Annotated in this window: 50 protein-coding genes and 5 tRNA genes (1 of these 55 running past the window's edge); 42 read left to right on the top strand and 13 right to left on the bottom strand. The window is 73.7% G+C overall.

Annotated features, from left to right (window positions below):
- From J1M38_RS08585 to J1M38_RS08535, 11 genes are all read left to right on the top strand, one after another.
- Window positions 1-609, top strand: partial view of an MraY family glycosyltransferase gene (locus J1M38_RS08585; RefSeq protein WP_203552478.1) — the 3' portion only. It extends 531 nt beyond the left edge of the window; the window shows 609 of its 1,140 coding nt (coding positions 532-1,140); its start codon lies off the left edge, out of view; it ends in the stop codon at window positions 607-609.
- A complete protein-coding gene (locus tag J1M38_RS08580) occupies window positions 606-1,040 on the top strand; it encodes a hypothetical protein (RefSeq protein ID WP_036341344.1) in 435 nt (144 codons plus the stop codon). Before J1M38_RS08585 ends, J1M38_RS08580 begins: the two co-directional genes overlap by 4 nt.
- Window positions 1,041-1,271: 231 nt before the next feature.
- Window positions 1,272-2,072 carry a F0F1 ATP synthase subunit A gene (gene atpB, locus J1M38_RS08575; protein WP_036382182.1) on the top strand — a complete coding sequence of 267 codons (801 nt, stop codon included), beginning with the start codon at window positions 1,272-1,274 and terminating at the stop codon, window positions 2,070-2,072.
- 150 nt (window positions 2,073-2,222) lie between these two features.
- On the top strand, window positions 2,223-2,438 hold the full coding sequence (locus J1M38_RS08570) for an ATP synthase subunit C (RefSeq protein WP_002857264.1): 216 nt from the start codon (window positions 2,223-2,225) through the stop codon (window positions 2,436-2,438).
- Between the two features lie 84 nt (window positions 2,439-2,522).
- Window positions 2,523-3,077 carry a F0F1 ATP synthase subunit B gene (locus J1M38_RS08565; protein WP_044659204.1) on the top strand — a complete coding sequence of 185 codons (555 nt, stop codon included), beginning with the start codon at window positions 2,523-2,525 and terminating at the stop codon, window positions 3,075-3,077.
- Window positions 3,074-3,889, top strand: a complete 816-nt coding sequence (locus J1M38_RS08560) for a F0F1 ATP synthase subunit delta (RefSeq protein WP_052833434.1) — start codon at window positions 3,074-3,076, stop codon at window positions 3,887-3,889. Before J1M38_RS08565 ends, J1M38_RS08560 begins: the two co-directional genes overlap by 4 nt.
- Window positions 3,890-3,979: 90 nt before the next feature.
- Window positions 3,980-5,614 (top strand): F0F1 ATP synthase subunit alpha, encoded by a 1,635-nt coding sequence (atpA, locus tag J1M38_RS08555; RefSeq protein ID WP_036334989.1) that lies wholly within the window; start codon window positions 3,980-3,982, stop codon window positions 5,612-5,614.
- A gap of 83 nt (window positions 5,615-5,697) precedes the next feature.
- A complete protein-coding gene (locus J1M38_RS08550) occupies window positions 5,698-6,591 on the top strand; it encodes a F0F1 ATP synthase subunit gamma (RefSeq protein WP_044659203.1) in 894 nt (297 codons plus the stop codon).
- 53 nt (window positions 6,592-6,644) lie between these two features.
- The gene (gene atpD / locus J1M38_RS08545) at window positions 6,645-8,102 is read left to right on the top strand and encodes a F0F1 ATP synthase subunit beta (RefSeq protein WP_044659202.1); all 1,458 of its coding nucleotides are present in this window, start codon (window positions 6,645-6,647) and stop codon (window positions 8,100-8,102) included.
- 6 nt (window positions 8,103-8,108) lie between these two features.
- A complete protein-coding gene (locus tag J1M38_RS08540) occupies window positions 8,109-8,384 on the top strand; it encodes a F0F1 ATP synthase subunit epsilon (RefSeq protein WP_036313044.1) in 276 nt (91 codons plus the stop codon).
- 34 nt (window positions 8,385-8,418) lie between these two features.
- On the top strand, window positions 8,419-8,808 hold the full coding sequence (locus tag J1M38_RS08535; protein WP_230259842.1) for a DUF2550 family protein: 390 nt from the start codon (window positions 8,419-8,421) through the stop codon (window positions 8,806-8,808).
- A gap of 14 nt (window positions 8,809-8,822) precedes the next feature.
- Here the strand turns inward: J1M38_RS08535 and nucS are convergent, their stop codons facing one another.
- Window positions 8,823-9,518 (bottom strand): endonuclease NucS, encoded by a 696-nt coding sequence (nucS, locus tag J1M38_RS08530; protein WP_002857250.1) that lies wholly within the window; start codon window positions 9,516-9,518, stop codon window positions 8,823-8,825.
- Between the two features lie 52 nt (window positions 9,519-9,570).
- On the opposite strand from nucS, the gene J1M38_RS08525 reads away from it, so the two are divergent.
- On the top strand, window positions 9,571-9,930 hold the full coding sequence (locus J1M38_RS08525; protein ID WP_036382177.1) for a hypothetical protein: 360 nt from the start codon (window positions 9,571-9,573) through the stop codon (window positions 9,928-9,930).
- A gap of 34 nt (window positions 9,931-9,964) precedes the next feature.
- Here the strand turns inward: J1M38_RS08525 and J1M38_RS08520 are convergent, their stop codons facing one another.
- On the bottom strand, window positions 9,965-11,287 hold the full coding sequence (locus tag J1M38_RS08520; RefSeq protein WP_036382174.1) for an AI-2E family transporter: 1,323 nt from the start codon (window positions 11,285-11,287) through the stop codon (window positions 9,965-9,967).
- Window positions 11,288-11,412: 125 nt separating this feature from the next.
- On the opposite strand from J1M38_RS08520, the gene J1M38_RS08515 reads away from it, so the two are divergent.
- The 7 genes from J1M38_RS08515 (at window position 11,413) to J1M38_RS08485 (ending at window position 20,087) form a co-directional block, all read left to right on the top strand.
- Complete coding sequence (locus J1M38_RS08515) at window positions 11,413-12,369, top strand: co-chaperone YbbN (RefSeq protein WP_225348405.1); 957 nt, start codon at window positions 11,413-11,415, stop codon at window positions 12,367-12,369.
- 64 nt (window positions 12,370-12,433) lie between these two features.
- On the top strand, window positions 12,434-13,258 hold the full coding sequence (locus J1M38_RS08510; protein ID WP_041103221.1) for an ABC transporter ATP-binding protein: 825 nt from the start codon (window positions 12,434-12,436) through the stop codon (window positions 13,256-13,258).
- The gene (locus J1M38_RS08505) at window positions 13,249-14,850 is read left to right on the top strand and encodes a Tat (twin-arginine translocation) pathway signal sequence (protein WP_041103219.1); all 1,602 of its coding nucleotides are present in this window, start codon (window positions 13,249-13,251) and stop codon (window positions 14,848-14,850) included. The genes J1M38_RS08510 and J1M38_RS08505 overlap by 10 nt, the downstream gene beginning before the upstream one ends.
- A gap of 23 nt (window positions 14,851-14,873) precedes the next feature.
- Entirely contained in the window at window positions 14,874-15,212 is a 339-nt protein-coding gene (locus tag J1M38_RS08500; protein ID WP_041103218.1) for a DUF3039 domain-containing protein, read from the top strand.
- A complete protein-coding gene (locus tag J1M38_RS08495) occupies window positions 15,205-17,025 on the top strand; it encodes a DEAD/DEAH box helicase (protein WP_206481346.1) in 1,821 nt (606 codons plus the stop codon). Before J1M38_RS08500 ends, J1M38_RS08495 begins: the two co-directional genes overlap by 8 nt.
- Before the next feature lie 543 nt (window positions 17,026-17,568).
- Window positions 17,569-18,009 (top strand): hypothetical protein, encoded by a 441-nt coding sequence (locus tag J1M38_RS08490; protein ID WP_134416597.1) that lies wholly within the window; start codon window positions 17,569-17,571, stop codon window positions 18,007-18,009.
- 134 nt (window positions 18,010-18,143) lie between these two features.
- On the top strand, window positions 18,144-20,087 hold the full coding sequence (locus J1M38_RS08485; RefSeq protein WP_206481344.1) for a heavy metal translocating P-type ATPase: 1,944 nt from the start codon (window positions 18,144-18,146) through the stop codon (window positions 20,085-20,087).
- A gap of 9 nt (window positions 20,088-20,096) precedes the next feature.
- Here J1M38_RS08485 and J1M38_RS08480 read toward each other — a convergent pair whose 3' ends face one another.
- From J1M38_RS08480 to J1M38_RS08470, 3 genes are all read right to left on the bottom strand, one after another.
- Window positions 20,097-20,558 (bottom strand): GNAT family N-acetyltransferase, encoded by a 462-nt coding sequence (locus J1M38_RS08480; RefSeq protein ID WP_098093141.1) that lies wholly within the window; start codon window positions 20,556-20,558, stop codon window positions 20,097-20,099.
- A 149-nt stretch (window positions 20,559-20,707) separates the two neighbouring features.
- Window positions 20,708-21,391, bottom strand: coding sequence for an isochorismatase family protein (locus J1M38_RS08475; protein ID WP_036382159.1), 684 nt, complete (start codon window positions 21,389-21,391; stop codon window positions 20,708-20,710).
- Between the two features lie 3 nt (window positions 21,392-21,394).
- Window positions 21,395-22,747, bottom strand: coding sequence for a nicotinate phosphoribosyltransferase (locus J1M38_RS08470; protein WP_036313014.1), 1,353 nt, complete (start codon window positions 22,745-22,747; stop codon window positions 21,395-21,397).
- 64 nt (window positions 22,748-22,811) lie between these two features.
- Between J1M38_RS08470 and clpS the strand changes: the two genes are divergently transcribed.
- The 7 genes from clpS (at window position 22,812) to J1M38_RS08435 (ending at window position 28,334) form a co-directional block, all read left to right on the top strand.
- The gene (clpS, locus tag J1M38_RS08465; protein WP_002857236.1) at window positions 22,812-23,174 is read left to right on the top strand and encodes an ATP-dependent Clp protease adapter ClpS; all 363 of its coding nucleotides are present in this window, start codon (window positions 22,812-22,814) and stop codon (window positions 23,172-23,174) included.
- Window positions 23,175-23,182: 8 nt separating this feature from the next.
- The gene (locus J1M38_RS08460; protein ID WP_069941945.1) at window positions 23,183-23,950 is read left to right on the top strand and encodes a DUF2017 family protein; all 768 of its coding nucleotides are present in this window, start codon (window positions 23,183-23,185) and stop codon (window positions 23,948-23,950) included.
- Window positions 23,947-24,879 (top strand): glutamate racemase, encoded by a 933-nt coding sequence (murI, locus tag J1M38_RS08455; protein ID WP_049145229.1) that lies wholly within the window; start codon window positions 23,947-23,949, stop codon window positions 24,877-24,879. The genes J1M38_RS08460 and murI overlap by 4 nt, the downstream gene beginning before the upstream one ends.
- Window positions 24,876-25,691: an MBL fold metallo-hydrolase gene (locus J1M38_RS08450; protein WP_113913898.1), complete on the top strand. Its 816-nt coding sequence runs from the start codon at window positions 24,876-24,878 to the stop codon at window positions 25,689-25,691. The genes murI and J1M38_RS08450 overlap by 4 nt, the downstream gene beginning before the upstream one ends.
- Window positions 25,692-25,795: 104 nt before the next feature.
- Window positions 25,796-26,506 carry a ribonuclease PH gene (gene rph / locus J1M38_RS08445; RefSeq protein WP_159228244.1) on the top strand — a complete coding sequence of 237 codons (711 nt, stop codon included), beginning with the start codon at window positions 25,796-25,798 and terminating at the stop codon, window positions 26,504-26,506.
- Window positions 26,503-27,192 carry a non-canonical purine NTP pyrophosphatase gene (locus J1M38_RS08440; protein WP_044659188.1) on the top strand — a complete coding sequence of 230 codons (690 nt, stop codon included), beginning with the start codon at window positions 26,503-26,505 and terminating at the stop codon, window positions 27,190-27,192. The genes rph and J1M38_RS08440 overlap by 4 nt, the downstream gene beginning before the upstream one ends.
- Entirely contained in the window at window positions 27,189-28,334 is a 1,146-nt protein-coding gene (locus tag J1M38_RS08435; RefSeq protein WP_069941943.1) for an exonuclease domain-containing protein, read from the top strand. The genes J1M38_RS08440 and J1M38_RS08435 overlap by 4 nt, the downstream gene beginning before the upstream one ends.
- Before the next feature lie 5 nt (window positions 28,335-28,339).
- Here J1M38_RS08435 and J1M38_RS08430 read toward each other — a convergent pair whose 3' ends face one another.
- Window positions 28,340-29,494 carry an ADP-ribosylglycohydrolase family protein gene (locus J1M38_RS08430; RefSeq protein ID WP_206481335.1) on the bottom strand — a complete coding sequence of 385 codons (1,155 nt, stop codon included), beginning with the start codon at window positions 29,492-29,494 and terminating at the stop codon, window positions 28,340-28,342.
- A gap of 66 nt (window positions 29,495-29,560) precedes the next feature.
- Between J1M38_RS08430 and J1M38_RS08425 the strand changes: the two genes are divergently transcribed.
- Together J1M38_RS08425 and J1M38_RS08420 are read left to right on the top strand one after the other, a co-directional pair.
- Window positions 29,561-30,784: an exonuclease SbcCD subunit D gene (locus J1M38_RS08425; RefSeq protein WP_069941941.1), complete on the top strand. Its 1,224-nt coding sequence runs from the start codon at window positions 29,561-29,563 to the stop codon at window positions 30,782-30,784.
- 11 nt (window positions 30,785-30,795) lie between these two features.
- A complete protein-coding gene (locus J1M38_RS08420; protein WP_166437382.1) occupies window positions 30,796-33,825 on the top strand; it encodes an AAA family ATPase in 3,030 nt (1,009 codons plus the stop codon).
- A gap of 46 nt (window positions 33,826-33,871) precedes the next feature.
- On the opposite strand, the gene J1M38_RS08415 is transcribed toward J1M38_RS08420, so the two are convergent.
- From J1M38_RS08415 to J1M38_RS08385, 7 genes are all read right to left on the bottom strand, one after another.
- Entirely contained in the window at window positions 33,872-37,123 is a 3,252-nt protein-coding gene (locus J1M38_RS08415) for an efflux RND transporter permease subunit (RefSeq protein ID WP_206481333.1), read from the bottom strand.
- 7 nt (window positions 37,124-37,130) lie between these two features.
- A complete protein-coding gene (locus J1M38_RS08410) occupies window positions 37,131-38,621 on the bottom strand; it encodes a malate:quinone oxidoreductase (RefSeq protein ID WP_225941337.1) in 1,491 nt (496 codons plus the stop codon).
- Window positions 38,622-38,720: 99 nt separating this feature from the next.
- A complete protein-coding gene (locus J1M38_RS08405) occupies window positions 38,721-40,385 on the bottom strand; it encodes an ABC transporter substrate-binding protein (RefSeq protein WP_206481332.1) in 1,665 nt (554 codons plus the stop codon).
- A gap of 48 nt (window positions 40,386-40,433) precedes the next feature.
- Window positions 40,434-40,514, bottom strand: a tRNA-Leu gene (locus J1M38_RS08400).
- A gap of 65 nt (window positions 40,515-40,579) precedes the next feature.
- Window positions 40,580-41,068, bottom strand: a complete 489-nt coding sequence (gene bcp, locus J1M38_RS08395; protein WP_010078986.1) for a thioredoxin-dependent thiol peroxidase — start codon at window positions 41,066-41,068, stop codon at window positions 40,580-40,582.
- A gap of 83 nt (window positions 41,069-41,151) precedes the next feature.
- A tRNA-Lys gene (locus J1M38_RS08390) sits at window positions 41,152-41,227 on the bottom strand.
- 67 nt (window positions 41,228-41,294) lie between these two features.
- The gene (locus J1M38_RS08385) at window positions 41,295-41,843 is read right to left on the bottom strand and encodes a hypothetical protein (protein WP_206481331.1); all 549 of its coding nucleotides are present in this window, start codon (window positions 41,841-41,843) and stop codon (window positions 41,295-41,297) included.
- 104 nt (window positions 41,844-41,947) lie between these two features.
- Here J1M38_RS08385 and ilvD point away from each other — a divergent pair, with 104 nt between their 5' ends.
- From ilvD to J1M38_RS08315, 14 genes are all read left to right on the top strand, one after another.
- The gene (gene ilvD, locus J1M38_RS08380; RefSeq protein WP_206481330.1) at window positions 41,948-43,675 is read left to right on the top strand and encodes a dihydroxy-acid dehydratase; all 1,728 of its coding nucleotides are present in this window, start codon (window positions 41,948-41,950) and stop codon (window positions 43,673-43,675) included.
- A 103-nt stretch (window positions 43,676-43,778) separates the two neighbouring features.
- Window positions 43,779-44,564, top strand: a complete 786-nt coding sequence (gene nagB / locus J1M38_RS08375; RefSeq protein WP_063190340.1) for a glucosamine-6-phosphate deaminase — start codon at window positions 43,779-43,781, stop codon at window positions 44,562-44,564.
- A 43-nt stretch (window positions 44,565-44,607) separates the two neighbouring features.
- On the top strand, window positions 44,608-45,828 hold the full coding sequence (locus J1M38_RS08370; protein ID WP_206481329.1) for an amidohydrolase family protein: 1,221 nt from the start codon (window positions 44,608-44,610) through the stop codon (window positions 45,826-45,828).
- Between the two features lie 291 nt (window positions 45,829-46,119).
- Window positions 46,120-48,021: an acetolactate synthase large subunit gene (locus tag J1M38_RS08365; protein WP_206481328.1), complete on the top strand. Its 1,902-nt coding sequence runs from the start codon at window positions 46,120-46,122 to the stop codon at window positions 48,019-48,021.
- Window positions 48,022-48,033: 12 nt separating this feature from the next.
- Complete coding sequence (gene ilvN, locus J1M38_RS08360) at window positions 48,034-48,543, top strand: acetolactate synthase small subunit (RefSeq protein ID WP_002854209.1); 510 nt, start codon at window positions 48,034-48,036, stop codon at window positions 48,541-48,543.
- Window positions 48,544-48,578: 35 nt separating this feature from the next.
- Complete coding sequence (gene ilvC, locus J1M38_RS08355; RefSeq protein WP_065573668.1) at window positions 48,579-49,610, top strand: ketol-acid reductoisomerase; 1,032 nt, start codon at window positions 48,579-48,581, stop codon at window positions 49,608-49,610.
- A 149-nt stretch (window positions 49,611-49,759) separates the two neighbouring features.
- Window positions 49,760-51,355, top strand: a complete 1,596-nt coding sequence (gene serA / locus J1M38_RS08350) for a phosphoglycerate dehydrogenase (protein ID WP_002854199.1) — start codon at window positions 49,760-49,762, stop codon at window positions 51,353-51,355.
- Between the two features lie 102 nt (window positions 51,356-51,457).
- Complete coding sequence (gene gltX, locus J1M38_RS08345) at window positions 51,458-52,972, top strand: glutamate--tRNA ligase (protein ID WP_206501223.1); 1,515 nt, start codon at window positions 51,458-51,460, stop codon at window positions 52,970-52,972.
- Window positions 52,969-53,766 (top strand): HAD family hydrolase, encoded by a 798-nt coding sequence (locus J1M38_RS08340; protein ID WP_122054204.1) that lies wholly within the window; start codon window positions 52,969-52,971, stop codon window positions 53,764-53,766. Before gltX ends, J1M38_RS08340 begins: the two co-directional genes overlap by 4 nt.
- 119 nt (window positions 53,767-53,885) lie before the next feature.
- Window positions 53,886-53,957, top strand: a tRNA-Gln gene (locus tag J1M38_RS08335).
- Between the two features lie 55 nt (window positions 53,958-54,012).
- A tRNA-Glu gene (locus J1M38_RS08330) sits at window positions 54,013-54,085 on the top strand.
- Window positions 54,086-54,214: 129 nt separating this feature from the next.
- A tRNA-Glu gene (locus J1M38_RS08325) sits at window positions 54,215-54,287 on the top strand.
- Between the two features lie 106 nt (window positions 54,288-54,393).
- On the top strand, window positions 54,394-56,202 hold the full coding sequence (locus J1M38_RS08320) for a dynamin family protein (protein ID WP_122054206.1): 1,809 nt from the start codon (window positions 54,394-54,396) through the stop codon (window positions 56,200-56,202).
- A partial coding sequence (locus J1M38_RS08315) for a GTPase (RefSeq protein WP_206501222.1) occupies window positions 56,199-57,671 on the top strand: 1,473 nt, incomplete at its 3' end. The genes J1M38_RS08320 and J1M38_RS08315, both read left to right, overlap by 4 nt.

Below are 57,671 nucleotides of genomic sequence, written 5' to 3'. Positions count from 1 at the left end.
TTCGTCTACTCATATCTGCTGACGCGGACCATCAACCAGTTCGACTACGCCAACCTCGCCACCCTGCTCATGGCCCTGCTCGTCGGCGCGTGCGTGGGCTTCCTGCCGTGGAACCTTGCCCCGGCCCGCATCTTCATGGGCGAGGTGGGGGCCATGCTCATCGGCCTGCTGATGGCCGCGGCCGCGGTCGCCGTGACCGCCGACGTGAACGCCCTGGACGGGATGCGCTTCCGCAACGTCCCCGCCTACATGCCGATCCTGCTGCCCGTCGCCGTCCTCGCCCTGCCGCTCGCGGACCTCGCCCTGGCCGTGCTGCGACGGACGGCCAAGGGCACCAGCCCCTTCTCGGCGGACCGCGGGCACCTGCACCACAAGCTCGTGGACGGCGGCTACACCCAGGCGCAGGCCGTCGCGCTGCTCTGGCTCTGGGCGTTCCTCGTGGCATGGGGCGCTGTGTCCCTGAACTTCGTGGACCACATGATCGTCCTGCCCGTGCTCGCCGTGGCCCTGGCCGGAGCCGGCTACCTCACCCTGCATCCGATCGTGGAGCGCCGTCGCGCGGTCCGGAACGACGCCGCGGCCCACCCGGACGAGCGGGGGGACGCGTGACCGGGGCGGGCGGCCGCCGACGCCGGCGCCGCTGGGAGAACCGCCGTGGCTGGTGGGGGATCCTCGGGTGGTCCCTGGCCGCGGCGGGGGCTGCCCTGGCGATCACGTGCGCCGCGTGGCTGCTCTCCGCCGGCGGGGAGGCGGCCGGGAGCGCCCTGCTGGGCGGCGGCGCGGTGCTTGCGCTCTCGGCGCTCACCGGGGCGACGACGGCACTCGTCTGGGACCGGGCGCGCGAGGCGGCGCTGCCGGTCAGCGTGGGGCTGTTCGTGCTCAAGATCGCGGTGTTCGCGGTGCTGCTGGGGGTCCTGCCCCGCCCCGGCTGGGTCCGGGCGGACGCGGCGGCGATCGCCGCCCTCGTGACGATCCTCGTCTGGCAGGCCGCGGAGGTCCTCGTGTTCGCCCGGACCCGCCGCGGGATCTACGCCGACTGACCCGCCCGAGGGGCGAAGACACCGAGCCGGGGGCCATGCCGTGGGTCCCTTCTGCGGTACGGAGCACGGGTCACCGTTTGGTATCGTTGGCGGCGAACACTTCGACGGCGCCCATCTGCCGCCATCCGTGTCTCGCATCGCACCGGTACCCCCGCAATGTCGCGGCGCCCGCCTGTGGTCCGGGGACGAGGCTGCGGTCCCGTCGACTGCATCACTTCGGAGAGGAACCGCGTGCTGACCCTCGTGCTGGCCAACGCATCATTCGTGCCCCCCACCATCTCTGATGGTCACCTCCCGGAGATCTTCCCCTGGGGTGCGGAGTACGGCACCGGCTTCGGCAAGCAGATGCTGCTCGTCCTGCTCTCCGTGGTGCTCATCACCGCCTTCTTCGCGTGGGCCATGCGCCGTCCCCGGCTCGTGCCCGGCAAGGCCCAGTGGCTCGCCGAGTCCGGCTACTCCTTCGTCCGGAACGACATCGCGAAGGACATCCTGGGCGAGAAGAACTTCAAGCAGTGGGTCCCGCTGCTCTTCTCCATCTTCTTCTTCGTGCTGCTGAACAACCTGTTCGGCGCCATCCCGGTGCTGCAGCTGCCGACCTTCTCCCACGCGGGCGCCGCCTACGGCCTGGCCCTCATCGTCTACGCGATCTGGATCGGCGTCGGCATCAAGCGCCACGGCGTGCGCTACCTGAAGCTGGCCGTCGTGCCCTCCGGTGTGCCCGGCTGGATCCTGCCGCTGCTCGTGCCGCTGGAGATCATCTCCAACTTCATCGTGCGCCCGCTGACCCACTCCCTGCGTCTGATGGCCACCATGCTCTCCGGCCACATGATCGTGATGCTGGCCGGCGCCGGCGCCGCCTACCTGATCACGCAGACCGGCAGCCTGGCCCTGCAGGGGACCGGCATCCTGGTCATCCTCGGCTCGGTGGCCCTGTACTTCCTCGAGCTGCTGATCATGTACCTGCAGGCCTTCGTCTTCACGCTGCTGACCGCGATCTACATCCAGGGCGCGATCGACGCGAACGACCACTGATCTTCCGGGGCCGCCTCGGGCACGACCCAGGCGGCCGCGGTACGGCGGGAGAGCCCGCCACCAGTCTTCCCGGCCCTCCGCAGGAGGACCACCCGGGAGGCCGACCCTCCACAACCCGGCCGGACACCTCGGCCTCGTGAAAGGAACACCATGGAACTGCACGGTTCGCTCAACATGATCGGCTACGGCCTCGCCGCCATCGGCTCCGCCATCGGCGTGGGCCTGATCTTCGCCGCCTACATCAACGGCGTCGCCCGTCAGCCGGAGGCCCAGCGCATCCTGCAGCCGATCGCCCTCCTGGGCTTCGCGCTCGCCGAGGCCCTCGCCATCCTGGGCCTCGTCTTCGCCTTCGTCATCGGCGCCTGACGCGCCGCGTCCACGGAGCGCCCGCACGGTGTGACCGTCGGTGCTCCCTCTCCACAGGACTCTTGACCGAAGGATGGTTGAAACATGATCAGCAACGGACTGATCCTCGCGGCGGCTGAGGGGGCCAACCCCCTGATCCCCAACCCGTGGGAGATCCTCGTCGTCGTGGTGGGCTTCGCCCTGCTCATGTTCATCGTCATCAAGTTCATCGTCCCGACCCTCGAGAAGTCCTACCAGGACCGTGTCGAGGCGATCGAGGGCGGTCTGGCCAAGGCTGAGAAGGCCCAGGCCGAGGCGAACGCGATGATGGCGGACTACGAGTCGCAGCTGGCGGACGCCCGCACCGAGGCGAATCGCATCCGCGAGGATGCCCGCACCGAGGCCGCCGAGATCGTGGCCGAGGCGCGCGAGCGCGCGACCGCCGAGGCGACGCGCATCTCCGAGCAGGCGCAGGCGCAGATCGCCGCCGAGCGTCAGCAGGCCGCCGCGCAGCTCAAGGCCGAGGTCGGCTCGCTGGCCACGACCCTGGCCGGCAAGATCGTGGGCGAGTCCCTCGAGGACGACGCCCGCTCGCAGCGCGTGGTCGACCGCTTCCTGGCTGACCTGGACCGTCACCAGAGCGCAGGTGTCGCCGAATGATGACGGGCGCATCGAGGGACTCCCTGGCCGCCTCCCTGGAGGCTGTCGGTCCGGTGCTGGACGAGGGCGGCGTGGCCCTGGCACGCGAGCTGTTCGGCGCGCTGGACGTGGTGGACGAGCACGGCGCCCTGCGCCGCGCCCTGACCGACCCCGCCTGGACCACCGAGCGCCGTCACGGCCTCGTCGACTCGCTGTTCGGCGCCCGGGTGACCCCCGGTGCACTGCAGGTCCTCAAGGACCTGGCCGGCCGCCGCTGGTCGGCGGAGCGCGATCTCGGGGACGCCCTCGAGACGGTGGCCGCGCACGCGGCCGCCGCGGAGGCCGCACGCGGCGGACACGCGGGCCTGGCTGCCCTCTCGGGCGAGCTGCTGGCCTTCAACCGCACGGTCGAGGACTCGCACGAGGTGCAGCGGGCGCTCACCGATCAGCACGCACCCCTCGAGGCACGGGCCGCTCTGGCCGGTCGTCTCCTGGGTGAGTCGGCCAGCCCGGCCGGCCGACTGCTGGTCGAACGCGCCGTCTCGGCCCCGCGCGGCCTGAAGCCGTCCGCCGCCGTCCGCAAGGCCGCGGACGTCGTCGCCGAGCGGCAGCGCCAGTGGATCGCCGAGGTGACCGTGGCCCGGCCGCTCGAGGCCGAGCAGCAGGAGCGGCTGGCCCTGGGCCTGCGCCGCGCCTTCGGCCGCGATCTCGTCATGGACGTGACGGTGGACCCCCACGTGGTGGGCGGCATCCGCGTCCAGGTCGGCGACGACGTCGTCGACGGGTCCATGGCCTCGCGTCTCCACGACCTCCAGCGGCGGATGGCCGGCTGACGCCGGCTCCCGCCCGTATCCGGAACACCCACGAACGTAAGCATCATCGTCACGTCGATGATCACCAAGCACAGAGAGCAGGGACTGCAGATGGCCGAATTGACCATCAACGCTGACGATGTCCGCAATGCCTTGAACGATTTCGCGGCATCGTACGAACCGTCGGGCACCGATCGCACCGAGGTCGGCCGTGTCATCTCCGCGGCGGACGGCATCGCTCGTGTGGAGGGTCTGCCCTCCGTCATGGCGAACGAGCTGCTGCGCTTCGAGAACGGCATCCAGGGCCTGGCCCAGAACCTCGACACCCGCGAGATCGGTGTCGTCGTCCTCGGCGAGTTCCAGGAGATCCGCGAGGGCATGGAGGTGCAGCGCACCGGCGAGATCCTCTCCGTCCCGGTGGGCGACGCCTTCCTGGGCCGCGTGGTGGACCCGCTGGGCCAGCCCATCGACGACCTGGGCCCGATCGAGGCCGAGGGCCGCCGTGCCCTCGAGCTGCAGGCGCCGACCGTGACCGAGCGCAAGTCGGTCCACGAACCGCTGCAGACCGGCATGAAGGCCATCGACGCCATGATCCCGATCGGCCGTGGCCAGCGTCAGCTGATCATCGGTGACCGCCAGACCGGCAAGACCGCGATCGCCGTCGACACGATCCTCAACCAGAAGGCCAACTGGGAGTCGGGCGACGTCGAGAAGCAGGTCCGCTGCGTCTACGTGGCCGTGGGCCAGAAGGCCTCCACCATCGCCGGCGTCCGCGCGACGCTGGAGGAGCACGGCGCCCTGGAGTACACCACCATCGTGGCCTCCCCGGCGTCCGACCCGGCCGGCTTCAAGTACCTCGCCCCCTACGCCGGCTCGGCCATCGGCCAGCACTGGATGTACGGCGGCAAGCACGTGCTGATCATCTTCGACGACCTGTCGAAGCAGGCCGAGGCCTACCGCGCCGTCTCCCTGCTGCTGCGCCGCCCGCCGGGCCGCGAGGCCTACCCGGGCGACGTCTTCTACCTGCACTCCCGGCTCCTCGAGCGCTGCGCCAAGCTCTCGGACGAGATGGGCGCGGGCTCGATGACCGGCCTGCCGATCATCGAGACCAAGGCGAACGACGTCTCGGCCTACATCCCGACCAACGTCATCTCCATCACCGACGGCCAGATCTTCCTGCAGTCGGACCTGTTCAACGCCAACCAGCGTCCCGCCGTGGACGTGGGCATCTCGGTGTCCCGCGTGGGCGGCGCCGCCCAGGTCAAGGCCATGAAGAAGGTCTCCGGCACGCTGAAGCTGGACCTGGCGCAGTACCGCGACCAGCAGGCGTTCTCCATGTTCGCCTCGGACCTGGACCCGGCCACCCGCCGCCAGCTCGCCCGCGGTGAGCGCCTCATGGAGCTGCTCAAGCAGCCGCAGTACTCGCCCTACCCGGTCGAGGAGCAGGTCGTGTCCATCTGGGCCGGCTCCAAGGGCCACCTCGACGAGGTGCCGGTGCAGGACGTGCTGCGCTTCGAGCGCGAGTTCATCGACCACCTGCGTCGCCACACCTCCGTCCTGACCGACATCGCCTCCACCGGCAAGCTCGAGGACGGCACCGTGTCCGCGCTCGAGTCTGCCGTCGCCGAGTTCTCCAAGGGCTTCCAGTCCTCCGAGGACGGCGGCGTGCAGGCCGGCCACGAGGAGCACCGCGCGATCGAGCAGGACCAGGTCGCGCAGGAGCAGATCACCAAGCAGAAGCGCTGACCGCCGGTCGGTGAGGGAGCGGTCCGGCGTCGGACCCCACGGGGACGACGCCGGACCGCCCTCCCGCCAGGGAAAGGACCACCATGGGAGCCCAGATCCGGGTCTACCGTCAGAAGATCGCGTCGACGTCGTCGATGAAGAAGATCTTCAAGGCGATGGAGCTGATCGCCACGTCTCGCATCACCAAGGCACGTGAGCGCGTCAGCGCGTCGCTGCCCTACGCGAACGCGATCACCCGCGCCGTCTCGGCCGTGTCGAGCCAGCACGATATCGATCATGTCCTCACCACGGAGCCCGAGAACCCGACCCGGGCGGCCGTGCTCATCATGTCCTCGGACCGCGGCCTCGCCGGCGCGTACTCCGCGAACGTGCTGCGCAAGGCCGAGCAGCTCCTCTCCCGCCTCGGCGAGGAGGGCAAGGACGTGGACGTGTACGTCGTCGGCCGCAAGGCGCAGACGTACTTCGACTTCCGCGGCCGCGGCTACAAGAAGCTGTGGACCGGTCAGACGGACGCCCCCGTCGCCGAGCGCGCCGCCGAGATCGGCGAGGTGCTCGTGGACGCGTTCCTCACGGACACGGCGGACGGCGGCGTGGACGAGATCCACGTCGTGTTCACCGAGTTCGTCTCGCTCGTGAAGCAGAACCCCCACGTGGTGCGCCTGCTGCCCCTCGAGGTCGTCGAGGAGGAGGCCGCCACCGCCGAGGACGTGCTGCCGCTCTACGAGTACGAGCCGGACGCGGAGGAGGTCCTCGACGCACTGCTGCCCAAGTACATCGAGTCGCGCATCTTCAACGCGATGCTGCAGTCGGCGGCCTCGGAGCTCGCCAACCGTCAGCGCGCCATGAAGTCGGCGGGCGACAACGCCACGAGCCTCATCAAGGACTACACGCTCCTGATGAACAACGCCCGTCAGGCCGAGATCACCCAGGAGCTCACCGAGCTCATCGCGGGCGCGGACGCGCTCAACAACTCCTGAGCCCGTTCGGGACTCACCAGACTCGCCATCCACACACGATAGAAGTGAGAGAGATGACTGCCACCATCACTGACCAGGGCACCGGGACCCCCACCGGCGGTGCCACCGGACGCGTGTCCCGCGTCATCGGCCCCGTGATCGACGCCGAGTTCCCGGCCAACGCGATGCCGGAGATCTACAACGCGCTGACCACCGAGATCGACCTCAACGGCCAGCGCCGCACGGTCACCTTCGAGGTCGCCCAGCACCTCGGCGACAACATGGTCCGCGCCATCTCCCTGCAGTCCACCGACGGCCTGGTGCGCGGCACCGACGTCGTGGACACCGGCGCCCCCATCTCGGTGCCGGTCGGCGACGCCGTGAAGGGCCACATCTTCAACGTGCTCGGCGAGACCCTGGACATGCCCGCCTCGCAGCTGCAGGCCGAGGACCGCTGGCCGATCCACCGCCCGGCCCCGAACTTCGCGTCCCTCGAGGGCTCCACCGAGATGCTGGAGACCGGCATCAAGGTCATCGACCTGCTGACCCCCTACATCAAGGGCGGCAAGATCGGCCTGTTCGGCGGCGCCGGCGTGGGCAAGACCGTGCTCATCCAGGAGATGATCACCCGTGTGGCCCGCAACTTCGGCGGCACCTCCGTGTTCGCCGGCGTCGGCGAGCGCACCCGTGAGGGCAACGACCTCTGGGTCGAGATGGACGAGGCGGACGTCCTGAAGGACACCGCCCTCGTGTTCGGCCAGATGGACGAGCCGCCGGGCACGCGTCTGCGTGTGGCCCTGTCCGCGCTGACCATGGCGGAGTACTTCCGCGATGTGCAGAACCAGGACGTGCTGCTGTTCATCGACAACATCTTCCGCTTCTCGCAGGCCGGTTCCGAGGTCTCCACGCTGCTGGGCCGCATGCCCTCCGCCGTGGGCTACCAGCCGAACCTGGCGGACGAGATGGGTGTGCTCCAGGAGCGCATCACCTCGACCCGCGGCCACTCCATCACCTCGATGCAGGCCGTGTACGTCCCCGCGGACGACTACACCGACCCGGCCCCGGCCAACGTGTTCGCGCACCTGGACGCGACCACCAACCTGACCCGTGACCTCGCGTCCCGTGGCCTGTACCCGGCCGTGGACCCGCTGGCCTCGACCTCGCGCATCCTCGACCCGCAGTACGTGGGCCAGGACCACTACGACGTGGCCATCCGCGTGAAGCAGATCCTGCAGAAGAACAAGGAGCTGCAGGACATCATCGCGATCCTCGGTGTGGACGAGCTCTCCGAGGAGGACAAGATCACCGTGGGCCGCGCCCGCAAGATCGAGCAGTTCCTCTCGCAGAACACCTACACCGCCAAGCAGTTCACCGGCGTCGAGGGCTCCACCGTGCCGGTCAAGGACACCGTCGAGGGCTTCAAGGCCATCGCCGACGGCGACCTGGACCACGTCGCGGAGCAGGCCTTCTACAACGTGGGCGGCCTGGACGACGTCGAGCGCGAGTGGGCCAAGATCCAGGCCGAGGGCTGATCGATCATGGCTGAGCTCAACGTCGAGATCGTCTCCGAGGAGCGGTCCATCTGGTCGGGCGCCGCGTCGGCCGTGTCGGCGCGCACCGTCAACGGTGAGATCGGCATCCTCCCGGGCCACACCCCGATGCTCGCCGTCCTCGGCGACGGCGAGGTCGTGGTGCGGACCACGGACGGCGGCACCGTCACCGCGCAGGCCCGCGGCGGCTTCTTCTCCGTGGACCACGACCGTGTCGTGATCGCCGCGACGTCCGCCCGGCTGGGCGACGCCGCGGCGGCCTGACGCGGCGCGGCAGGACCTGACGGTGGAGGGCCCGGTGCTCATCGCCTCGGCGACCGTGGTGGCAGTCATCGTGCTGTCGGCACTCGCCCTGGTGATGCGGCGCCGGGCCCTCGCCCGTGTCACGGCCGCCTTCCCTGCGGTCCTGGAGCGGGAGGGCCCGGGGCGTGAGCGTGTGATCGGCGTGTACGACGAGTCCCGCCTGCGCCTCACCGGGGGCTGGCGCCTCTCGCGAGAGCGCTGGAGCGCGGACCGGAGCCGCCTGCAGATCGACCGCCTCCCGGCGGACGAGGCCGGCCGGGCCGTCCTGGAGCTGAGCGCCGGCACACGTCCGGTGCGCGTCGTCGTCGACCCCGACGACGCCGGCGCCCTGCGCGCCTGGAGCGAGGCGGGGCCGTCCGCGGCGTCGTCCTTCTGGCGCCGCTGAGCCCGCCCGGCGCCTCAGAACAGGCGGGACTCGGCGTCGTCCACGCCGCGCATCGCGTCGTAGTCGAGGGTGACGCAGCGGATGCCGCGGTCCTCGGCGAGGGTGCGGGCCTGGGGCTTGATCTGCTGGGCCGCGAACACGCCGCGCACGGGCGCCAGGAGCGGGTCCCGGTTCATCAGCTCGAGGTAGCGGGTGAGCTGCTCGACCCCGTCGATGTCCCCACGGCGCTTGAGCTCGACCGCCACGGTGCCGCCGTCGGCGTCGCGGGCCAGGATGTCCACGGGGCCGATCGCCGTCATGTACTCGCGGCGCACGAGGGTGTGGCCGTCGCCGAGCAGGCTGATCTGCTCGGCCAGCAGACGCTGCAGATCCGCCTCCACGCCGTCCTTGACGAGGCCGGGGTCCACGCCGAGCTCGTGGGAGTCGTCCGCCAGGACCTCCTCGATGAGCACGATGAGTCGGTCGTCGGACTTCTTGGCCTGCACGCGCCAGACCTGCGTCACCCCCTGGTCGGCCTGGTCGGGGGAGGGCTCCTCCACGTGCAGGGTCGCGGGCGGCGACATCCAGTTGAGGGGCTTGTAGGAACCGCCGTCGGAGTGCACCAGCACCGAGCCGTCCGCCTTCACCATGAGCAGGCGGGTGGCGGTGGGCAGGTGGGCGTTCAGGCGGCCCTCATAGGTCACGGAGCAGCGGGCAATGACGAGTCGCACCGGTCCATCCTAGGCGGACCGTGCCCACCCGCTCGTGTGTCAGCATGGGGACATGCCCCGTTCGAACCGTCCCCGCCGCTCGTCCGCGCCTCGGCGGAGCGAGCGCGGGGCCTCCGGCGTCTCCCGGCGGTCCCGGCCGTCGCCGGGGCGGTCCGACCCGCTCGAGGAGCTCCTCGGCCTGGACGCGGGCTACTCGCGCCAGTCCGGGTCCGACGGCGGCTGGCACGTCCGGCAGATCCCCGCGTGGCGCGCGGTGAAGGACTACACGTGCCCCGGCTGCGGCCGGGTGATCCGGCAGGGCCAGGCGCACCTCGTGGCCTGGCGCGCCGACTGGATCATGGGGGACGAGGACGCGGGAGCGGACCGGCGGCACTGGCACCCGGTGTGCTGGCGCACCCGCCCGAGCCGCTGACCGCGACGGTCCGGGCCGCGCCGCCGTCGTGGGCCTACCGGGCGTCCTGACGGGGGATGAAGACCTCGCGGACCAGCAGCAGCAGCGCGGCGGCGAGCGGGATCGCCATGAGGGCGCCGAGGACGCCCAGCAGCGCGCCTCCGGCGATCACCGCGATCACGGCCACGGCCGCCGGCACGGACACCGCGCGCGCCATGACGCGCGGCGAGATGACGTAGGCCTCGATCTGCAGATAGACGAAGTAGATGGCCGCGAACACGGCGGCGGTCTGCCACGACGTCAGCAGGCTCACGAGGGTCAGCAGCGTGCCGCCGATCGCGGCGCCCACCAGCGGGATGAACGCCATGAAGGCGGCGATCGCGGCGAGCAGGACGGCGAAGGGGGCGCCGGCGATGGCCAGCGCCGTGAACGCCACCGCGCCGTTGAGGGCGGCCACGAAGGACTGGCCCATCACGTAGTGGCCGACCGAGGAGGTGATCTGCTCGGACAGCGCCTCGATCCGGGGCCGGCGCGAGCGCGGTGCGAGCCGGTAGGCCCAGTACTTCATGTGCGGCAGGGAGGAGAGGAAGTACAGCGTCAGCACGACCACCACGAGCACCGAGAAGACGGCGTTCAGCACGGTCTGGCCGAAGCCGAGGAGCCCGCCGAACAGGTCGGTGACGGCGACGCCGTCGGCGGCGAGGCGCTCGGTCTGGGCGCGAACGGCCTCCTGGAGGTGGAACTCCTCGTCGAGCTGCACGAACCACTCGGCGGTCATCACCCCGTCGATGATGGCCGGCAGGTCCTGGACCAGCTGCGTGGACTGCTCGATCACCGTGGGGACCAGGAGGGCGACGAACGCCCCGGCCACGGCGGCCAGGCCGAGCGCGGCCGTGAGCACGCCGACCCAGCGGGGCGCGCCCCAGGACTCGACCCGGCGCACCAGCGGATCCAGGCCCAGGGCGATGAACAGGGCCGCGGCGATCCACACGATGAGCTGTCCGTTCGTGCGCAGCACCGAGACGACGCCGATGGCCAGGGCCACGCCGACTGCGAGCAGGAAGCCGGTCAGCCCGGGGGACTCGACGGCCACGGCCGCGACCGCCGGATCCTCGGCGCCGTCGACGGGGACCGACTCGGGGTCCACCCGGTCCTCCTCGAGGAAGGGTCGGCGCCGCCGCAGGACGGAGCCCAGGCGGGGCAGTCGACGACGCCCGGCGGGCGTCGGCCCGTGCGACGGCGGCGCGGCGGCCACCCCGACCGGCTCCACGGGGATGCCGGCCACGGGCGGCTGCTCGGTGCCCTCGGGCTCGGCCGGGGCGCGGACGTCGGCGACGCCGGCGGCGTCCGGGCCGGATGCGGTCTCCTTCTCCTCCACGCGCTCAGCGTACGTCAGGGCCCCGGCCTGACCGCGCCACGCCGGGGAGGCTACCGTGGGGCGCAGTGACAACGCCCCTCGCGCCGGCGACGGGGCGGACCCGGACCGGAAGGATCGTGACCGACGTGACCGCCCAGCCCCCCTCCGACGCCCCGTCCCACCTGCGCGGCGCCGTCGACCTGTCCTCGCTCGGCACCCCGGCCCCGGCCGGGCGGACCGCGCCGGGGGCCGACGCCGGCGCCGGCGGCGGCTCGTGGGTGATCGCGGACGCCGACCAGGGTCTGCTGCAGCAGCTGGTCCAGCTCTCCGCCCAGGTGCCGGTGCTGCTGCACCTGCACGTGCCCGGGGACGCGGCGAGCGAGGCGCTCTACCGGCAGTTCGCGGACGCGGTCGACGCCCAGGCGGGACGGCTCGTGCTCGCGCGTCTGGACGTGGCGAAGGAGCCCGCCGTGCTGCAGGCGCTCGGCCTGGGGGCCGGCCCCGCGGTCATGGCCGTGGTGGCGGGGCAGCCGGTGCCGCTGGTCAATCAGGAGGTGCCGGAGGAGACGCTGCGCCAGCTCATGGGGGAGATCCTCGAGGTGGCCCGTCAGAACGGCGTCGCCGGCACCGTGCCCCCCGTCGCCCCGGCGCGCCAGGACGCCGACGCCGCGGCCGCGGAGGCTCCGCCCGTGCCGCCGCTGCACCGGGCCGCCCATGAGGCCCTCGCCGCCGACGACCTGCCCGGGGCCGTCTCGGCGTGGGAGGCGGCGCTGGCCGACAGCCCCGCGGACGCCGTGGCCCAGCAGGGCCTGTCCGCGGCCCGCCTCATGCTGCGCACCCGTGACGCCGACGCTGCGGCGGTGCGCGCGGCCGCCGCGGACGGCCCGGACGACGTCGCCGCCCAGCTCGCCGTCGCCGACCTGGACGTGCTCGGCGGCCACGTGGAGGACGCCTTCGCCCGGCTCGTGCGGTTCATCGCCCTCCACCCCGGCGACGACCGCGAGACGGCACGCGCCCACCTCGTGGACCTCTACACCGTGGTGGGCACGGACGATCCCCGTGTTCAGGCCTCGCGGCGTCGGCTGGCCGCAGCGCTGTTCTGAGGGACCCACGGTTCATCCCTGAGGAGGACGCCGTGTCCGCCTGACGGTGGGTAACGTCCCAGGCATGACTCCGCATGCGCCCGAGCCTGCCCCCACCCACCTCGCGGCCGCCGCCCGTCGGCGTGCGGCCGACGCCCCCGATCCGGGCCTCGCCCTCGTCACACGCGGGCTGACCCAGCGGTTCGGGGACAAGCTGGCGCTGGACGCACTGGACCTGGACGTCCCGGCCGGATCGTTCTTCGGGGTGGTCGGGCCCAACGGGGCGGGCAAGACCACCGCCCTGTCGATGGCCACCGGTCTGCTGCGCCCGGACCACGGCCGCGCCTGGATCCACGGCGTCGACGTGTGGGAGCAGCCCCTCGAGGCCAAGCGACGGGTCGGCGTGCTCGCCGACGGCGTGCGGACCTTCGACCGCCTCACGGGCGCGCAGCTCGTGACCTACGCCGGGCTGCTGCACGGCCTCGACGCGGACACCGTGGCCGAGCGGACCGCGGACCTGCTGCGGGTGATGGACCTGGCGGACGCCGGCCGCAAGCTCGTCGCCGACTACTCCGCCGGCATGACCAAGAAGGTGTCCCTGGCGGCCGCCATGGTCCACGCCCCGGACCTGCTCGTCCTGGACGAGCCGTTCGAGGCCGTGGACCCGGTCTCCGCCGCGAACATCCGGGACATCCTGCACTCGTACGTGGAGCGGGGCGGCACCGTGATCGTCTCGAGCCACGTGATGGACCTCGTCCAGCGCATGTGCACCCACGTCGCCGTGATCGCGGCCGGGACCCTGCGGGCCGCCGGCACGCTCGAGGAGGTCCGGGACGGGCGCGACCTCGAGGACCGCTTCGTGGACCTCGTCGGCGGCCGCCACGGCTCGGAGGGGCTGACATGGCTCTGACGCTCGTCCGACTGCGCTGGACGCTGACCCTGAACCAGTGGCGCCGGTCCCCGTTCACCCTGGTGATGAGCGTGCTCGGCGCGCTGTACGTGCTCGGCATGGCCGCCGTGGCGGTGACGCTGCTCGTCACGGGCCTGCCCGCCCTGCCGGACGAGGCCCGCGGCGCCACGACCGTGCTGGCCGCCGCCGTCGTGGTGCTCGCCTGGCTCGTCATCCCGCCGTTCGTCACGGGCGTCGACGCCACGCTCGACCCGCACAGCTTCGTGCTCTTCCCCGTCCCGGCCCGCACCCTCATCGCCGGGCTGGTCCTGAGCGCCTTCACGACGCCGGTCGGGCTCGCCACGCTGGCCGTGCTGGTGGGCCTGGGGGCCAGCTGGTGGGACCGGCCGGCCGCGCTGGCGGTGGGCCTGGTCGGGGGCGCGCTCACCGCGGTGACCGCCGTGGCGATCGGCTCCGGTCTCGCCGGCCTCCTGGCCGCCTACGCGAGCCGGCGTCGGGTGCGGGACGTCGTCTCCGTCCTGCTGTTCATCCCGCTCATGCTCGGCGGCCTCGCCCTCTCGCGGGCCATCGCGTCGTTCGAGGACTTCCTGGCGATCGCGCCCCAGATCGCCCGCGGCGCGGCGTGGACCCCGTTCGGGGCGGGCCCCGCCGCGGCGTGGGCGGTCGCCGAGGGCCGCGGCGCCGCCGTCGCGCTCCACCTCGCGGTGGCGGCCGCCTGGTGCCTGGCCGCCCTGGCCCTGTGGCACCTGGCCGTGCGCCGCACCGTGGAGCCGGTGGCCGTGGGCGGCGGTCGGTCCCGCCGCGTCGCCGCGGGAGCGGACCCGACGCCGCTGCGCTGGCTGGGCCGACCGGCCACGGGCCCGCGCACCGCGATCGCGGCCCGCGCCCAGCGCTACTGGCTGGCCGATCCGCGGTACGCGGCCGGGCTCGTCATCATCCCGCTCATGGCCGTCCTGCTGTGGTTCACCGGGGGCATGGCCGGGGAGGGGGGTCCCGGACTGGGCCTGCTGCTGGTCCTCGGGCCGATCACCGCCTGGTCCCTGGCCTACTCGATCTCCGCGGACATCGCCTACGACCACACGGCGTTCCACCTGCACGTCGTCTCGGGCGTGCGGGGCGTGGACGACCGCTGGGGCCGGGTCCTGGGCCTGGCGGGCTGGGGGGTGCCGATGATCCTGCTCGTGACGACGGCGACGGTGGCGGCGGCGGGGGACTGGTCCCTGCTGGCGCCGATGCTGGGCCTGGCCCTCGGCCTGTTCGGGACGACCGCCGGGCTGTCCGCACTCGTCTCCGCCCGTTTCGTGTACCCCGTGCCGAAGCCGGGAGACAGCCCGTTCAAGACGCCGCAGGGCGCGGCCATGCGCACGATGCTCGTCCAGGGCGCCTCGCTGCTGGTGAGCCTCGCGCTCGCGGTGCCGTTCCTGGCGCCCTTCATCGTCCGGCTCGTCACCGGGGCCGCCGTGTGGGGCTGGGTGACGGTGGCCCTCGGGCTCGTGTGGGGCGCCGTCGCGCTGTGGCTGGGCGTGCGCCTGGGGGCGCGCTGGTACGACCGCGCGCAGGCCGAGACCTACCAGGCCGTGGCCGCCTTCTGAGGGGCGCGGCTAGACTGGCCCGCATGAGTGTGACCGGCGAACCCGACCTGAACGACCCCTTCGCGCCCGCCGGCGGCGGCACGTCCGTCCTCGAGCGCGAGGAGCTGCGGCAGAAGATCGAGCCGGGCGACCACGAGCGCTTCGCCCACTACGTCCGCAAGGAGAAGATCACGGAGTCCGCTGTCACCGGTGCCCCCGTGATCGCCCTGTGCGGCAAGGTGTGGGTGCCGGGCCGGGACCCGAACAAGTTCCCCGTGTGCCCCACGTGCAAGGAGATCTACGAGGGCCTGCGTGAGCCGCAGGACGGCGGCGACGGCGGCGGCAAGCGCGGTGGCTGGTTCGGAGGCCGCGGCCGTGGCTGACGGCCGCTCCCTGACGAGCGGCACCCCGGACGGCAGCGTCCAGCACGATCTGTTCCACATCGGCGAGGACCTTCCCCCCGCCATGCCCGAGCGCGCGGCGTGGGGGACGGCCCCCAAGCTGCGCCAGTGGCAGCAGGAGGCGCTGGAGCGCTATCTCGAGACCGCGCCGCAGGACTTCCTGACGGTCGCGACCCCCGGCGCGGGCAAGACCACGTTCGCGTTGCGCGTGGCCAAGATCCTGATGGACTCCGGCGTGGTGCAGCGGCTGACCGTCGTGGCGCCCACGGACCACCTCAAGCGCCAGTGGGCGGACAACGCCGCGCGCGTGGGCATCGCGATCGACCCGAACTTCAAGAACGCGGACGGGCGGCACGGCGCCGAGTACCGCGGGGTGGCGCTGACGTACGCCCAGGTGGCGAACAAGCCCGTCCTGCACCGGAACCGCACGGAGGCCGCCAAGACCCTGGTGATCCTGGACGAGATCCACCACGGCGGCGACGCCCTGAGCTGGGGCGAGGGCATCCGCGAGGCGTTCGAGCCGGCCACGCGGCGTCTGTCCCTGACCGGCACCCCGTTCCGCTCCGACACCGCCTCCATCCCCTTCGTCCGCTACGAACTCGGCGTGGACGGCATCGAACGGTCGAAGGCGGACTACACGTACGGCTACGGCCCGGCGCTGCGGGACCACGTGGTGCGCCCGGTGATCTTCATGGCCTACTCCGGGCAGATGCGCTGGAAGACCTCCACCGGCGAGGTCATGGAGGCTCAGCTCGGCGAGGCCGCCACGAAGGACATCACCGCCTCCGCCTGGCGCACCGCGCTGGACCCGGCGGGCGAGTGGATCCCGTCCGTGCTGCGCGCGGCCGACCGCCGGCTCAGCGAGGTGCGCCGCAACGTGCCCGACGCCGGCGGCCTCGTGATCGCCACGGACCACCAGGACGCGCGCGCGTACGCCGCGCAGCTCGAGGCGCTGACCGGCCAGCGGCCGGCCGTGATCCTCTCGGACGACAAGGGGGCCTCGGATCGCATCGAGGAGTTCGCCGCGTCGGACGAGCGGTGGATGGTGGCGGTGCGCATGGTGTCCGAGGGCGTGGACGTGCCCCGCCTGTGCGTGGGCGTGTACGCCACGTCCACGTCCACGCCCCTGTTCTTCGCCCAGGCCGTGGGCCGCTTCGTGCGCTCCCGCCGGCGTGGGGAGACCGCCTCGGTGTTCCTGCCGTCCGTGCCCGCGCTCATGCTGCTGGCCAACGAGATGGAGCTCGAGCGGGACCACGCGCTGGACCGCAAGGAGGGCGCCGTCGACGTCGAGGACCTCGAGGACGCCCCCGAGGAGGACCTCATCGCGGAGGCCAACCGGGCCGAGAGCGGCTCGGACGCGCTGACGCGGGAGAAGTTCGAGGCCCTCGAGTCCCGGGCGAGCTTCGACAAGGTGCTCTTCGACGGCGGCGAGTTCGGTCTCGGCGGCGCGGTCGGCTCGGAGGAGGAGCAGGACTTCCTCGGCATCCCGGGCCTGCTGGACGCCGAGCAGGTCTCCGCCCTGCTGCGGCAGCGGCAGGCCGAGCAGATCCAGCGCCGGCCGCGTGCGCAGGCGGTCGAGCCCGCCGACGTCGTGGACCACCGGCGGATGAAGGAGCTGCGCGCGGAGCTGTCCAAGACGGTGTCCGCCTGGGCGGCCCGGTCCGGCCAGCCGCACGGGGTGATCCACAACCGCCTGCGGGAGATCTCCGGCGGCCCCGCCGTGGCCCAGGCCTCCCGGGAGCAGCTGGAGAAGCGGCTGAGCACCCTGCGCGGGTGGTTCGTCGGCCGGACCTGAGGTTCAGATTCGAGACTCTAGGGGGCGGGTGTGTCAATCGTAATCGGATCTTTAGGGGGAATATTTTTATGGCTAATTTACCAGGCTATTGGTACTAGATGGCCCGAAGTTTATGCGACAGCTCGGGACTCTCTTGATTTAATGCCAAGAAGAAGCTCGGTAAAGTATCTACTTATATACAGGGGAATACCTACGTTTTCCGTGACTGTCCTGGCCCTGAACTTGGCCGTGGAGTCGGGAGGGGACCCGTATTGGACGTCAGCATTCGTATTTTGGACCTATTCGACCTTGGCGGAAATTCGGTCTACTTTCAGCCCAAAGGGCGCATTGAGACAATTGTCTACAGTGAATACTGTCTATCTTTCGGCGTCTGTAGTCGTCACAACGATTTATTGCAGTGTCGCAGTATTGGTATACCCGCACTTCTCTGTCCTGGTTCCGTCGGTCAGGGAGCTTGTTATTGCACTCTGGACAGCCCTGTTCGCTTCCGTTTTGGCGATATCTTTCCAGCGATTCAACACCCGGTCCGGTCCGGATGTGCAAATGGAAATCGATTACTCCATTAAGGACATCGGACAGAAGACGTGGTCTCAAATCGATTCCATATGTATGCGTGAAAATATTGACCCTTGCCTCATTAAGGCCCTTGCTGCTGCCGAAGCGCAGCAGCGGCCTCGGTGGATCCGGCAGGCGGAGCGCGTGGCGGGGCGACTCTTCGGCGGTGGGACTTTTGGTGTCGGCCAATGGCCGTCATCACGGCCAATTGATGATCTAACGTCTATAGAGTTCCGCGCTAAGCAGCTGGCGCCTGTGGGCTTAACTCCGCATGAGTGCGACATTGCTGAGGTCTATGATTTCCTTGATATTGACTATTTCATCTATTCATGGAACTCGGATGAATCATTTGCAGATAGCGCGAGGGGATTTTACTCTGCATTCAGGAGGGCAAAGATGGTTGAGCATGTTGCCGAAAGCGATGCGTGACATGCCATCCCGTCAGCGAGGCGCTCCGCCGACTTGGCCTGAAGGCCCGCACGCGGCGGTCTGAGGTTCGCCTCCCCTGGCTGGCACCCGGCACGGGGACGGGCTGGAATGGGGGCACGATGTCAGGAGTCGCCATGCCCGTGTCCGCCCCGTCCCCGTCACGTCCCGCCGTCCTCGGCTTCGCCGCGCGGTACCCGTGGGTGCTCGCGACGCTGGTCGTCGTCGCCCTCACCCTCGGCCTGCACCTGGCGGGGGCGGAGGATCCGGCGCGCTGGATCGCCTCGGCGTATGCCCTGGTGGTGGCCGCGTGGACCTCGGTGGGCATGGTCAGGGACCTCATGCGCGGGCACTGGGGTGTGGACGTCCTCGCCGTCACCGCGATCGTCGCCACCGTGCTGGTGGGGGAGCACCTCGCCGCCGTGCTCGTCTGCCTGATGCTCACCGGTGGGGAGGCCCTCGAGGACTACGCGGCCGGCCGCGCTCGGCGGGATCTGTCCGCCCTGCTGGACCGCGCCCCGCAGCGCGCGCATCGCCTGGGCCCGGACGGCTCCGTGGAGGACGTGCCGGTGGAGGAGGTGCGTGCCGGCGACCGGCTCCTGGTGCGTCCCGCCGAGGTGCTTCCCGTGGACGGCACCGTGGCTTCCGCCGAGGACGGCGGGGAGGTCGCCGTGGACCTGGACGAGTCCTCCCTGACCGGCGAGTCCCTGCCCGTCACGCGCCGCACCGGCTCGGCCGTGATGTCCGGCGCGCTCAACGGCACCCGCGCCTTCGTGCTCGAGGCGACCGCCTCCGCGGCCGACTCGCAGTACGCGGCCATCGTCTCCCTCGTGCAGCAGGCGGCCGAGTCCCGCGCCCCCATGGTGCGCCTGGCCGACCGCTACGCCGTGCCGTTCACCGCCGTCGCCTACCTGATCGCCGGCCTGGCCTGGTGGCTGTCCCAGGACCCGGTCCGCTTCGCCGAGGTGCTCGTGGTGGCCACGCCATGCCCGCTGCTCATCGCCGCTCCGGTGGCCTTCCTCGGCGGCATGTCCCGCGCCGCCACGTCCGGGGTGATCGTGAAGTCCGGCGGGACCATCGAGGCCCTCGGCTCCGTGCAGACCGTGGGCTTCGACAAGACCGGCACCCTCACCGCCGGCCGCCCCGAGCTGGTCGGCGTGCGCCCGGCCGCCGGCTTCGCCCAGGACGAGCTGCTGCGCCTGGCCGCCTCCGCCGAGCAGTACTCCGTGCACGTGCTCGCCGACGCCATCCGCGCGGCGGCCGAGGAGCGCGGGCTGTCCCTGGCGACCGCGCAGGATGCCACGGAGGAGGCCACCCACGGCGTCGTCGCGGTGCTGGAGGGGCGCCGCGTCGTCGTCGGCAAGCGCGCCTACGTCACGCAGGCCGCCCCGGACACCGTCACCGCCGACCTCGCCCCCGGTCAGTCGGCCGTCTACGTGGCCGTGGACGGCGCCTTCGCCGGCGTCCTGCTGCTGGCCGACCGCATCCGCCCCGAGTCCGCCGCCACCGTGCAGGCGCTCCACCGCCTCGGCGCACGCCAGGTCCTCATGCTCACCGGCGACGCCGAGGCCACCGGACGGCACATCGCCGGGGAGGCGGGCATCGACGAGGTCCACGCGGACCTGCTGCCCGCGGACAAGGTCCGCCTGCTCTCCGAGCGCCCGGAGCGCCCGGTGATGATGGTCGGCGACGGCGTCAACGACGTCCCCGTGCTCGCCGCCGCGGACGTGGGCGTGGCCATGGGCGCCCGCGGCTCGACCGCCGCCTCCGAGTCCGCCGACGTGGTGGTGCTCGCCGACGACGTCTCCAAGGTCGCCGTCGCCGTGGCCGCCGGCCAGCGCACCCTGCAGGTGGCCACGCAGTCGATCTGGGTCGGCATCGCGCTCTCCCTGGTCCTGATGGTCATCGCCGCCACGGGCGCCATCCCGGCTCTGGTCGGCGCGCTGTTCCAGGAGCTCGTGGACGTCGTGGCCATCGTCAACGCGCTGCGCGCCATGAAGCCCGGCCCGCACGAGGCCGAGCGGCTCGGCGATCTCGCCGCCGCCCCCGCCCGGGGGGAGCGGCGGGCCGTGTCGGCCTGAGCGCCGGGCTCAGCCGTCCCGGGACTGGAAGCGCACGAAGGCGCGCAGCTCGTCGCCCTCCACGTCACGGGACTCGCGGAATCCATGGGCCTCGTAGAAGGCGCGCTGACGCTCCTCGGTGTCCGTGAGCAGCACGTGCTGACGCACCTGGCCGAACCGCGCGAAGACGCGGCGCAGCAGCTCGGAGGCGATGCCGCGGCGCTGGTGCCCCGGATCCACGAGGATGTCCTGCAGGTAGGCGATGGTGTGTCCGTCGGAGACCACGCGGGCCAGACCGACCAGACGGCCGCCGTCGAAGGCGGTCACCACGGCGGCCGAGCCCTGCAGCCCGCCCATGAGCGTGTCCATGTCCGCCGTGGAGGCGGACCAGCCCACGGCGTCGTAGAGGGCGCGGACGTCGTCGGCGGCCGGGATCGCCCCGGAGAGATAGCGGATGCCGTCCCGGTCTGCGGCGATGGGGGAGTCGGTCATGGCTGCTCTCCTCGTCTGCGTCGGGCACCGGCTCCGGCACGCCCGCCGGGGCCGCGTGCCTCCATCATGCCGCATCGAGTGACATTCGTCACTGTCCCGACGTGCGGCGCCTCAGAGGCGACGCGGGCGCCGCTCGGGGCCGAACCCGCTCACGAGGTCGCCAGGATGGCCCCGGCGGCCTCCATCTCGTGGAGCGCGGCCTGGGCGGCCGCCTCGTCGACGCCGGCCACCAGGTCGGTCAGCACGGTGACCTCGTAGCCGGCGTCGAGGGCGTCGAGCACGGTGGCGCGCACGCAGTGGTCCGTGGCGATGCCCACCACGGTGATCGCGTCCACGCCCTGCTCGCGGAGCCACTCGTCGAGGCCGGGGGCGCCGGACTCGACGGCGGCCGCGGCCACGGCGGTGGCCCCGTACGGGCCGACGGTCCCGGAGGGGCGCTCGCCCGCGGCCCCGGTCGGGACGGCGTCGGGCTCGCCGAGGGCGCCGTCGAAGCCGGAGTAGGCGTCCGTGTGCAGGCCCTTGAGGAACTCGGCGTCGAGGTGCTCGGCGTCCAGGTCGGGATGCAGCTCGGCGCCGGCGGTGCCGGCCACACAGTGCACCGGCCAGGTGGTGCGGAAATCCGGCTCGGCGCCGGTGGCCGCGGCGAAGTGCGTGCCCGGGTCGACGTGCCAGTCGCGCGTGGCGGCCACGGCCGCGTAGGCGTCCGCGTGCTCGGCCAGGTGCTCGCTGACCCCGGCCGCGACGGCGGCGCCGCCGGTCACGCCGAGGGCGCCGCCCTCGCAGAAGTCGTTCTGCACGTCCACGATCACCAGGGCGCGGTTCAGGTTCTCCATGGGTCAGTCCTCCAGGAAGATGGTCGGGATGGCGGGGTCGCCCGGCTGCAGGCGGCCCACCGAGGCGGGCAGCTCGCGCAGGGAGGCGGCGTGCCGCTCGGCGGCGCGGGTGACGGCCTCGGGGCCGGTCCAGCCCTCGGCCAGCTCGCCGGCGTGCACGAAACGGTGCAGCAGGGGACGGTCGTCGGCGTCGGGCGCGGCGCCGCGGTTGACGCCGATCACCTCGGCGGTGGCCCGGCCCCGCGGGTCGCGGCGGCGCGCGGCCTCCTTGCGGCCGCCCCGGCTGGCCTTGCCGGAACTGGCCTTGGCCACGTCCACCCACGTGCCGTCGTCGTCCTGGCGGGCCACGAGCTTGTAGACCATGGAGGCGGTGGGCGCGCCGGACCCGGTGACCAGGCGCGTGCCCACGCCGTACGAGCTGACGGGGGCGGAGCGCAGGGCGGCGATCGCGTACTCGTCCAGGTCCGAGGTGACCATGATCCCGGTCTCGGTGTTGCCCAGCTCGTCGAGCAGCTCGCGCACGCGGTGGGCCTGGATCACGAGGTCGCCGGAGTCGACCCGGACGTTCCGCAGGGCCGGGCCGGCCACCTCGACCGCGGTGCGCACGCCCTGCTCCACGTCATACGTGTCCACGAGGAGGGTGGTGTCCGCTCCGAGCGCGGCGACCTGGGCCTCGAAGGCGGCGCGCTCCGAGTCGTGCAGCAGGGTGAAGGAGTGGGCGGCGGTGCCGACGGTCGGGATGCCGTACCGGCGGCCCGCCTCGAGGTTCGAGGTCGCGGTGAAGCCCGCGATGGCCGCGGCGCGGGCGGCGGCCACGGCGGACTCCTCGTGCGTGCGGCGCGAGCCCATCTCGGCGCACGGGCGGCCGTCCGCGACGGCCGTCATGCGGGAGGCGGCGGAGGCCACGGCGGAGTCGTAGTTGTAGATGGAGAGCAGGTAGGTCTCCAGGATGCACGCCTCGGCGAACGTCGACTCCACCTGCAGGAGGGGGGAGTGCGGGAAGTAGGCCTCGCCCTCGGCGTAGCCCACGATGTCGCCCGTGAACTCGTAGTCGGCGAGCCAGGCCAGCGTGGCGTCGTCGAGGGCGGTGGTGTCCGCGAGGAAGTCGAGCTCGGGCGTGTCGAACCGGAAGCGGGACAGGCCCTCCAGCGCGCGGCCCACGCCGGCCACCACGCCGTAGCGGCGGCCGCTGGGCAGGCGTCGGGTGAACAGCTCGAAGCGGGAGCGGCGGTGCGCGGTGCCGGCCTTCAGCGCGGCCTGGAGCATGGTCAGCTCGTAGTGGTCGGTCATCAGCGCCGTGGGGATCTGCCAGTCGTCGGCGGTCCGCGGGGCGCTGGGCACGGGGTTCTGGCTCACGCGCCCACCCTAGTGGACCGTGGCGGGGCCGGTCCTGGCCCGCCCGCCTCGTACACTGGGGCGCATGTCCGTGCTGACCCGCCACGATCCGTCCGCGCCGCGCGCCGTGCGTCCGGCGCCGGGTGAGTCCGTCCCCGCCGGCGCCACCGACACCGCCCTGCTGGAGCGGCCTCACGAGGACACAGCCCGGGACCGGCCGTGGAACGTCGTGGTGTGGAACGACCCGGTGAACCTGATGAGCTACGTCGCCTACGTGTTCCGCACCCACTTCGGCTACTCCGCCGCCAAGGCGCAGCGGCTCATGCTCGAGGTCCACGAGCGGGGCCGGTCCGTGGTGGCGACGGGCACCAAGGAGAAGGCCGAGCTGCACGTGGGCGCGATGCACGGCTACGGTCTGTGGGCCACGCTGGAGCAGGCGGAGGACTGAGGAGGGGCATGGCAGAACGGTTCCGCTGGACGCGGCGGGGGTACACGGCGCAGCTGGAGCTGCCGGAGGTGCGCCTGCTGCGCGGGCTGGTCAGGGACGTCGTCGCCCTGCTCGAGGGCCGACGCGCGGACGTGCGCCCCGCCGAGGCGGACCCCGCCGAGGCCCCGGCCGCCGAGGACGGCGTCGACACGCCCGAAGATCCCCCGGCGGCGCCGCCGTCCGTGTCCGCCGCGCAGGACGCGGGCCCCGTGGCCGGGCTGGACGCGTCCGACGCCGCGTTCTGGGGGCTGGTCTCCGGCCTGCACCTGAGCCAGGACCCGGAGCCGCAGCGCTCGGCCCCCACCGACCCGGCCGTCGCACGCCTCCTGCCGGATGCGATGCCCCAGGCCGGCGCCGCCGAACAGGGCGCCCACCGGGCCCTGACCGAGGACGCCCTGTCGGAGGGGAAGCTCGCGGACGCGCGCCTGGCCCTCGAGCTGCTGCGCTCGACGCGCGTGGAGGTGCCGCACGACCAGGCGCCGGCCTTCGGCCGCGCGCTCAACGACGTGCGCCTCGTCCTGGCCGCCCGCCTGGGCGTCGAGACCGAGGAGGACGCCGCCCGCGTGCACGCCGTGGACGACTGGCGCAGCGCGGAGGACGTCGAGTCCACCATGGCCCTGCTCTACAACTTCACCTCGTGGCTGCTGGAGACGCTCATGACGGAGATGCTCAGCGAGCTGCCCGAGGGCGCGGACGAGTCCGCGCCGGGCGCCGGGGACGCGGAGGACGAGCAGTGAGCGGCCAGCGCGCCGCCGTGGACGCCGCCGCGCCGATCGGCGTGTTCGACTCGGGCGTGGGCGGGCTGACCGTGGCCCGGGCGATCATGGACCAGCTGCCCCACGAGTCCATCCTCTACGTGGGCGACACGGAGCACTCGCCGTACGGCCCGCGGCCCATCGCCGAGGTACGGGCCCTCGCCCTGGCGATCATGGACGAGCTCGTCGCGCGCGGCGTCAAGGCGCTCGTGATCGCGTGCAACTCCGCGTCGGCCGCCGTGCTGCGCGACGCCCGCGAGCGCTACACGGGAGGCCACGGCATCCCCGTGATCGAGGTGATCCAGCCCGCCGTGCGCCGCGCCGTGGCCGCCACCCGCACGGGCCGAATCGGCGTGATCGGCACCGAGGCGACCGTCGGGTCCCGCGCCTACGAGGACTCGTTCTCGGCCGCCCCGCACCTCGAGATCACCTCGGTCGCGTGCCCGCGGTTCGTGGAGTTCGTGGAGGCCGGCATCACCACCGGCCCCGAACTGCTGGAGACCGCCCGGGAGTACACGGCCCCGCTGCGCGCGGCGGGCGTGGACACCCTCGTGCTGGGATGCACCCACTACCCGCTGCTGACCGGCGCCCTCTCGCTCGTGATGGGGGAGGACGTCACGCTCGTCTCCTCCGCGGAGGAGACCGCCAAGGACCTCTACCGGGAACTGGTCCGCCTCGGCCTCGAGCACCCCCACTCGGCCGCGGGCTCCGGCCAGGCCACCCGCCACCGCTTCGCCGCCACCGGCGACCCCGACCACTTCCAGGCCCTCGCGCGCCGCTTCCTCGGACCCGAGGTCGAGTCCGTGCGCCGCCTGGAGACGATCGGCGCGCCCCGCCCCGCGGCCGCGCCGGTCCCGACGCGCTCGACGGCCTTCGTGCGGCTGGGCGCCGAGCAGGAGGGTGTGACGTGAAGCTGACCATCATCGGGGCCTCCGGGTCCTTCCCCGGCCCGGGCTCACCCGCCTCGTGCTACCTCCTCACCGCCGAGGGCGTGGCCGAGGACGGCGTCACCCCGCGCACATGGCGGATCCTGCTGGACCTCGGCAACGGCGCCCTCGGCGTGCTGCAGCGCTACGTCGAGCTCGAGGACCTGGACGGCATCCTGCTCTCCCACCTGCACCCGGACCACTTCATGGACCTGTGCGGGATGCACGTGGCCATCCGCTGGAACCCGGCCGGCTGGGACCGCGGCCGGCTGCCCGTCTACGGACCCGCCGGCACCGCCGACCGCGTCGCCGAGGCGTACGGGATGGACCCCGAGCCGGGGATGCACCAGGACTTCGAGTTCCGGTGCTGGGCCGCCGGCCGCACCGAGCGGCTCGGTCCGTTCCGGTTCACCCCGGTCCCCGTGCGCCATCCCATCGACGAGGCCTACGCGATCCGGGTCGAGGTGGACCGCGTCGACGACGACGGCGACGTCACCACCCGCGTGCTCACCTACTCCGGGGACACCGACGCGTGTGAGGGGCTCGTCGAGGCCGCGCGGGACGCGGACGTGTTCCTGTGCGAGGCCGCCTTCCACGAGGGCCGGGACGACGGCATCGACGGCGTCCACCTGACCGGCCGACGGGCCGGCGAGACGGCGGCGCAGGCCGGGGCCCGGAAGCTGCTGCTCACACACCTGCCGGTGTGGAACGATCCGCAGCGCGCCGTCCAGGAGGCCCGCGCGGTGTACGACGGCCCGCTGGCCGTCGCCGTCTCGGGGCTGAGCTACGGCGTCTGAGGGCGCGCCTAGACTGGAGGCCATGAGCTCTCCCGCCCCCACCGCCCGTTCCCGAACTCGATCAGGGCCGAGCCCCCCGCCCGGACGGCCGCGCCGTCGACGAGCTGCGCCCCATCACCATCACCCGGGGCTGGTCCCGGCAGGCGGAGGGCTCGGCCCTGATCGAGTTCGGGAACACCCGCGTGCTGTGCACCGCCTCCTTCACCGAGGGCGTGCCGCGCTGGCTCAAGGGCGAGGGGACCGGCTGGGTCACCGCCGAGTACGCGATGCTCCCGCGGGCCACCAACGAGCGCAGCCAGCGCGAGTCCGTCAAGGGCCGGATCGGCGGGCGCACCCACGAGATCTCCCGCCTGATCGGCCGGTCCCTGCGCGCCGTCATCGACCTGTCCGCCCTGGGGGAGAACACCATCGTCCTGGACTGCGACGTCCTCGACGCCGACGGCGGCACCCGCACCGCCGCCATCACGGGCGCCTACGTCGCCCTCGCCGAGGCGGTGGCCTGGGCGCGGCGCGAGGGGATCCTCGCCAAGGGCGCCGCCGTCCTCAAGGACTCCGTCGCCGCGGTGTCCGTGGGCATCGTGGACGGGGTGCCCGTCCTCGACCTGCCGTACGTGGAGGACGTGAAGGCGGAGACGGACATGAACGTGGTCGTCACCGGGGCCGGGGAGTTCGTGGAGGTGCAGGGCACCGCCGAGGGCGCGCCGTTCACCCGCGCCGAGCTGGACACCCTGCTGGACCTGGCCCTGATCGGCACGGGTGAGCTGGCCCGCATCCAGGCCGAGACCCTGGCCGCCGCCACGGAGGACCGGGCGTGAGCGCGCCCGCCTCCTCGTCGGCGGGCCTGCCGGAGGGCGCCCGCATCGTGCTCGCCACGCACAACGCGGGCAAGGTGCGCGAGCTGCGGCAGCTGCTCGCCGGCGCCGTGCCCGGCCTCGACGTGGAGGCCGCGGTGGTGGACGCGGGCGCCGTGGGCGCCCCGGACGTCGTCGAGGACGGCGTCACGTTCGCCCAGAACGCGCTGAAGAAGGCCCGCGCCGTGGCCGCGCACACCGGGCTGATCGCCGTCGCGGACGACTCCGGTCTGGCCGTGGACGTGCTGCACGGCGCCCCCGGGATCTTCTCGGCCCGCTGGGCCGGGCGCCACGGGGACGACCGTGCCAACCTCGAGCTGCTGCTGGCCCAGCTGGCCGACGTGCCGGACGAGCATCGGGGTGCCCAGTTCGTGTGCGCCGCCGCGCTCGCGGTCCCCAGCGGCCCGGACGCCGCGGGCGCCCGGGCCATCCACGTCGAGCACGTCGAGCACGGCCGCCTGCCCGGCACGCTGCTGCGCGAGCCCGTGGGGGACGGCGGCTTCGGCTACGACCCGATCCTGCGGCCCGAGGGCCGGGACGTGTCCACCGCGCAGCTGAGCCCCGAGGACAAGAACGCGATCAGCCACCGGGGGCACGCCTTCCGCGCCCTGCTGCCCTACCTGGTGGACGCGCTCGACGCGCGCCCGTGAGCGGCGGGCGCGTCCCCGTGCCGGGGCTGGACTTCACCGCGATCGACTTCGAGACCGCCAACGGCTTCCGCGGCTCCCCGTGCGCCGTGGGCGCCGTCCGGGTGCGGGACGGGGTCATGGTGGACCGTGCCGAGTGGCTGATCCGTCCGCCCGTCGGCTTCGACCGGTTCGATCCCCGCAACGTGCGCATCCACGGCATCACCGAGGACCGCGTCCTGGACGCCCCCCGGTTCGCGCAGGTGTACGACGAGCTCGCGGACTTCGTGGGGACGGACGTGCTCGCGGCGCACAACGCGGGCTTCGACGTCGGCGTCATCGAGTCCGGCCTCGAGGTCTCCGGCCGGGACGTGCCGGGCCTGGAGTTCGTGTGCACCCTGGTGCTGGCGCGCCGCGTCTACGACCTGCCCTCGTACGCCCTGCCCTCCGCGGCGCGCGAGGCCGGGTTCACCCCGGGGCGCCACCACGACGCACTGGCCGACGCCGAGGCCTGCGCGGCCATCCTCGTGGACATCGGCCGGCGCGTGCTGGGGGCGCCGCCGGCCGACGCGGAGATTCTGCCCGGGCTGACCGACGCGCCGGCCGGCCGCGGCGTCGACCGCCTGATGCGGGCCCAGGGGCTGAGCGTCAGCGTCCTCGCCCCCCGGGCGGCGGGATCGGGCGCCGAGTCGAAGGCCACCCGCCAGGCCCGGCGTACCGAGGGCGTCTTCGACGCGCGGGTCCCGCTGCGGGACGAACGCGCCATGCCCGACTTCATGCGCTGGCCGGACGAGGGCGTCAATCCGCTCCCGAACCCGGCCGCCGACCCGGGCCACCCCCTGTTCGGCCAGACCGTGGTGTTCACGGGCGGCATCGGCATGTCGCGTCAGAGTGCCAAGACGCGCGCGGCCGCGCACGGCGCGCAGACCGCGAACCGGGTGGGCGCGGCCACCACGATGCTCGTCGTGGGGGACGGCTTCGAGGCCGCGGACCTGCACCGCCCGCGCGCCGAGGACGGGGCACCGCAGGCCGTGACCACGGCGCTGGCGCACCGCAAGACGCGGGACGCCCTGCGCCGGCGGGACCGTGGGCAGGCCATCGCCCTGGTCTCCGAGGGGGAGTTCCTGCAGATGCTCGACGGGAACTGGCCGGACGCCGCGCGCTGAACCACTCAGGTGGTCGCGGCGCTCCAGCGCCGGGCGGCCTCCAGGACGACCTCGCGCTCGGCGATCCACCCCGGGACGGAGGCCTCGGCCGCGGCGCGGTCCGCGGGGTCGTGCGCACCGAACACGGCGGTGCCGTGCGCCACGCCGAGCACCTGCCCGGCCAGCGAGGCCGTGGAGTCGGAGTCGCCGTCGTGGTTCACGCCGATCCGCAGCGCCAGGGCGAGCGCCGCCGCCGGATCGGCCGGGTGCACCGCCTGCGCGGTGAGCGCGGCATACAGCGCGATGGCCAGGGCCTCCTCCGCGACCCAGCCCTCGCCGAGCGCGGTGGGGAGGGCGCCGGGGGCGCCGGGGTCGGCGTCGACGGTGCCGGCCAGGTCGACCGCCGCGGTCACGGCGGCGCGGGTCTCCGCGGCCTCCTCGCCCAGGCCGTCGAGCCACGCGCGGGTGTGCGCGACCGCGGCGGCCAGGTCCAGGCCGCGCAGCAGGGCCGCGATGACGAGGGCGTACGCGGCCGCCGCGACCCACGCGGTGGGGTGGCCGTGCGTGAGGACGGCCCCCTGGCGGGCGAGGGACACGACGTGCGGGTCCTCGAGCCCCGGCACCATCCCGTACGGGGCCGAGCGCATGACCGTCCCGCAGCCCTTCGAATTCGGGTTGTGCGGGTCGCCCGGCAGGCCCATCCCCGGTTCGGCGAGCCCGGTCAGGCACGCGGTGCCCGGCGCGCGGCGCACCTTCAGCTCCGCGTGCGCGTCGATCCAGCGGGGCGGGGCCGGGGGAGCGCCCTCGGGCAGCGCGCCGTCCTGCGTGGCGAACCAGCGCAGGCACGCGAGCCACACGCACGCCGCGGGATCGGCCGGGACGCCGTCGTTCTGCCACTCGATCCACTCGAGCAGGCCGTCGAGCACGTACAGCGTCAGCTGCGTGTCGTCGGTGATCGGCAGGGCGTGGGCGCCCTCCTGGGCGAGCAGGTCCGCGGCGTCGGTGACGCCGGCGGGGCCGTGCACCGCCGCGATCCCCGACGCGGGGGTGAACTCGACGACGCCGCCCAGCGCGTCCCCGGCGGCACCGGCCGCGAGGAGGGCCAGGACCCGGTCGGCGTGCTCGGGGCCGGGCAGGGGCGTGGACGAGGAGGCGGTGGGCTCGGGCGCGGTGGCGGACATGCCGCCATCGTACGAGCTGCACCGCGTCGTGCTTATCCCGTCCGCACCCTCCCTAGAGTGGGCCGCATGATCCTGCTGCACACCTCGGACTGGCATCTGGGCCGGTCGTTCCACGGCACCGGGCTGCTCGAGGCCCAGGAGGAGGTCCTGGACGCCCTCGTCGCGACCGTGACGGAGCGCGGCGTGGACGCCGTCCTGCTGGCCGGGGACGTGTACGACCGCGCGCTGCCGCCGGCGGACGCCGTCCGGCTGCTGGACCGGACGCTCACCCGGCTGCACGCGGCCGGCGCCCAGGTGGTGCTCACGAGCGGCAACCACGACTCGGCGGTGCGCCTCGGCTTCGGCGGCGGACTCCTGGCGGCCGCGGGCGTGCACGTGCGCGCGGACGCGGCGGAGCTGGACCGCCCCGTGCTGCTCACCGAGCCCGGGGTCGACGGCGGTGCGGGCCAGACCGTGGCCGTCTACGGCATCCCCTACCTCGAACCGCGCCACCAGGGACCGGCCTGGGGCGTGGAGCCCCACCACACGGCCGTGCTGACGGAGGCGGTCCGCCGCGTCCACGCCGATCTGGCCGCCCGCCGCGCCGAGACGCCGGAGCCGGTGGCCGCCGTCGTGCTGGCCCACCTGTTCGCGGCCGGGGGCCACGGCTCCGAGTCCGAACGGGACATCGGCGAGGGCGAGCACGTCGAGCCGGACGCCCCGCCCGAGATGCTGGTGGGCACGCTGGGGCAGGTGCCGGTCTCCGTGTTCGACGGGCTCGACTACGCGGCCCTGGGCCACCTGCACGGCCGCCAGCGGCTGGCCGAGCACGTGCGGTACTCCGGCTCACCGCTGCCGTACTCCTTCTCCGAGGCGGGCCACCGCAAGGGCGGCTGGCTCGTCCACGTCACGGGCGGGGCCGTCACCGACGTCGAGGCCGTGGACTGGGACGCCGGACGGCGCCTGGCGGTGCTGTCCGGGCCGATCGAGGACCTGCTGGAGTCCCCGGAGTTCGCGTGGGCGGAGCAGTGCTGGGTGCAGGTCACCGTCACCGACGACGAACGCCCCGAGCGGGCCCTGGAGCGCCTGAAGACCCGGTTCCCCTCCGTGCTCGTCTTCCGCCACGAACCGGCCGGCGGGAGGCGGGCCCGGGAGCGGACCTACGCCCAGGTCCTGCGGCAGGCACCCTCGGACCACGCGCTCGCGGTCGGTTTCGTGGACCACGTCCGGCAGCGGCCGGCCAGCGGGGCCGAGCAGGACCTGCTGCGGGACGCCCTCGAGGCCGCTCGCGCGGGGGAGGTGCGCGCATGAGGATCCATCGGATGCGCCTGGAGGGGCTCGGGCCCTACGCCCAGGCGCAGGACGTCGACTTTGACCGGCTCAACGCGGGCGGCCTGTTCCTGCTGGACGGGCCCACCGGCGCGGGCAAGTCCACGGTGCTGGCCGCGCTGTGCTTCGCCCTCTACGGGACCGTGCCGGGCGGACGGTCGGCCGAGTCGCTCGTGACCACGCTGCGCGAGCCCGGCGCGGTGATCCCCGAGGTGCAGGTCGAGTTCACCGTGCAGGGCCGGCGCTTCGAGGTGGTCCGCTCGCCCAAGCACGAGCGGCCCCGCCGGAGACGCAGCGCGGCGGGCGGCGCCACCGTCACCACGCAGGCCACGGTCTCCCTGCGGGAACGCGTGGCCGGGGAATGGACGGCGCCGCTCACCCGGGCGGACGAGGTCGGCCAGCAGGTCGCGGCCGTCCTGCACCTGGACGCCGAGCAGTTCATGCAGGTGGTCCTGCTGCCTCAGGGACAGTTCGCCCAGTTCCTCACCGCGAAGTCGGATGAGCGCCGCGTCCTGCTGCGGCGGCTCTTCGGCACGCAGCGCTTCGACGGCGTCGAGGAGCACCTGCGCGTCGAGACGGCCCGGCTGGACACCGCGGTGGCCGTGGACGCGGACGTGGCCCGGACCGCGCGGGCACAGCTGGCCGAGGCGCTCCACGAGGCGCTCGGCCCGGACTGGCATGCGCCGGAGCCGTCACCGGACACGGACGACCGGCTGCTCGCCCTCGCCGCCGAGCGCGCAGGTCGCGCCCACGAGGACGCGCGGGCCGACCTCGCCACGGCCCGCGCCGCGGAGCAGCGGGCCCGGGTGACGGCGCGTGAGCTGGAGACCCGCGGGCGGGACCTGGCCGCGGCCGAGGCGTGGGCGAGCCGTCGACGCGACCACGACGCCGAGGCCGAGACCGCCGCGGCGCGGCGCCGCGCCGTCGACGCCCATGAGCGCGCCGGGCGGGTGCTCGCGGCCGCCCAGCGGGCCACCGCGGCGGCGGACGCCGCCGGCACCGCGTCGGAGACGGTGACGGAGGCCCTGGCGCACGTCGAGGACGAGCCGACCGCGGCGGCGTGGCTCGCCGCCGCCCGGGCGGACGGGGCCGCCGACGCGCCCGCCTCCCGCCAGGCGCTGGGGGAGGCCGAGCGCGCCGCGGAGGCGGTGGCACGCGCCGTCCAGGACCGTGCCCGGATGGGCGAGCTGGAGCAGGAGGCGGCCGCCGCGGCGGAGCGTCGGGCCGAGATCGGCCGCGACCGCGCCGCCCTGGTCGAGTCCCGCCCCGAGCGTGAGGCGGCCGTCGCGGCACACCGCGCGGCCGTCGAACGCGGCACCGAGCGTCTCGGCGCCCGGGAGGCCGTGGACCGCGCCGTGTCCGAGGCCGCCGCTCGCCGCACGGCCGCCGAGGCCGCGGCCGCCCGCGCCGTCGAGGCAGAGACCGCGGCCCGGGCCCACCGGGAGGCACAGGAGCGGCGACGCGAGGCCGCCGAACGGCACGTCGGTCTGCTGCGTGCCCGGTACGAGCAGGCCGCCTCCGAACTGGCGGAGCGGCTCGTGCCCGGCGAGCCGTGCGCCGTGTGCGGCTCGCCCGAGCACCCGGCCCCGGCCGCCACCGCGGACACCACGGTGACCGAGGCGGACGTGCGGGACGCCGAGCAGGCCCGGACCGCGGCCGACCGGGCCGCGACCGACGCCGAGACCGCCCTGCGCGCCGCCGAGCAGACCCTCCGCACGGCGCGCGAGGCCGCCGCCGGGCTCGCACCCGAGGCCGCGCGAGAGGCGCTCGAGCGCGCCGAGGCCGAACGGGCCGCGCTGGACCAGGCGGCGAAGGACCTCGCCGCGGACCGCCGTCGGCTGACCGCCGCCGAGAAGACGCTCGCCGGGGCCGACGAGACCGCCGCCGCGCTCGCGGCCGAGGACGGTCGGCTCGCCGAGGCCGCCGCCCACCGTGCCGCCCGGCTGACCGAGCTGCGGGACGCCGTCGAGGCCGCCCGCGGTGACGCCGAGACCCTCGACGCCCGCCGCGACCAGGTCACCGCCGCACGCCGGGTCCTGGCCGCCCTCGCTGCGGCGCAGGACGAGGACGCGCGCGCCCGGGCGGTCGCCGACGAGACCGACCAGGCGCTCACCGCCGCGCTGGCCGAACAGCACTTCGACGACGTCGACGCGGCGCGCGCGGCCCGCCTCGAGGAGACGGAGGCCGCCGCGCGCACGGCCGCCGTGCAGGAGTGGCACGCCGAACGGGCCCGCCTCGCCGAGCTCGAGGCGAGCGAGCCCGTCCGCCGGGGCCGCGCCCTCGCCGAGGCGGGCGTCGAGCCGCCGACCGAGGAGCAGACCCGCGCCGCCGCCGAGGCGCTCGCCGCGGCCGAGGCCGCGAGCTCGTCCCGGGCGACGGCGGTCGGGCGACTCGATGCACTCGTCGCCACGGTGCGCCGCCAGTCGGCCGCCCTGACCGAGGTCCTGGAGCGGTCCGCCGGGCTCATCGCCGAGCACACGCGGGTGCGGGGGCTGCTCGACCTCGTCCGCGGCGGCGGGGAGAACCTGCTCAAGATGCCCCTGACGAGCTACGTCCTCGCCGGGCGGCTCGAGGAGGTCGCCGCCGCGGCCACCGAGCGTCTGCTCGCCATGACGGACCAGCGGTATTCGATCGAGTACTCCGACGCCGTGGGCGGGCGCGGGAACAAGGGCCTCGAACTCGTCATCCGGGACCACTACGTGGACGAGACCCGCCACCCGGCCACGCTCTCGGGCGGCGAGACCTTCATGGCCTCCCTCGCCCTCGCCCTGGGGCTCGCGGACACCGTGCAGGCCGAAGCCGGCGGCATCGAACTGGACACGCTCTTCGTGGACGAGGGCTTCGGCTCGCTCGACGCGGACACCCTCGACGACGTCCTGGACGTCGTGGACACCCTGCGGACCGGTGGCCGGACCGTGGGCCTCGTCTCCCACGTCGAACGGATGAGGCAGGAGATCGGCGTGCGCCTCGAGGTGCGCAAGGACCGGCGCGGCTCGAGCCTCGCGGTGCACGACGGCGCCTGAGCGACGGGGGTGCGCCCCGCCGCCCCGGCCCGCGCCACGCGTGAGGTCAGGCCCGGCGCCACCGCCGGCGGAGGCGCTGCCGGAGTCGGCCGAGGCGTCCGGCGTCGAGCTCGGACGGGGCCGCCCAACGGTCCTCCGCCCGGCGCTCCTGCTCCGCCCGGCGCTCCTGCTCGGCCGCACGCTCGGCCGCGACGCGCTGCGCCTCCTGCTCGGCCGCGACGCGACGCTCCTCCTGCAGGCGGCGCTCCCCGCGGACCTCGGTGAGCCGGTACAGCACGGGCACGAGCACGAGCGTGAGCAGGGTGGAGGACACCAGGCCGCCCACCACGGCCACCGCGAGGGGCTGGGAGATGAACCCCGCGTGCCCCGTGATGCCCAGGGCCATCGGGGTCATGGCCAGGATGGTGGCCAGGGCCGTCATCACCACCGGGCGCACGCGGTTGAGCGCGCCCACCTCGATCGCCTCGTCCAAGGTCATGCCGCGGTCGCGGCGGTACTGGTTGATCAGGTCGATCAGCACGATCGCGTTCGTCACCACGATGCCCACCAGCATGAGCAGCCCGATCATCGTGGACAGTCCCAGCGGCGTGCCGGTGGCCAGCAGCGCCAGGAACACGCCCGTGGCGGCGAAGGGGATCGACACGAGCAGCACGAGCGGCTGGCGCAGCGAGTTGAACGTCGCCACCATCACGACGTACACGGTCGCCACGGCGGCCAGCAGCGCCAGTCCGAGGTCCCGGAACGTCTGCGCCTGCTGCTCCGCCGCGCCGCCCACGGCCGCGGTGACGCCCTCGGGCAGGTCCAGCTCCGCCACGGCCTGCGTGACCCGGCGTGAGACGGCCCCGAGGTCCTCGTCGTCCGGGGTCACCGTGACGACGGCGGTCCGCTCGCCGTTCGAGGACGTCACCCGGGCAGGTACGGACATCCGCGAGACCTCGGCGAGGTCCCCCAGCGGCACGGGCCCCTCGGCCGTCTCCACGGGCACCTGGCGCAGGGCGTCGAGGGACTCGACCGGCTCCGGGTCACCCAGCTGCACCGCGAAGCTCTCGAACCCGAAGCGGACGTCGCCCACGGGCACGGCCTGCAGGGCGGCGGCGGCCTGGCCGGCCACCGCCTCCTCGGTCAGGCCGAGCCGGGCGGCGGCGACGGTGTCCACGTCCACCTGGAACGTCGGGCGCAGGTCCGAGGCCGGCGTCGTCACCTCGCGGGCACCCTCGACGGGCCGCAGCGCCTTGGCGACCTGATCGGCGGCCGCGGTGAGGGCCTGCGGGTCGGGGGCGGAGACGGCCACCTCGATGTCCTGGCCGCCGCTCGGCCCCTGCTGTGTGGAGACGGACACGTCGCCCACGCCGTCGAGACCCGTGAGCTCGGCGCGCACCCCGTCCTGGAGGGCCACCTGGTCCGCATCCGGGTCGGTCACCACCGTGAACCGCGCCCGGTCCGCCGAGGAGCCGCCGAAGGCCCCCATCGGACCGGCGGCAGTGCCGGCCGTCCACTGGACGGTTTCGACGCCGTCGGTGTCCAGCAGCACCTGCTCGATGCGCTCGGCGGCGGCGGCCGTCGTCTCCAGCGACGCCCCCGGCTCCTGCTCCGCCGTGACGACGAACGAATTCTGTCCCGAGTCGCCCAGGAGGTTCGTGGGGATCAGCGGGACCAGCGCGGCCGTGCCGGCCAGCAGCGCCAGGGCGGCGGCGAGGGTGACCACGGTGTGCCGCTGTGTCCAGCGCAGCACCGGGCGGTAGGCCCGGGTGAGCCATCCGCCGGCCGCCACGGGCCGGTCGCCGGGGACGGCGGGCGCGGCCGTGGTCTCGGCCCCGCGCCGCGGGGAGCGCAGGAACCACCAGCACAGCACCGGCACGATCGTCAGGGCGACGACGAGGGAGGCCAGCAGGGCGACCGTGGCGGTCACGGCGAAGGGCCGGAACAGCTCGCCGGCCAGGCCGCCCACGAAGGCGATGGGCAGGAACACGGCCACGGAGACCAGGGTGGAGGCGGTGATCGCGGTGGCGACCTCGCGCGTGCCGTCCAGGATCGCGGTGCGCCGGTCGGCGCCCAGGCCGAGGTGCCGGCGGATGTTCTCCACCACCACGATCGCGTCGTCCACGACCCGGCCGATCGAGATCGTCAGCGCCCCGAGCGTCAGCGTGTTGAGGGAGTAGCCGAAGGCCGCGACCCCGATGAGGGCGGCCAGCAGGGACAGCGGAATGGACACGGCGGTGACGAGGGTGGAGCGCACCGAGAGCAGGAACACGGCGATCACCAGCACGGCGAACGCCAGGCCCAGCAGGCCCTCCTGGAACAGCGTGTCGATGGACTGCTGGATGAACGGGGCCTGGTCGAACACCACGGTCAGGTCCGCGCCGCCGCCGACCAGGGACGCCAGCTCCGGCAGGGCGTCGCGCACGGCCTGCGAGACCGCCACGAGGTCGGCGTCCGGGGTCGCGGTCACGGAGACGGACAGCGTCGGCACCCCGTCGGTGCGGGTCAGGGACGTGGGGGCCGCGGCCACGAGGGTGACGTCGGCGACCTCGTCCAGGGTGCGCGGTTCGCCGTCACCGGAGGGAGCGACGACGATCCCGCGCAGGCCCTCGAGGTCCTCGACGGCGGCGCCCGCCTGGACGGGATAGGTGGTCGCGCCCTCGGTGACCTGGCCGACGGGGAAGAGGCCGGCGTTCTCCTCGAGTGCGTCGGTGATGTCGGAGGTGGTCAGCCCGGCGGCGGCGAGCGCGGCCGGGTCCGGGACCACGGAGACGTTCTCGTCCGTGCCGCCGAGGACGTCGGCGCCCCGGACGCCGTCGATCTTCTGCAGCCGCGGGGCCAGGACGTCCTCGGCGCGGCGGCGCAGGGTGTTGAGGTCCTCGTCCCCGGACAGGGCGAGGAAGACCACCGGGAAGTCGGAGACGGAGCCCGCGAAGGACGAGGTCTCCGCCTCCTCCGGCAGCTGCGGCCCCAGGTTGGCGACCACGCGGTCCACCTGGGACCGGGCCCGGTTCAGGTCTGTGCCGTAGGCGAACTCCAGCTGGACCGCGTTGAAGCCGGACTGCGACGTGGACCGCGAGGATTCGAGCCCCTCCACGGCCTGCAGGGCCGTCTCGAGGGGCTCGCCCACCTGCGCGTCCACGACCTCGGGGGACGCCCCCGGGTAGAGCGTCGACACGGAGATGACGGGCAGCTCGAGCGGGGGGATCAGCTCCCGCTTGAGCTGGCCGGCGGAGAGGACGCCGAACACCGCGATGAACACGGTGACGAGCGCCACGAGCGCCCGCCGGCCGAGCGAGAACCGTGCGAGCGCTCCCATCGCGGCGTCAGGCCAGCTTCAGTGCGGCGTCCGTGGCGGTGCGGACCTCGTCCAGCAGCGCCGGGTCGTCGTTGAGCGTGTGGCCCAGGGACGGGATGAGCTCCTTGAGCGTGCCGTCCCAGCCGGCCATCTTCGCGGGGAAGCAGCGCTCGAGCAGCTTCACCATGATGGGGGCCGCGGTGGAGGCGCCCGGCGAGGCGCCGAGCAGGCCGCCGAGCGAGCCGTCCGCGTGGGTGACGACCTCGGTGCCGAACTGCAGGACGCCGCCGAAGCGGCCCTTGCGCTTCATCACCTGCACGCGCTGGCCCGCGGTGATCAGCTCCCACTCGCCGCCGTCGGCCTCCGGGTAGAACTCGTGCAGCGCGTCGATCTTCTTGTCCCGGGACTTCAGCACCTCGGTCACGAGATACTTGGTCAGGTCCATGTTGTCCTTGGCCACGTCCAGCATCGTGCTGAGGTTGTGCGGGCGCACGGACAGCGGCAGGTCCAGGTAGGAGCCGGTCTTGAGGAAGTTCGTGGAGAACCCGGCGTAGGGGCCGAACAGCAGGGAGCGCTTGCCGTTGACGAAGCGGGTGTCCAGGTGGGGCACGGACATCGGCGGGGCGCCGACGGCGGCCTGGCCGTACACCTTGGCCATGTGCTGGTTGACCACGGACTCGTCCGTGCAGCGCAGGAACTGGCCGGAGACAGGGAAGCCGCCGAAGCCCTTGGCCTCGGGGATGCCGGACTTCTGCAGCAGGGGCAGGGCGCCGCCGCCGGCACCGACGAAGACGAAGCGGGCGCGGTCCACGAGCTCGGAGCCGGCGGCCTTGTTCTTGACCTTGACCTCCCAGCGGCCGTCCGTGCCGCGGGTGAGGCCCGTGACCTTGTGGCCGAAGCGCACCTCGGCGCCGGCGCCGGCCATGGCCGTGATGAGCTGGCGGGTGAGGGAGCCGAAGTCGACGTCGGTGCCGCCCGTGTTGCGGGACGCCGCCAGGCGCTGGCCCGACTCACGGCCCTCGATCAGCAGCGGGGCCCAGGCGCGGATCTGCTCCGGGTCCTCGCTGTGCTCCATGCCGGCGAACAGCGGCTGGGCGGACATGGCCTCGTAGCGGGTGCGGAGGTAGTCCGCGTGGTCGTCGCCCCACACGAAGGACATGTGCGGCAGCGGGTTGATGAAGGACTTGGGGTCCTTGAGCGTGCCGTCCGCCACCAGGGAGGACCAGAACTGGCGGGTGGTCCAGAACTGCTCGTTGATGCCCAGCGCCTTGGTGACGTCCACCCGGCCGTTCTTGTCCATGGGCGAGTAGTTCAGCTCGCACAGGGCGGCGTGGCCGGTGCCCGCGTTGTTCCACGGGTCGGAGGACTCCAGGCCGGCCTGGTCGAGGCTCTCGTACAGGGCGATGGACCAGGTGGGCTCGAGCTTCTGCAGCAGCACGCCCAGGGTGGCGCTCATGATGCCGCCGCCGATCAGGACGACGTCGTGGGTGGCGGTGGACGAGGTGGTGGGCACGGTCAACTCCTGAAGCAGAACGACGGCGGGTGGGCGCAGTGCGACCAGGCCGAGCAGAGGCGGTCGGGCCGGGCGCCGTGATCCCCCACTGTACTACCGGTGCGTTCAGCCTTCGGTCAGCCTGACGTGCGAGAAGGGCTCGTCCAGCTGCGGCGACGTCGGGTAGGAGGCCACGCGCGGGCCGGTGGCCAGGGCCGAGATCGGATAGACCAGCGGCAGCGCCGGCAGGTCGAGGGCCATGGCCCGGACGACGCGGCGGAACAGGGCGCGGCGCGCGTCGTCGTCGGTCTCGGCCGCGGCCGCGTCCACGTCCTCGACGACGCGCGGGTTGCGGTAGCCGGTCTCGGCGCGGCCCGAGCGCGCGAAGGGCTCGAGGAACGCGTGCGGGTCGCGGTAGTCGCCGGTGCGGCCCATCAGGTGCAGGGCTCGGGTGGGTCGGGAGACGACGGCGTGCAGGTAGTCCTGGTCCTCCGGCACGGGCACGGGCACGATGTGCATCCCCACCGCGCCGAGGTCGCGGGCGACCATCGCGTAGACCCGCTCCGGCTCGGGCAGGGAGGGGCGGGCCGTGCCGGCCGGGTAGAGGAACTCCAACGGCTCCCCGTCGTATCCCGCCAGGTGGAGGAACTCGCGGGCCCGGCCCGGGTTGACGTCGTAGCGCCGCGCCTCCTCGTCGCCGACGCCGAGGGACGGGGGGACGAGGTCGTGGGCCAGGCGGGTGCCCTCGAGGAAGACGTCGCTGCCGGCGATGCGCGGGCGGTCCACCGCGTACGCGATCGCCTGGCGCAGGTACTGCGCGCGCACGAGTGGATGGTCCAGGTTCATGCCCACGTAGAGCACGCCCAGGGGGTCCCGGGGCAGCACCTGGGTGCCGGCCTCGACGAGGGGGCGCAGCTGGCCGGGGGCGACGACGTCGATCACGTCCGCCGTGCCGCGCCGCAGCTCCCGCAGGCGCACGGAGGCCCGACCCCACGCCTGCACGGCCACCGGGTACGCCGCCGGATCGGAGCCGCGGTGGCGGGGGCTGGGGACCAGGATCGTCGCGCCCGAGGCACCCGGGTGGGCGCGCGTGAGCTCGGCGGTCTCCGCGGCGTCGGCCCAGCGGTAGGGGCCGGTGCCGGCGGGGGTGGTGACCTCGGAGCCGTCCACGTCGACCGTGCGGTCCCACGAGGCCGGCGAGGAGATCGCGAAGGCCGGCGAGGCCAGCGCGGCCGCGAGGTGACGGCGGGGGGAGTGCAGGCGCAGCCGCACCTCGAGCTCTCCGCGGGCCTCGACGCCGGCGAAGGCGGAGTCCGCGTCCCCGGCGTATCCGCCGAAGGCCGAGACGAACGTGGAGGGCGGGGCGACGGTCCCGTCCACGGGCGCAGGGGCGGCGGCCCACCGCTCGATGTTCGCGACCACGGCGGCGGCGTCGCACGGCTCGCCGTCGTCGAACACCACCCCGGAGACCAGGTGGAACGTGTGGAGGCGGCCGCCGTCGGACTCCTCGTGCCGTTCGGCGAGGCGGGGCGTGGGGGCGCCGGTGTCCGGGTCCACACCGAGCAGCGTCTCGAAGACCTGGCGGATCAGACGGAAGGACTCGACGTCCAGTGCGCGGGCCGGATCCCGCGTCAGCGCCCGCGCCGGGGCGCCGACCACGAGCAGCCGGCCCGGTCCCGAGGAGGTCGGGGCGGCGGTGGACGGCGCCGCGGGCGACGTCGTGCAGCCGGCCACGCCCAGGCCGAGCAGACCCAGGCCCCCGCCGAGGAAGGCGCGGCGAGTGGGCTGCATGGCGGCCTCCTCTGGCAGGTGACATCGGGATCGGGCGGGCCCGGGGAGTGCGGGCGGGGGGACTCGAACCCCCACGTCCAGGACACTGGAACCTAAATCCAGCGCGTCTACCAATTCCGCCACGCCCGCGCACACCCCGCGCACGGGGCGAGGCCCGATCCTACCGTGCGGTGCCCGGGCGCGGCGGGCGCGGATCAGGCCTCGTCGAGGCCGAGGGTGCGGCGCAGTCGCGCCACGTGGCCGGTCGCCTTCACGTTGTACTGCGCGTGGGTGACCTTCCCGTCCGGGCCGACGACGATCGTGGAGCGGATCAGACCCTCGAAGGTCCGCCCGTAGTTCTTCTTCTCGCCCCAGGCGCCGTAGGCCTCGGCCACCGCGTGGTCCTCGTCCGAGAGCAGGGGGAACGTCAGGCCCTCCTGCTCGGCGAACCGGATGATCTTGCCGATCGGGTCGGGGGAGATCCCCAGGACGACGTAGCCGGCCGCGGTGAGGGAGGCGAGGCTGTCCCGGAAGTCGCAGGCCTGCGTGGTGCAGCCGGGCGTGGACGCGGCCGGGTAGAAGTAGACGATCGTGTGCTTGCCCGCGCTGTCGCGCAGCGAGACGGGCCGGCCCTCCTGGTCCTGGAGGGTGAACGCGGGCGCCGTGTCGCCGGGCTGGAGGCGGTGCTGGGTCGTGTCGGTCATGGGCCCCAGCCTACGGTGGGCCCGGGCGGGGAGCGGGGACGACGAAGGCCCCGTCTCCGTGGATACGGGGCCTTCGCTTCGTGTGGTGCACCCCCCGGGACTCGAACCCGGAACCTGCTGATTAAGAGTCAGATGCTCTACCGGTTGAGCTAGAGGTGCAGGTGCCGCACCGCCTCTCGGATCTCTCCGGTGCGCCGTGCAACGAGGTGAAACCCTAGCAGGGGTTTCAGACGCCGTGCAAATCGGGGGGCGTGACGTCCGTCGTGTCCGGCTCCGGGGTCGCGTAGAGGCGGTCCAGCTCGTCCATGAAGGCGGTCATGAAGGCGTGGAAGTCGGTGGCGTCCTCGGCCTGGTCGAGCTCCGCGGTGCCGTCCTCCGTGAGGTCGCCCACCGGCACCCGCGTGTGCTCCGGGACGTCGAACCACGTCCGGAAGCCCGTGACGGTCTCCACCTGATAGCCGCTGCCCGTGTCCGCCACGGTGGCCACGTTGGCCAGGCCCACCTCGACGACGTCGGCGCGGTCCGCGGAGGCCTCGGTCACCGGGCCGTGCGGATCGTCCTCGGCCACGCCCGGCGCGCGGCGGTCGTGGTCGTCCGGGGTGGAGGTGGGGTCGAACGGGCACAGCAGCATCTCGAGCGGCTGGTGGCGGTAGCCGATCACGAGGGGGGAGGAGGAGCCCGAGGGCTGGCCGTAGACGACGTTGTAGTCGCCGTGGTTGAACACGCGCGCATCGAAGACGCGGCGCAGCCGTCTGTGCAGGGTGGGCGTGTCCATGGCCCCAACGTACGCGGACCCGTCCGCACGTGTCATGCCGCGGCACCCGTCACACGGGGACGTCGCGTCGGCCCGGTGGCGCCGTGCTCACTAGACTCCGCGGCATGGACTCCGCCGCGTCGACTCCCAGCACCCCGTCCACCGCCCCCGACATCAAGCCGCGCTCGCGCGACGTCACCGACGGGATGGAGCGCACCGCCGCCCGCGGCATGCTCCGCGCGGTCGGCATGGGGGACGAGGACTTCGGCAAGCCGCAGATCGGCATCGCCTCGTCCTGGAACGAGATCACCCCCTGCAACCTCTCCCTGGACCGCCTCGCCCAGGCCTCGAAGGACGGCGTCCACGCCGCCGGTGGATATCCGCTGGAGTTCGGCACGGTCTCCGTCTCGGACGGCATCTCCATGGGCCACGAGGGCATGCACTTCTCCCTCGTCTCCCGCGAGGTGATCGCCGACTCGGTGGAGACCGTGATGATGGCCGAGCGCCTGGACGGCTCCGTCCTGCTCGCCGGCTGCGACAAGTCGCTGCCGGGCATGCTCATGGCCGCCGCCCGCCTGGACCTGGCGTCCGTGTTCGTCTACGCAGGCTCGATCATGCCGGGCGTGGCCCGCCTGACCGACGGCACCGAGAGGCAGGTGACCATCATCGACGCCTTCGAGGCGGTCGGCGCCTGCGCCCGCGGTCTCATGTCCGAGGAGGACCTACTCCGCATCGAGAAGTCCATCGCCCCGGGCGAGGGCGCCTGCGGCGGCATGTACACCGCCAACACCATGGCCTCCATCGGCGAGGCCCTCGGCATGTCCCTGCCCGGTTCCGCCGCCGCCCCCTCCGCGGACCGCCGCCGTGACGCCTTCGCGCGCCGCTCCGGCGAGGCCGTGGTGAACATGCTCCGCCAGGGCATCACGGCCCGGGACATCATGACCAAGCCCGCGTTCGAGAACGCGATCGCCGTGACCATGGCGTTCGGCGGCTCCACCAACGCCGTGCTGCACCTGCTCGCCATCGCCCGGGAGGCGGGCGTGGACCTGCAGCTGTCCGACTTCAACCGCATCGCTGACCGCACCCCGCACATCGCCGACCTCAAGCCGTTCGGCCAGTACGTCATGACGGACGTGGACCGCATCGGCGGCGTCCCGGTGGTCATGAAGGCCCTGCTGGACGAGGGCCTGCTGCACGGGGACACCCTCACCGTCACGGGCAAGACGCTCGCCGAGAACCTGGCCGCGCTCGATCCGGACCCGGTGGACGGCAAGGTCATCCGGACCATGGACGACGCGATGCACCCCAACGGCGGCATCGCGATCCTCCACGGCTCGCTGGCCCCGGAGGGCGCCGTCGTGAAGTCCGCCGGCTTCGATGCGGACGTCTTCGAGGGCACCGCGCGTGTCTTCGACCGTGAGCGCGCCGCCATGGACGCCCTCGAGGACGGGACCATCGCCGCCGGCGACGTCGTGGTCATCCGCTATGAGGGGCCGAAGGGCGGTCCGGGCATGCGCGAGATGCTCGCGATCACCGGCGCCATCAAGGGTGCGGGCCTGGGCAAGGACGTCCTGTTGATCACCGACGGGCGCTTCTCCGGCGGCACCACCGGCCTGTGCATCGGCCACATCGCCCCCGAGGCCGCCGAGGGAGGGCCGATCGGCCTGGTGCAGGACGGCGACCGCATCCGCGTGGACATCGCCGGACGCACCATGGACCTGCTCGTGGACGAGGCCGAGCTCGCCGCCCGCCGCGAGTCCTGGGAGCCGGTGGAGCCGAAGTTCACCACGGGCGTGCTGGGCAAGTACGCCAAGCTGGTGCACTCCGCCGCCGAGGGTGCCTACCTGGGCTGAGGCCCGGTCGGCCTGCACGCCGAGACGAGCAGAGGATGAGCATGCACGCGATCGACGCCCGGGCCGGGGGACCCGCGCCTCGTCCCGGGCGGGAGGCGCGCTGATGGAGGTCGTCATCCTGCCCGACGCCGCCGCCCTGGGCCGGCACGGCGCGGACGCGGTGGCCGCCCACGTGGCGGCCCGTCCCGAGGCCGTCCTGGGGCTGGCCACCGGCTCCTCGCCGCTGCCCGTCTACGACGAGCTCGCCCGCCGGGTCCGGGACGGGGAGCTGTCCCTGCGCTCCTGCCGCGCGTTCCTGCTGGACGAGTACGTCGGCCTGCCCGCGGGACACCCCGAGTCCTACCGCACCGTGATCGAGCGGGAGTTCGTCGCGCGCACGGACATCGCCCCGGAGGCCGTGCACGGTCCGGACGGCGGGGCGGCGGACGTCCCGGGCGCCTGCGCCGCCTACGAGGAGGCGCTGCGTGAGGCCGGCGGCGTGGACGTGCAGCTGCTCGGCGTGGGCACGGACGGGCACATCGCGTTCAACGAGCCCGGCTCCTCCCTCGCCTCCCGCACGCGCATCAAGGTGCTCGCCGAGCAGACCCGGCGGGACAACGCCCGCTTCTTCGACGGCGACCTCGACCAGGTGCCGACCCACTGCCTCACCCAGGGCGTCGGCACGATCCTCGACGCCCGGCACCTGGTCCTGCTGGCCCGGGGCGAGGGAAAGGCCGAGGCGGTGCGGCAGCTCGTGGAGGGCCCCGTGAGCGCGCGCTGGCCGGTCACGGCCCTGCAGCTGCACCCGCATGTGACCGTCCTCGTGGACGAGGCCGCCGCCGGGCGACTCGAGCTCGCGGGGGAGTACCGCCACATGTGGGAGGCCAAGCCGTCCTGGCAGGGCCTCTGAGCGCCCCTCGTCCATCGACCCGCCCACCCCGGAAGGTGCATCCGTGCCCGCCTCGGTCCCTCACCGGCCGCGCGCCGAGCAGGCGTCGCCGGCCGCCGCGTCCCCGTCGGTGCTGTGCGCGGACCGCGTCCATGACGGTGAGCGCCTCGGCGGCCCCGGCTGGATCGCCCTGGCCGAGGGCCGGGTGGTGGCCGTCGGGGGCGGGGACCCGCCGCGCACCCACGGCCCCGTCCACGACCTCGGCGACGCCCTCCTCGCTCCCGGCTGCGTGGACGTGCACTGCCACGGCGGCGGCGGACACGCCGTCGAGTCCAGCGCGGCCGCGGCACGCGCGGCGGCCGCGGCCCACGCCCGTGCGGGCACGACCACGGTGGTGGCCTCCCTCGTCACGGACGAGGTCGACGCGCTCGCGGCGCAGCTGACGGCCCTGACGCCCCTGTGCGCGGAGGGGGTGCTGGCCGGCGTGCACCTCGAGGGTCCCTGGCTCTCGCCCCTGCACCGCGGCGCGCACCGGGCCGCGTCCCTGCGCGCCCCGGCCCCCGACGACGTCGCGCGCCTCGTCGAGGCCGGCGCGGGCAGCCTCGCGATGGTGACGCTGGCCCCCGAGCTGCCGGGCGCCCTCGACGCGGTGCGGACGCTGCGGGCGGCGGGCGTCCTCGTCGCGATCGGCCACACCGACGCGTCCTACGAGGTCACGCGCGCGGCGATCGAGGCGGGCGCGCGGATGGCCACCCACCTGCACAACGCGTGCCGGCCCGCCCACCACCGTGAGCCCGGGCCCGCCGTCGCCCTGCTGGAGGACCCGCGCGTGGGGATCGAGACCATCGTGGACGGCGTCCACCTGCATGCGGCCACGGTGCGGCGGGTCGCCCGGGAGGCCGGGGAGCGGTGGATCCTCGTCTCGGACGCGATGGCCGCCGCCGGCTGCGGCGACGGCGAGTTCCCCCTCGGGCCGCTGCGGGTCCGGGTCCACGACGGCGTCGCGCGGGTGGTCGGCGCAGACGGGGCCGCCGGGGCCATCGCCGGGTCCACGGCCACGGTCGCCGGCTCGGTGCGCTCCGCCGTCGCCGCCGGGGTCGACCTCGACGCCGCGCTGCGGGCGGCGACGGCCGCGCCCGCGGACGCCCTGGGGCTCCCCGACGTCGGCCGGCTCCGAGTCGGGAGCCGAGCGGACGCCGTCGTCCTCGGCCCGGAGCTCGAGGTGCGCGGGGTGCTCCGTCACGGAGCGTGGGTGGAGGCGGCCGCCCCCGCGGCGGCTGACTAGGGTGGGCTCAGGCCCGGGATCCGATCCCGACCGCCCGGTCGTCTCACGATGTGACGCTTTATCTCACATTGCGAGACAGGCGGGTGGTCGATGGCGGGCGGGGCGCACGGCTGTCGATACTGAGACCACCCCCGAAGGACCCGGCGGCCCGTGTCCCCACCTCAGACTCCGCCACGCCGGCCCGATCCGTCATCGACGCGGCCACGGTCCCCGACGCCCGACGGATCCGAACGACGACCGTCCGACGCCCCCGCGACGGACACGCAGCGACGAACGCAGTGAGGTGACCCCATGAGCACGACCCCCCGCGACGCCCGCGCGGCGGTCCCGCAGGTCCCGACGCCGGCCTCCCGCCCGACGGAGACCGCCCGGGTCCAGGAGCGCCGTCCGGCCCCCCGGCCCGAGATCGTCGAGCCGCGGGTGCCCGGCGAGGGCTCCCGCGTCGAGCCGACCCGGATGACCGGTTCCGAGGGCATCATCCGCTCCCTGGAGGAGCTGGGGGTCACGGACGTGTTCGGGCTGCCCGGCGGTGCCATCCTGCCGACCTACGACCCGCTCATGGACTCCGATCGGATCCGCCACATCCTGGTGCGCCACGAGCAGGGTGCCGGTCACGCGGCGCAGGGCTACCACCTGGCCACCGGCAAGGTCGGCGTGGCCATCGCCACCTCCGGTCCCGGCGCCACCAACCTGGTGACCGCCATCGCGGACGCCCACATGGACTCCCAGGCGGTCGTGTTCATCACCGGCCAGGTCTCCTCCGCCGCGATCGGCACGGACGCCTTCCAGGAGGCGGACATCGTGGGCATCACGATGCCCATCACCAAGCACTCCCGGCTCGTGACCCGGCCCGAGGACGTCCCCCAGGCCCTCGCCGAGGCGTTCCACATCGCCGCCACGGGCCGGCCCGGGCCCGTGCTCGTGGACGTCACCAAGGACGCCCAGCAGGGCGAGTTCGAGTTCGCGTGGCCGCCCCGGATCGACCTGCCCGGCTACCGCCCCGTCCTGCGCGGCCACCCCCGGCAGATCCGCGAGGCCGCTCGGCTGATCCGCGAGGCCCGGCGCCCCGTGCTGTACGTGGGCGGCGGCGTGGCCCGCGGCGAGGCCCATGAGGAGCTGCGCGCCCTCGCCGAGCTCACGGGCGCCCCGGTGGTCACCACCCTCACCGCCCGCGGCGTCTTCCCCGACTCGCACCCCCAGCACCTGGGCATGCCGGGCATGCACGGCGGCGTCCCCGCCGTGGCCGCGCTCCAGCAGGCCGACCTGCTGATCACGCTCGGCGCCCGCTTCGACGACCGCGTGACCGGTCACCTGCCCTCGTTCGCCCCCGGCGCCCGCGTGATCCACGCGGACATCGACCCGGCCGAGATCTCCAAGAACCGCACCGCGGACGTGCCGATCGTCGGCCACGTCAAGGAGATCATCCCGGACCTGGTGGCCGAGCTCGCGACGGACACCGAGGCGCTGCCCGACCTCGCCGACTGGTGGGCGGTGCTGCGGCGCCTGCAGGAGACCTACCCGATGGGCTGGACCGAGACCGAGGACGGCCTCCTCGCGCCCCAGGAGGTGATCTCGCGTCTGTCGGCCCTGTCCGGCCCCGAGGCCACCTACGTGGCCGGCGTCGGCCAGCACCAGATGTGGGCCAGCCAGTTCGTCGCCTACGAGCGCCCGCGCCAGTGGCTCAACTCGGCCGGCCTCGGGACGATGGGCTTCGCCGTCCCCGCCGCGATGGGGGCGCAGGTGGGCGAGCCCGACCGCGTGGTCTGGGCCATCGACGGCGACGGCTGCTTCCAGATGACCAACCAGGAGCTCGCCACGTGCGTGATCAACCGCATCCCCATCAAGATCGCGGTGATCAACAACTCCTCGCTGGGCATGGTGCGCCAGTGGCAGACCCTGTTCTACGACGGGCGCTACTCGAACACGGACCTGAACACGGGCCACGACACCGCCCGGGTGCCGGACTTCGTCAAGCTCGCCGACGCCTACGGCGCCGCGGGCCTGCGCTGCGACCGCCGGGAGGACCTGGACGACACCATCCGCCAGGCCCTCGCCATCGACGACCGCCCCGTGATCGTGGACTTCGTGGTCTCCCGTGACGCCATGGTCTGGCCGATGGTCCCCGCGGGGGTCAGCAACGACGCGATCCAGGTGGCCCGGGACATGACGCCCGACTGGGACCAGGAAGACTGAGGAGGGCAACCGATGGAACGCCACACCCTGTCCGTGCTCGTCGAGGACGTGCCCGGCACCCTGACCCGCGTGGCCGGCCTCTTCGCCCGGCGCGCGTTCAACATCCACTCGCTGGCCGTGGGCGTCACGGAGGTCGAGGGCCTGTCCCGGATCACCGTGGTCGTCGACGCCGACACGGACCTGCTCGAGCAGGTCACCAAGCAGCTGAACAAGCTGATCAACGTGATCAAGGTCGTCGAGCTCACGCCCGACTCCTCCGTTCAGCGCGACCACCTGCTCGTGAAGGTGCGCGCCGATGCGGCCACCCGCGGCCAGGTCGTCCAGGCGGCCGACCTGTTCCGCGCCCACGTCGTCGACGTGGCCCCGGAGTCCCTGACCCTCGAGGCCACCGGCACCCGTGACAAGCTCGAGGCCTTCCTCGAGATGATGGAGCCCTACGGTGTGCGCGAGCTCGTCCGCTCGGGCACCCTCGCCCTCGCCCGGGGGCCGCGGTCCATGACCGACCGCGCCCTGGCCCGCTGACCGTCCCGATCCACCCATCCCGTGAGGAGAACAGCATGACCGTGAAGAAGTTCTACGACGACGACGCCGACCTGTCGATCATCCAGGGCCGCACCGTGGCCGTCATCGGCTACGGCTCCCAGGGCCACGCCCACGCCCTGTCGCTGCGCGACTCCGGCGTGGACGTGCGCATCGGCCTCGCCGAGGGCTCCAAGTCCCGCGCCAAGGCCGAGGCCGAGGGCCTGCGCGTCGTCGACGTCGCCACCGCCGCCGCCGAGGCCGACCTGATCATGATCCTCACCCCGGACCAGGTCCAGGCCGACGTGTACGACCAGCACATCGCCGGCAACCTGCAGGAGGGCGACGCCCTGTTCTTCGCGCACGGCTTCAACGTGCGCTTCGGCTACATCCAGGCCCCCGAGGGCGTCGACGTCGCCCTGGTCGCCCCCAAGGGCCCGGGCCACGTGGTGCGCCGCGAGTTCGAGGCCGGCCGCGGCGTGCCCGCGCTGATCGCCGTCGAGAAGGACGCCTCCGGCCAGGCCCACGCCCTCGCCCTGTCCTACGCCAAGGCCGTGGGCGGCACCCGCGCCGGCGTCATCGAGACGACCTTCACCGAGGAGACCGAGACCGACCTGTTCGGCGAGCAGGCCGTGCTCTGCGGCGGCGCCTCCCAGCTCGTGCAGTACGGCTTCGAGACCCTCACCGAGGCCGGCTACCAGCCCGAGATCGCCTACTTCGAGGTGCTGCACGAGCTGAAGCTCATCGTCGACCTCATGGTCGAGGGCGGCATCGCCAAGCAGCGCTGGTCCATCTCCGACACCGCGGAGTACGGCGACTACGTCTCCGGCCCCCGCGTCATCACCCCCGACGTAAAGGAGAACATGAAGGCGGTCCTCGCCGACATCCAGTCCGGCGCCTTCGCGAAGCGCTTCATGGACGACCAGAAGGCCGGTGCGCCCGAGTTCAAGGAGCTGCGCGCCCGGGGCGAGGCCCACCCGATCGAGAAGACCGGCCGCGAGCTGCGCCAGATGTTCTCCTGGCTCAAGGACGCGGACGACGACTACACCGAGGGCACGGCGGCCCGCTGAGCCGCCCGAGCCCCCGACGCCGGCCCCGGGCATCGCGCCCCGGGGCCGGCGTCGCATTCCGGCCACGGCCCGGTCACGCGTCTAGGCTCGAACCGGAGCGCGGGCCGGCCCGCCTTCCACCCCACCGCACCACACCTCCAGGAGCACCCGTGAGCGCAGCCCAGCCCGTCGTCCTGATCGCCGAGGAACTCTCGCCCGCCACCGTCGAGGCCCTCGGCCCCGACTTCGAGATCCGCCGCACGGACGGCGCCGACCGCGCCCGCCTCCTCGAGGACCTGCGCGACGTCGACGCGGTGCTGATCCGCTCGGCCACCCAGATGGACGCCGAGGCGATCGCCGCCGCGCCGCAGCTGAAGGTCATCGCGCGCGCCGGCGTCGGGCTGGACAACGTGGACGTGCCCGCCGCCACCGAGGCCGGCGTCATGGTCGTCAACGCGCCGACGTCGAACATCATCTCCGCCGCCGAGCTCACCTGCGGCCACATCCTGGCCGCCGCCCGCAACATCGCGGCCGCCCACGGCTCGCTCAAGGCGGGGGAGTGGAAGCGTTCGAAGTACACGGGCGTCGAGCTGTACGGCAAGCGGCTGGGCGTGATCGGCCTGGGCCGCATCGGCGCGCTCGTGGCCGAGCGCATGAAGGCGTTCGGCATGGAGATCCTCGCCTACGACCCCTACGTGACCACCGCCCGCGCGCAGCAGCTCGGCGCGAGCCTCGTGGAGCTGGACGAGCTGCTCGAGCGCGCCGACGTGGTCACGATCCACATGCCCAAGACTCCCGAGACGGTCGGCATGATCGGCGATGAGCAGTTCGCCCGCATGAAGGACACCGCGATCATCGTGAACGTGGCCCGCGGCGGCCTCGTGGACGAGGACGCCCTCGCCCGCGCGCTCGAGGCCGGGACCATCGGGGGCGCCGGCATCGACGTCTTCAGCTCCGAGCCGGCCACGGACCTGGCGTTCTTCGCCCACGACTCCGCCGTCGTCACCCCCCACCTGGGCGCCTCGACCGCCGAGGCCCAGGAGAAGGCGGGCGTCGCCGTCGCCGGCTCCGTGCGCCTGGCCCTCTCCGGCGAGCTCGTGCCGGACGCCGTGAACGTGGCCGGCGGCGCGATCCACGAGGACGTGCGCCCCGGCCTGCCGCTGGCCGAGAAGCTGGGCCGCGTGCTCACCGCGCTGGTGGGCGAGCAGTCCATCACGGCCGTCGAGGTGGAGATCGCCGGTGAGATCGCCGAGCACGACGTCTCCGCGATGCGCCTGGCCGCCCTGAAGGGCGTGTTCACGGACATCGTCTCGGACCAGGTCTCCTACGTGAACGCCCCCGTGCTGGCCGAGCAGCGCGGCGTCGAGTGCCGCCTCACCACCACCGCGGTGTCCGAGTCCTACCGCAACACCGTCACGGTGCGCGCCGCGACCGCGCAGGGCTCCCAGACGGCCGTCACCGGCACGCTCACCGGCCCGCGCCAGGTGCAGAAGCTCGTCGGTGTGGACCGGCACGAGCTCGAGGTGCCGCTGGCCGACCACCTGCTCGTGTTCGCCTACCAGGACCGCCCGGGCGTGATCGGCGTCCTGGGCCAGGCCCTCGGGGTGCAGGGCGTGAACATCGCCGGCATGGACGTCTCGCGCGACGACGAGGGCGCCGCCCTGGCCGTGCTGACCCTGGACGGGGCCCTCTCCGGGGACACCGCGGCCACGCTGGCCGCGGCCATCGGCGCGGCCCGTGCGGCCGAGGTGGACCTCTCCGTCTGACCCGTCCACGCCCGGCGGGCACCGCGGGGCCGTGCGCGCGTCGCCCTGTGTTCAGATGGTGTCCATGTCGCGTCCACCCGAGCCCCGCCCCGCACCCGCCCGGTGGACGCCGAGACCCCCGTGCGCGTACGGTTCGCCCCCTCGCCCACCGGCACCCCCCACGTGGGGTTGATCCGCACGGTCCTGTTCAACTGGGGCTGGGCGCGGCACACCGGCGGCACCCTCGTGTTCCGCATCGAGGACACGGACGCCAAGCGCGACTCGGAGGAGTCCTACCAGCAGCTGCTCGAGGCGATGCGCTGGCTCGGGATCGACTGGGACGAGGGCGTCGAGGTCGGCGGCCCGCACGAGCCGTACCGTCAGTCCCAGCGCGGACAGATCTACGCGGACGTGATCGAGAAGCTCAAGGCCGGCGGACACATCTACCCGTCCTACTCGAGCCCCGAGGAGACCGAGGCCCGCCACCGGGCCGCCGGCCGCGACCCCAAGCTCGGCTACGACGGCCACGACCGCGACCTCACGGACGAGCAGATCGCCGCCTTCGAGGCCGAGGGCCGCGCGCCGGTCTGGCGGCTGCGCATGCCGGACGAGGACATCACCTTCACCGATCTGGTGCGCGGGGAGATCACCTTCAAGGCCGGCTCCGTGCCGGACTTCGTGGTGGTCCGGGCGGACGGCTCACCGCTGTACACCCTCGTGAACCCGGTGGACGACGCGCTCATGGGCATCACCCACGTGCTGCGCGGCGAGGACCTGCTCTCGTCCACTCCGCGCCAGATCGCGCTCTACCGCGCCCTGTACGCGATCGGCGTCGCCCGGTACATGCCGGTGTTCGGCCACCTGCCCTACGTGATGGGCGAGGGCAACAAGAAGCTGTCCAAGCGCGATCCGCAGGCCAACCTGTTCCTGCACCGGGACAACGGCTTCATCCCGGAGGGCCTGCTGAACTACCTCGGCCTGCTGGGCTGGTCCCTCTCCGCGGACGAGGACATCTTCACCCCGCAGCAGTTCGTGGAGCACTTCGACGTGCACAAGGTGCTGGCCAACCCCGCCCGCTTCGACGAGAAGAAGGCGATCGCGATCAACGGCACGCACGTGCGCATGCTCGACGTGGCCGACTTCCGTGACCGTCTCGTGCCCTACCTGCACGCGGCCGGCCTCGTGGGCGAGCACCTGACGGAGCGGGAGATGGAGGTCCTCACCGCCGCGGCCCCGCTCGTGCAGGAGCGCGTGCAGCTGCTCGGCGAGGCCGTCGAGATGCTCGCCTTCCTCTTCACGGCGGACCGGGACGTCCGGACGGCCGAGGGCGCCCTCAAGGGGATGCCGGCGGACCTGGGCGCCGCCGTCGCCGCGGCCCGGGAGGCGCTGGCCGCCCTGCCCGAGGAGGAGTTCACCACCGAGCGCATCGAGGCGGCGCTGCGGGCCGCCCTCATCGACGGCCTGGGCCTCAAGCCGCGCCAGGCGTTCGGCCCCGTGCGCGTCGCGGTGACCGGCCGCAAGGTGTCCCCGCCGCTCTTCGAGTCGCTCGAGATCCTGGGCCGGGACTCCGCGCTCGCCCGCCTGGACCGCTTCGCCGCGGAGCAGGGCCTGGACCAGGACCAGCCCACCGACGCATGAGCCGGGGCGCCAGCACGACGCCGGCCGACGGGTCCGCGGGCGCGCCCGCGCCGCCGGCCTGGGACGCCGTCCTCTTCGACCTGGACGACACGCTGCTGGATCTGCGCTCCGCCCAGCACGCCGCGTTCGACGCGACGGTGCGCCGGCAGTGGGCCGGGGCCGCCGACGTCGATCCGGCGGTGCTGGCCGAGGCCACCGAGGCCTTCGCGTCCGACGCCGGCGGCCACTTCGGGCGCTACGTGGCCGGGGAGCTGACGTTCGAGGAGCAGCGGCTGGCCCGCGTGGCCGACGCCCTGCGCGCGCTCGGCGTGCCCGAGGACGCGGCGACCCCGCTCGACGGCCTGTGGACCACCGACTACGAAGAGGTCGTGCGCGGGCACTGGGCGCTGTTCCCCGCGACCGCCGACGTCCTCGCCGAGGTGCGGGGAACAGGCCGTGGCGTGGGGATCGTCACGAACAACGTGGAGGCCTACCAGCGCGGCAAGGCCGACGCCCTCGGTCTGGAGTGGGTCGAGGTGCTGATCGGCTCGGACACGGCCGGGGCCCCGAAGCCGGACCCGGCCCCCTTCCTGGCCGGCTGCTCCCGCCTGGGCACGGACCCGGGACGCACCCTCATGGTGGGGGACAGTCTGCGTCACGACGTCGAGGGGGCCCGGTCGGCGGGGCTCGTCCCGGTGTGGATGAGCCCCGACGCCCCCGCCCACGGCGGGGCGGAGGAGCCGCTCTGGGACGAGGAGCACGCGTGCTGGCGGATGCGGGCGATCGGCGGGTTGCAGACCTGGCTGGCGGCCTGACCCGCCGATTTTGCACGTGCCGCCCGGAGGGTGTAGAGTTCTTTCTCGTTGCCGGAGAGATCCGGGAACACCGAGCTCATGAATATGATGCACATCGGTCAGGCATGCTTGACCGACAGTGGGGTATGGTGTAATTGGCAACACAACGGTTTCTGGTACCGTCATTCTAGGTTCGAGTCCTGGTACCCCAGCGAGTCTTCGGACTCAGTGAACGCGCACGGGCGGAGACGCTCGGACGTGGCGCACGGCCCCATCGTATAGCGGCCTAGTACGCCGCCCTCTCACGGCGGTAACGCGGGTTCAAATCCCGCTGGGGTCACGCAGTCGCCGCCCGGTCCTCGGACCGGAACGGCACGGGCGGATGAACGCATCCGTCGCCTGAACAGGAGACGCAGGCGCAGCAGAAGGTCTCCACGGCATCGCTTCCGCACACGCGGACAGCGCGCTCGGCCCCATCGTATAGCGGCCTAGTACGCCGCCCTCTCACGGCGGTAACGCGGGTTCAAATCCCGCTGGGGTCACCCGAGTGACAGGAAGCCCGGTCCCTGCGGACCGGGCTTCCGTCGTCTCCGTCCGCCGGGCCGGCGGGATGGGCGGCCGGCGCGCGCCCGTGAGACGATGGCCCACGTGCCACACACGGATCAGAACGCCCCAGACCTCGGCGTCGACACGGCCGTCCGCCGCGTGCGCGAGCACCTCGCCGCGCTCGAGTTGCCCTTCGAGACCGTCACCGCAGGGCAGGACCGCGCCGAGCGAGAGCGCACCCTGCACCAGATCGATGACTACGTGCTGCCCCGCCTCGACTCGCTCGACGCGCCGCTGCTGGCCGTCGTCGGCGGCTCCACCGGTGCGGGCAAGTCCACGCTGGTGAACGCGCTCGTCGGCCACGAGGTCTCCCGCTCCTCCGCCCTGCGGCCCACCACGCGGCAGCCTCTGCTGCTGCACAACCCCGCCGACACCCACTGGTTCACGGGCCCGCGGGTGCTGCCCGACCTCGCCCGCGTCAGCGTGCACCGCGACGCGGCCGCCGGCCCCGTCGAACCCGACCAGTCCGCGATGGACACGGTCGCGCTCGTGGCCGAGCCCGCACTGCCCTCGGGCATCGCCCTCGTGGACGCCCCGGACATCGACTCCGTGGCGGACCAGAACCGCGCGCTGGCCCGGCAGCTCCTCGAAGCCGCCGACCTGTGGATCTTCACGACGACGGCGCACCGCTACGCCGACGCCGTGCCCTGGCAGCTGCTGGACGAGGCCGCCGACCGCGACATCACCGTGGCCGTCGTGCTCGGCCGCGTGCCCGAGGGCGCGGCGGAGGACATCACCCCGGACCTGCGGCGCATGCTCACCGAGCGCGGCCTCGCCGACGCCCGGATCCACGTGATCCCCGAGACCCGCTTCGACGAGCGCGGCCTGCTCCCGCAGGAGCACGTCGCGGGCCTGCGCGCCTGGCTCGAGACCCTCGCCGCCGACGCCCAGGCGCGCGGCGCCGTCGCCCGCCGGACCGTGGACGGCGTGCTGGGCCAGCTGGCCGCCCGCGTCGCCGACCTGGCCCGCGCCGAGGAGGAGCAGCGGCATGCCGCGGACCTGCTCGCCCGGATCGTGGGGGACTCCACGGACCAGGCCGTCGGCCGGGTCCGCGAGGCCACCTCGGACGGCACGCTGCTGCGCGGCGAGGTGCTCTCCCGCTGGCAGGACTTCGTCGGCACGGGGGAGTTCTTCCGCGGCGTCGAGACCACGATCGGCCGGCTGCGGGACCGCCTCGGCGCCCTCGTGCGCGGGCGCCCGGCACCGCCCGAGGAGGTCGAGACCGCCCTGGAGACCGGCCTGCACGCCGTGATGGTCGAGGCGGCCGCCGCAGCCGCCGAGCAGATCGAGCGGCGCTGGGCGTCCGAGCCGGCGGGCCGGGCCCTCGTGGCCGGGCGCGACCTGGGTGCCCTGACGCCGGACGCGTCGGCGCGGGCGGCCGACGTCGTGCGGGACTGGCAGTCGGACGTGCTGGCGCTGATCCAGGAGGAGGGCGCGGGCAAGCGCACGCGCGCCCGCCTGGCGGCCACCGGCGTGAACGGCGCGGCCGTGGCCCTCATGATCATCTCGTTCGCCTCCACCGGCGGACTCGCGGGCATCGAGGTCGGCATCGCCGGCGGCGCCGCCGTCGTCGGGCAGAAGCTGCTCGAGTCGATCTTCGGCGAGGACGCCGTGCGCCGCATGGCCCGGCGGGCCGATGAGCTGCTCGAGCTCCGCGTGCGGGCCTTCCTCGAGACCGTGCTCGCGGACCGCTTCCTGCCGCTGCTCCACCTCGAGCGCGAGCCGCAGGCCACCGAGGAGCTGCGCGCCCTCGTGCCGGTGCTGCGCCGCGGGGTGGCCGCCGGCGTCGACGGCCCGACCGAACCCGAGCACGCCCCGTCCGCCGCCGAGGCGGGGGAGGAGTCCCGATGAGCCGCCGCGACACCCCCGCCCTGGCCCCCCGCCTGGACGCCCTCGGCGAGGCCGCCGAGCTGGCCGCGGGCCGCCTGCCCGAGGACGTCGTGGCCGGGGCCGACGCCGTCGTGCGCGCGGCCGGGGAGCGCCAGGCACTCTCCGCGGAGCACACCGTGGTCGGATTCTTCGGGGCGACGGGCTCCGGCAAGTCCTCCCTGTTCAACGCGCTCACCGGCCGCGACCTGGCCCGCGTGGCCGCCACCCGGCCCACCACGTCCGAGCCGCTCGCCGCGGTCTGGGGCGTGGGCCGGGGGCAGGGGCTGGACCCGGACGCGGAGCACGGCGACGGCACCGGCGAGGGCGGCGGCGCGGCCGCCCTGCTCGACTGGCTCGGCGTTCGCCGCCGCCACCTGCTGGACGAGGCGCCCGTGCTCGACGACGGCCGCCCCGGCTTCCTCGGCCTCGGCCGCCGTGACGGCGCCGACGCCACCGGCCTGATCCTGCTGGACCTGCCGGACATCGACTCGGTCGAGCGGGGCAACCGCGAGATCACCTCCCGGCTGGCCGGCCACGTGGACGTGCTGGTGTGGGTCGTGGACCCGGAGAAGTACGCGGACGCCGTGCTGCACCGCGAGTTCCTGGCGACCATGGGCTCGCACGCGGCCGTGACCCTCGTGCTGCTCAACCAGGTGGACCGGCTCTCGGTGCGGGACCGGGACGTCGTGCTGGCCTCGCTGCGCCGGATGCTCTCGGGCCACGGCCTCGGTGACGTCCGCGTGCTGCCCGTGTCCGCGCGCACGGGGGAGGGCCTCGAGGAGGTCGGCCGGCAGGTCGCGGCGATCGTCGCCCAGCGCGGCGCGGCCGCCGAGCGCCTGGGCGCGGACGTCGCGGCCCGCGCCGCGGACCTCGCCGCCGCCTCGGGCGAGGGCGAGCCGGCCGGCGTCGGGCCCGGGGACGAGCAGCGGCTCGGGCGCGAGCTGGCCGTGGCCGGCGGCGTGCCGGCCGTCGTCCGGGCGGTCGAGGGCTCGTACCGGCTGCGCTCGGCCAAGCGCACCAGCTGGCCCGTGCTGCGCTGGATGCACTCCTTCCGCGCGGACCCCCTGCGGCGCCTGCACCTGATGCCCGCGAGCACCGCCCCCCGCCGCGACCGGGATGAGGTCGCCCGCGACCCCGCGCTGCACCGCACCTCCCTGCCCGAGCGCTCGGGCACCCAGCGGGCCGTCGTCGACGGCGCGGTCCGCACGCTGGCCGCCGCGGCCGGCACGGGAGCCTCCGAGCCGTGGGCCGCCGCCATCCGCCGCGCGGGCCGGGAGCACGCCGAGGACCTCCCCGGCGCCGTGGACCAGGCGATCGCCGCCACCGACCTCGGGGCCGGCCGGGGCAGCTGGTGGCACCCCGTGCTCGACGTGCTGCAGTGGCTCGCCCTCCTCACCGCCGTCGTCGGCGCCGGCTGGCTGGGCGTCCTCGCCCTGGCCGGGTACCTGCAG

This window comes from Micrococcus sp. KRD070, assembly GCF_017168435.1.
Taxonomy (GTDB): Bacteria; Actinomycetota; Actinomycetes; order Actinomycetales; family Micrococcaceae; genus Micrococcus; species Micrococcus luteus.
The sequence above is the reverse complement of the archived record's forward strand: the minus strand, read 5'-3'. Positions and strand labels throughout refer to the sequence as shown.

Excerpts from the sequence above, each read along its gene's own strand:
- J1M38_RS08570 (WP_002857264.1), top strand. The coding sequence starts at position 2,223 with ATGGAACTGCACGGTTCGCTCAACATGATCGGCTACGGCCTCGCCGCC.
- J1M38_RS08565 (WP_044659204.1), top strand. The coding sequence starts at position 2,523 with ATGATCAGCAACGGACTGATCCTCGCGGCGGCTGAGGGGGCCAACCCC.
- J1M38_RS08560 (WP_052833434.1), top strand. The coding sequence starts at position 3,074 with ATGATGACGGGCGCATCGAGGGACTCCCTGGCCGCCTCCCTGGAGGCT.
- atpA (WP_036334989.1), top strand. The coding sequence starts at position 3,980 with ATGGCCGAATTGACCATCAACGCTGACGATGTCCGCAATGCCTTGAAC.
- J1M38_RS08550 (WP_044659203.1), top strand. The coding sequence starts at position 5,698 with ATGGGAGCCCAGATCCGGGTCTACCGTCAGAAGATCGCGTCGACGTCG.
- atpD (WP_044659202.1), top strand. The coding sequence starts at position 6,645 with ATGACTGCCACCATCACTGACCAGGGCACCGGGACCCCCACCGGCGGT.
- J1M38_RS08540 (WP_036313044.1), top strand. The coding sequence starts at position 8,109 with ATGGCTGAGCTCAACGTCGAGATCGTCTCCGAGGAGCGGTCCATCTGG.
- J1M38_RS08525 (WP_036382177.1), top strand. The coding sequence starts at position 9,571 with ATGCCCCGTTCGAACCGTCCCCGCCGCTCGTCCGCGCCTCGGCGGAGC.
- J1M38_RS08510 (WP_041103221.1), top strand. The coding sequence starts at position 12,434 with ATGACTCCGCATGCGCCCGAGCCTGCCCCCACCCACCTCGCGGCCGCC.
- J1M38_RS08505 (WP_041103219.1), top strand. The coding sequence starts at position 13,249 with ATGGCTCTGACGCTCGTCCGACTGCGCTGGACGCTGACCCTGAACCAG.
- J1M38_RS08500 (WP_041103218.1), top strand. The coding sequence starts at position 14,874 with ATGAGTGTGACCGGCGAACCCGACCTGAACGACCCCTTCGCGCCCGCC.
- J1M38_RS08490 (WP_134416597.1), top strand. The coding sequence starts at position 17,569 with ATGGAAATCGATTACTCCATTAAGGACATCGGACAGAAGACGTGGTCT.
- J1M38_RS08485 (WP_206481344.1), top strand. The coding sequence starts at position 18,144 with ATGCCCGTGTCCGCCCCGTCCCCGTCACGTCCCGCCGTCCTCGGCTTC.
- J1M38_RS08480 (WP_098093141.1), bottom strand. The coding sequence starts at position 20,558 with ATGACCGACTCCCCCATCGCCGCAGACCGGGACGGCATCCGCTATCTC.
- J1M38_RS08475 (WP_036382159.1), bottom strand. The coding sequence starts at position 21,391 with ATGGAGAACCTGAACCGCGCCCTGGTGATCGTGGACGTGCAGAACGAC.
- clpS (WP_002857236.1), top strand. The coding sequence starts at position 22,812 with ATGTCCGTGCTGACCCGCCACGATCCGTCCGCGCCGCGCGCCGTGCGT.
- J1M38_RS08460 (WP_069941945.1), top strand. The coding sequence starts at position 23,183 with ATGGCAGAACGGTTCCGCTGGACGCGGCGGGGGTACACGGCGCAGCTG.
- J1M38_RS08430 (WP_206481335.1), bottom strand. The coding sequence starts at position 29,494 with ATGTCCGCCACCGCGCCCGAGCCCACCGCCTCCTCGTCCACGCCCCTG.
- J1M38_RS08425 (WP_069941941.1), top strand. The coding sequence starts at position 29,561 with ATGATCCTGCTGCACACCTCGGACTGGCATCTGGGCCGGTCGTTCCAC.
- J1M38_RS08420 (WP_166437382.1), top strand. The coding sequence starts at position 30,796 with ATGCGCCTGGAGGGGCTCGGGCCCTACGCCCAGGCGCAGGACGTCGAC.
- J1M38_RS08415 (WP_206481333.1), bottom strand. The coding sequence starts at position 37,123 with ATGGGAGCGCTCGCACGGTTCTCGCTCGGCCGGCGGGCGCTCGTGGCG.
- J1M38_RS08405 (WP_206481332.1), bottom strand. The coding sequence starts at position 40,385 with ATGCAGCCCACTCGCCGCGCCTTCCTCGGCGGGGGCCTGGGTCTGCTC.
- bcp (WP_010078986.1), bottom strand. The coding sequence starts at position 41,068 with ATGACCGACACGACCCAGCACCGCCTCCAGCCCGGCGACACGGCGCCC.
- J1M38_RS08385 (WP_206481331.1), bottom strand. The coding sequence starts at position 41,843 with ATGGACACGCCCACCCTGCACAGACGGCTGCGCCGCGTCTTCGATGCG.
- ilvD (WP_206481330.1), top strand. The coding sequence starts at position 41,948 with ATGGACTCCGCCGCGTCGACTCCCAGCACCCCGTCCACCGCCCCCGAC.
- nagB (WP_063190340.1), top strand. The coding sequence starts at position 43,779 with ATGGAGGTCGTCATCCTGCCCGACGCCGCCGCCCTGGGCCGGCACGGC.
- J1M38_RS08365 (WP_206481328.1), top strand. The coding sequence starts at position 46,120 with ATGAGCACGACCCCCCGCGACGCCCGCGCGGCGGTCCCGCAGGTCCCG.
- ilvN (WP_002854209.1), top strand. The coding sequence starts at position 48,034 with ATGGAACGCCACACCCTGTCCGTGCTCGTCGAGGACGTGCCCGGCACC.
- ilvC (WP_065573668.1), top strand. The coding sequence starts at position 48,579 with ATGACCGTGAAGAAGTTCTACGACGACGACGCCGACCTGTCGATCATC.
- J1M38_RS08340 (WP_122054204.1), top strand. The coding sequence starts at position 52,969 with ATGAGCCGGGGCGCCAGCACGACGCCGGCCGACGGGTCCGCGGGCGCG.